Source organism: Paenibacillus vietnamensis (assembly GCF_020169515.1).
In the GTDB taxonomy this organism is placed as follows: domain Bacteria; phylum Bacillota; class Bacilli; order Paenibacillales; family Paenibacillaceae; genus Pristimantibacillus; species Pristimantibacillus vietnamensis.
On sequence record NZ_JAHMHW010000018.1, the window covers coordinates 57672 to 99102 of the forward strand.

At 51.2% G+C, this 41431-nt stretch carries 37 protein-coding genes and 1 pseudogene (1 of these 38 running past the window's edge); 30 read left to right on the forward strand and 8 right to left on the reverse strand.

Annotated elements, in window-relative coordinates; all coding sequences use genetic code 11:
• The 6 genes from KP806_RS23035 to KP806_RS23060 form a co-directional block, all read left to right on the forward strand.
• Positions 1-501: the 3' portion of a DUF4097 family beta strand repeat-containing protein gene (locus KP806_RS23035; RefSeq protein WP_224726101.1), read on the forward strand. Its footprint begins 324 nt before the window's first position; 501 of the gene's 825 nt are visible here — the last part of the coding sequence; its start codon lies beyond the left edge, outside the window; its stop codon occupies positions 499-501.
• 591 nt (positions 502-1092) lie between these two features.
• Positions 1093-2457, forward strand: a complete 1365-nt coding sequence (locus tag KP806_RS23040) for an acyclic terpene utilization AtuA family protein (RefSeq protein WP_224726102.1) — start codon at positions 1093-1095, stop codon at positions 2455-2457.
• 3 nt (positions 2458-2460) lie between these two features.
• Positions 2461-2802 (forward strand): AtuA-related protein, encoded by a 342-nt coding sequence (locus KP806_RS23045; RefSeq protein WP_224726103.1) that lies wholly within the window; start codon positions 2461-2463, stop codon positions 2800-2802.
• 19 nt (positions 2803-2821) lie between these two features.
• Entirely contained in the window at positions 2822-3961 is a 1140-nt protein-coding gene (locus KP806_RS23050) for an acyl-CoA dehydrogenase (RefSeq protein ID WP_224726104.1), read from the forward strand.
• Positions 3962-4008: 47 nt separating this feature from the next.
• Positions 4009-5553, forward strand: coding sequence for an acyl-CoA carboxylase subunit beta (locus tag KP806_RS23055; protein ID WP_224726105.1), 1545 nt, complete (start codon positions 4009-4011; stop codon positions 5551-5553).
• A gap of 108 nt (positions 5554-5661) precedes the next feature.
• On the forward strand, positions 5662-6444 hold the full coding sequence (locus KP806_RS23060) for an enoyl-CoA hydratase-related protein (RefSeq protein ID WP_224726106.1): 783 nt from the start codon (positions 5662-5664) through the stop codon (positions 6442-6444).
• Positions 6445-6642: 198 nt separating this feature from the next.
• Here the strand turns inward: KP806_RS23060 and KP806_RS23065 are convergent, their stop codons facing one another.
• Positions 6643-7563 carry a ketopantoate reductase family protein gene (locus KP806_RS23065; protein WP_224726107.1) on the reverse strand — a complete coding sequence of 307 codons (921 nt, stop codon included), beginning with the start codon at positions 7561-7563 and terminating at the stop codon, positions 6643-6645.
• Positions 7564-7754: 191 nt separating this feature from the next.
• Here KP806_RS23065 and KP806_RS27685 point away from each other — a divergent pair, with 191 nt between their 5' ends.
• From KP806_RS27685 to KP806_RS23100, 8 genes are all read left to right on the forward strand, one after another.
• Positions 7755-7886 (forward strand): hypothetical protein, encoded by a 132-nt coding sequence (locus KP806_RS27685; protein ID WP_263575843.1) that lies wholly within the window; start codon positions 7755-7757, stop codon positions 7884-7886.
• 925 nt (positions 7887-8811) lie between these two features.
• On the forward strand, positions 8812-9705 hold the full coding sequence (locus tag KP806_RS23070; RefSeq protein ID WP_224726108.1) for an ABC transporter permease: 894 nt from the start codon (positions 8812-8814) through the stop codon (positions 9703-9705).
• 6 nt (positions 9706-9711) lie between these two features.
• On the forward strand, positions 9712-10608 hold the full coding sequence (locus tag KP806_RS23075; RefSeq protein WP_224726109.1) for a carbohydrate ABC transporter permease: 897 nt from the start codon (positions 9712-9714) through the stop codon (positions 10606-10608).
• Positions 10609-10688: 80 nt separating this feature from the next.
• Complete coding sequence (locus KP806_RS23080) at positions 10689-12386, forward strand: type 2 periplasmic-binding domain-containing protein (protein WP_224726110.1); 1698 nt, start codon at positions 10689-10691, stop codon at positions 12384-12386.
• A gap of 96 nt (positions 12387-12482) precedes the next feature.
• Positions 12483-14267: a cache domain-containing sensor histidine kinase gene (locus tag KP806_RS23085; protein ID WP_224726111.1), complete on the forward strand. Its 1785-nt coding sequence runs from the start codon at positions 12483-12485 to the stop codon at positions 14265-14267.
• On the forward strand, positions 14264-15886 hold the full coding sequence (locus tag KP806_RS23090) for a response regulator (protein WP_224726112.1): 1623 nt from the start codon (positions 14264-14266) through the stop codon (positions 15884-15886). The genes KP806_RS23085 and KP806_RS23090 overlap by 4 nt, the downstream gene beginning before the upstream one ends.
• 20 nt (positions 15887-15906) lie before the next feature.
• Positions 15907-18720 carry a glycoside hydrolase family 2 TIM barrel-domain containing protein gene (locus tag KP806_RS23095; protein ID WP_224726113.1) on the forward strand — a complete coding sequence of 938 codons (2814 nt, stop codon included), beginning with the start codon at positions 15907-15909 and terminating at the stop codon, positions 18718-18720.
• 816 nt (positions 18721-19536) lie between these two features.
• A complete protein-coding gene (locus KP806_RS23100; protein ID WP_224726138.1) occupies positions 19537-20031 on the forward strand; it encodes a DinB family protein in 495 nt (164 codons plus the stop codon).
• Between the two features lie 140 nt (positions 20032-20171).
• Here the strand turns inward: KP806_RS23100 and KP806_RS23105 are convergent, their stop codons facing one another.
• From KP806_RS23105 to KP806_RS23120, 5 genes and pseudogenes are all read right to left on the reverse strand, one after another.
• On the reverse strand, positions 20172-20642 hold the full coding sequence (locus tag KP806_RS23105; RefSeq protein WP_224726114.1) for a hypothetical protein: 471 nt from the start codon (positions 20640-20642) through the stop codon (positions 20172-20174).
• A 130-nt stretch (positions 20643-20772) separates the two neighbouring features.
• Positions 20773-21721: pseudogene (locus tag KP806_RS23110) on the reverse strand (hypothetical protein).
• Positions 21722-21805: 84 nt separating this feature from the next.
• Positions 21806-22519 carry an HAD family hydrolase gene (locus KP806_RS23115; RefSeq protein ID WP_224726115.1) on the reverse strand — a complete coding sequence of 238 codons (714 nt, stop codon included), beginning with the start codon at positions 22517-22519 and terminating at the stop codon, positions 21806-21808.
• Between the two features lie 124 nt (positions 22520-22643).
• On the reverse strand, positions 22644-22772 hold the full coding sequence (locus KP806_RS27690) for a VOC family protein (protein ID WP_263575845.1): 129 nt from the start codon (positions 22770-22772) through the stop codon (positions 22644-22646).
• Complete coding sequence (locus KP806_RS23120; protein WP_224726116.1) at positions 22769-22987, reverse strand: hypothetical protein; 219 nt, start codon at positions 22985-22987, stop codon at positions 22769-22771. The genes KP806_RS27690 and KP806_RS23120 overlap by 4 nt, the downstream gene beginning before the upstream one ends.
• A gap of 345 nt (positions 22988-23332) precedes the next feature.
• On the opposite strand from KP806_RS23120, the gene KP806_RS23125 reads away from it, so the two are divergent.
• The 7 genes from KP806_RS23125 (at position 23333) to KP806_RS23155 (ending at position 29378) form a co-directional block, all read left to right on the forward strand.
• On the forward strand, positions 23333-24109 hold the full coding sequence (locus KP806_RS23125) for an ABC transporter ATP-binding protein (RefSeq protein ID WP_224726117.1): 777 nt from the start codon (positions 23333-23335) through the stop codon (positions 24107-24109).
• 44 nt (positions 24110-24153) lie between these two features.
• Positions 24154-24936, forward strand: coding sequence for an ABC transporter permease (locus KP806_RS23130; RefSeq protein WP_224726139.1), 783 nt, complete (start codon positions 24154-24156; stop codon positions 24934-24936).
• Positions 24937-24951: 15 nt separating this feature from the next.
• Positions 24952-25797, forward strand: coding sequence for an ABC transporter permease (locus tag KP806_RS23135; RefSeq protein ID WP_224726118.1), 846 nt, complete (start codon positions 24952-24954; stop codon positions 25795-25797).
• 75 nt (positions 25798-25872) lie between these two features.
• Positions 25873-27483 (forward strand): FAD-dependent oxidoreductase, encoded by a 1611-nt coding sequence (locus KP806_RS23140; protein WP_224726119.1) that lies wholly within the window; start codon positions 25873-25875, stop codon positions 27481-27483.
• Positions 27480-27812, forward strand: a complete 333-nt coding sequence (locus tag KP806_RS23145; RefSeq protein WP_224726120.1) for a 4Fe-4S dicluster domain-containing protein — start codon at positions 27480-27482, stop codon at positions 27810-27812. The genes KP806_RS23140 and KP806_RS23145 overlap by 4 nt, the downstream gene beginning before the upstream one ends.
• Positions 27813-27849: 37 nt before the next feature.
• Positions 27850-28899: an ABC transporter substrate-binding protein gene (locus KP806_RS23150; protein WP_224726121.1), complete on the forward strand. Its 1050-nt coding sequence runs from the start codon at positions 27850-27852 to the stop codon at positions 28897-28899.
• Positions 28900-29006: 107 nt separating this feature from the next.
• Positions 29007-29378, forward strand: coding sequence for a winged helix-turn-helix transcriptional regulator (locus KP806_RS23155; RefSeq protein WP_224726122.1), 372 nt, complete (start codon positions 29007-29009; stop codon positions 29376-29378).
• Positions 29379-29437: 59 nt separating this feature from the next.
• Here the strand turns inward: KP806_RS23155 and KP806_RS23160 are convergent, their stop codons facing one another.
• Positions 29438-30511 (reverse strand): SDR family oxidoreductase, encoded by a 1074-nt coding sequence (locus KP806_RS23160; RefSeq protein WP_224726123.1) that lies wholly within the window; start codon positions 30509-30511, stop codon positions 29438-29440.
• A gap of 156 nt (positions 30512-30667) precedes the next feature.
• On the opposite strand from KP806_RS23160, the gene KP806_RS23165 reads away from it, so the two are divergent.
• The 3 genes from KP806_RS23165 to KP806_RS23170 all read left to right on the forward strand — a co-directional run bounded on the left by KP806_RS23165 (position 30668) and on the right by KP806_RS23170 (position 32389).
• The gene (locus tag KP806_RS23165; RefSeq protein WP_224726124.1) at positions 30668-31210 is read left to right on the forward strand and encodes a DNA topology modulation protein; all 543 of its coding nucleotides are present in this window, start codon (positions 30668-30670) and stop codon (positions 31208-31210) included.
• Entirely contained in the window at positions 31197-31322 is a 126-nt protein-coding gene (locus KP806_RS27695) for a hypothetical protein (RefSeq protein WP_263575846.1), read from the forward strand. Before KP806_RS23165 ends, KP806_RS27695 begins: the two co-directional genes overlap by 14 nt.
• A gap of 395 nt (positions 31323-31717) precedes the next feature.
• A complete protein-coding gene (locus KP806_RS23170; RefSeq protein ID WP_224726125.1) occupies positions 31718-32389 on the forward strand; it encodes an NAD(P)H-dependent oxidoreductase in 672 nt (223 codons plus the stop codon).
• Positions 32390-32586: 197 nt separating this feature from the next.
• Here KP806_RS23170 and KP806_RS23175 read toward each other — a convergent pair whose 3' ends face one another.
• Positions 32587-33480, reverse strand: a complete 894-nt coding sequence (locus KP806_RS23175) for an AraC family transcriptional regulator (protein WP_224726126.1) — start codon at positions 33478-33480, stop codon at positions 32587-32589.
• Positions 33481-33770: 290 nt separating this feature from the next.
• Between KP806_RS23175 and KP806_RS23180 the strand changes: the two genes are divergently transcribed.
• From KP806_RS23180 to KP806_RS23215, 6 genes are all read left to right on the forward strand, one after another.
• The gene (locus KP806_RS23180) at positions 33771-35093 is read left to right on the forward strand and encodes an ABC transporter substrate-binding protein (RefSeq protein ID WP_224726127.1); all 1323 of its coding nucleotides are present in this window, start codon (positions 33771-33773) and stop codon (positions 35091-35093) included.
• A 90-nt stretch (positions 35094-35183) separates the two neighbouring features.
• A complete protein-coding gene (locus tag KP806_RS23185) occupies positions 35184-36062 on the forward strand; it encodes a carbohydrate ABC transporter permease (protein WP_224726128.1) in 879 nt (292 codons plus the stop codon).
• A gap of 19 nt (positions 36063-36081) precedes the next feature.
• On the forward strand, positions 36082-36954 hold the full coding sequence (locus KP806_RS23190; protein ID WP_224726129.1) for a carbohydrate ABC transporter permease: 873 nt from the start codon (positions 36082-36084) through the stop codon (positions 36952-36954).
• 29 nt (positions 36955-36983) lie between these two features.
• Entirely contained in the window at positions 36984-38327 is a 1344-nt protein-coding gene (locus KP806_RS23195; protein ID WP_224726130.1) for a NosD domain-containing protein, read from the forward strand.
• Positions 38328-38864: 537 nt separating this feature from the next.
• Positions 38865-39893 (forward strand): helix-turn-helix transcriptional regulator, encoded by a 1029-nt coding sequence (locus KP806_RS23210; protein WP_224726131.1) that lies wholly within the window; start codon positions 38865-38867, stop codon positions 39891-39893.
• 50 nt (positions 39894-39943) lie between these two features.
• Positions 39944-40738: an SDR family NAD(P)-dependent oxidoreductase gene (locus KP806_RS23215; RefSeq protein WP_224726132.1), complete on the forward strand. Its 795-nt coding sequence runs from the start codon at positions 39944-39946 to the stop codon at positions 40736-40738.
• Positions 40739-41431: the final 693 nt, after the last annotated feature.

A 41431-nucleotide genomic window follows, 5' to 3' on the forward strand; every position in this document is an offset into this window, starting at 1 on the left:
GAGGCCCAAGTGGAGGAAGAGTCGAAGTCGTTCAATTTTAATCCGGACGGACAAAAGGGAGAGCGAAAGCTCCTGATCTCCCTTCCGGAAAAACAATATAAGAAGCTGAAAATCAGGAATGCGTTCGGACGGGTGGAAGCCTCGGGAGTCGAAGCCGATCAAGTGGAGATCAAGCTTGACGCTGGCGCGATTCGGCTGGACGGGGTTGCGGGAGAGCTGGATCTGGAGGCGGCTGCCGGCGAGATTGAAGTCGGAGGCATTCGGCTGGATCATCATGTTACTGCCAAAACGGATGCGGGCGAAATCAAAATCCATCTGCTCGAGGCACCGAAGGACGCGGAATTCCTTCTCCAAAGCGACGTTGGTGAAGTGACGGCGAATTTGGGGGATGCAGATTACAAGGTGAACGCCTCGAACGAGAAAGCCGGTACGATCGGCTCGGGCGGCGTGCTCCTGGAAGCATCTACAGGCGTAGGAGCGATCAGCGTGGATGCGAAGTAGCCGTCTTCAGGTCACGATGACGCCTCAAGAAAAGAACGTTGGGAATTTTTAAAATTCCCGGCGTTCTTTTTTATTGCATTAACGGTTTATCCCGTTGATGATGCAAGAGAAAGTGCCGATGTGTTCTGCTCTGCGTCGTTGTTACGAACGAGTACGGATGGTAGGGAGGTGATTGCGTTAACCTCTGCATGATTTTTGTTTGACCGATGGTAACTGGATTTAATGTGTTTACTTTTGGGAGATTGAGATTTCCTGGGAAAATATCTGGATTTCATGTCTATAAATCTACTCTCCAATTGGAATCGGCTACTTTTTTGATGGAATAGATGGACAAAATCCAGTTGTTTTACAAGGAAACGGTTAATTGGAAAAATTAGATACATGAATTCCATCAATTGTACTGATGGGAGAAACAAAGTGGAGAATGCAAGCAACCGCACCGAAACAAGGAGCAGCCCGGGCCGGACGCTTAAGCGCAAAAGATGTTGCTCACCCGCCGAGGAAAGTCGAATAGGGAATACGGCTCAGCCATACAATGGTGATGAGGGAAAATCGTGTCGGAGGTTGTCTTGTCGGAGATGGGGGGATGGGATGAAGACGGTGCGGATTGGGGCAGGCCAGGGCTTCTATGGGGATTCCTTCGCGCCTGCATTGGAGACGGCAAAACGGGGCCATGTCCAGTATTTGTGCTTCGACAGCCTTGCCGAATTAACGCTGGCCATTCTTCAGAAGGACCGGCGGAGAGATCCGGCTTTGGGCTACGCAAAGGACATTTCCGCCGCGATGAGGGAGCTGCTTCCGCTTGCCAAGGAGAAGGGAATTAAGCTGCTCACGAATGCGGGCGGTATGAACCCGCTGGGTGCCCGGCAGGAGGTGCTGCGCGTCGCGGGCGAGCTGGGCATTACAGGGCTGAAGGTGGCGGCCGTCTCAGGCGACGACGTGCTGGGACAGCTGGAAGAGTGGGAAAAAGGCGGATTGTCTCTGAATCATATGGAGGACGGAAGAGATGCGGGGGCGGTGCGGAGCCGTATTGTTTTCGCCAATGCCTATTTGGGGGCGGGACCGCTTGTGGAAGCGCTTCGACAAGGCGCCGACATTATCGTTACCGGGCGGGTGGCCGATTCGGCCTTGTTTCTGGCTCCGCTCATCCATGAATTCGGGTGGCAGGCGGAGGATTGGGACCGTCTTGCGCAAGGGCTGCTGATGGGCCATCTCATGGAGTGCTCCGGGCAGGCGTCGGGAGGCAATTTCAGCGGGGATTGGCAGTCCGTTCCGGATTTGGACGCTATCGGCTTTCCGGTAGCGGAGGTCCGGGAGGACGGCGAATTCGTGCTGACGAAAACGGAAGGAACGGGCGGATTGGTGTCGGTTGAGACGGTAAAAGAACAGCTGCTTTATGAGATTCACGATCCGTCGGCTTATGTGACGCCGGATGTTGTCGTCGATTTGACGGAGGTTCGACTGCAGGAGGCGGGAGTGAACCGGGTTAGAGTGACCGGCGCCCGGGGAACAAAGCGCCCCGATACGCTGAAGGTGGTCATGGGCTACGAGGACGGCTGGCTTGGGCAGGCAATATGGGGTTATTCGTGGCCGGACGCTTTGGCGAAGGCGAAAGCCGCGGACCGGATTATCCGCATTCAAATGAAGCGGAAAGGCTTGCGGTTTCAGGAGGTCCGCACCGATTTTCTTGGGGTGAACTCGCTTCACGGACCGCTGGCGAAGGAGCCGGCGGAGGAGCTGAACGAGGTGTATTTGCGAATGGCGGTCCGTGCGGAGAGCAAAGAGGAAGCCGATAAGCTGGGCAGGCTGGTTCCTCCGCTTATGCTTAGCGGGCCTCCCGCGATGGGCGGATTTTTGGGAATGCTGAAGCCGCGCGAGCTGCTCGGCATGTGGTCCTGTCTTATTGCCCGGGAAATTGTCGAAAGCAAAATTCAAGTCAGCGTAGTGGAGGTGTAGGCGATGGCCCTTGTCCAGCTGCGTCATCTCGTGCAGGCGCGTTCCGGCGATAAGGGAAATACGGTGAATATTGCGGTGTTCGCTCCGAACGCCGCTATCTACGAAGCTCTGGTGCGGGAGGTGACTGCGGAGCGGGTAAAGGAACATTTTGCCGGATGGGTAAGCGGAGAGGTGACTCGGCACAAAGTGCCGAAGCTGCTGGCGATGAATTTCGTGTGCAGAGGGGCGCTTGGCGGCGGAGGCTCGGCGACGATGCGGATGGATAATCTCGGCAAGTGTTATGCGGCAAATTTTATGAGGATGGAAATCGAAATAGGCGACGGATTAGAGCTCTCCCAGACATAAGCAAAGGAGGGTGTGGGATATGCATTTCGATTTGACGGCAGAGCAGGCGATGATCAGGGATTTGATCCGCGATTTTGCGGATGCCGAAGTGGCGCCGGGGGCGGTTGAACGGGACCGCACGGGCGTTTTTCCGGTTGAAATTTTCGAAAAGCTGGCAAAGCTCGGGCTCATGGGGCTGCCTTTTTCGGAAAAATACGGGGGCGGAGGAGCGGATACGGTAAGCTTCGCGATCGTCGTGGAGGAGCTGAGCAGGGTTTGCGCGTCGACGGGCATTACGTATTCCGCACATATTTCGTTAGGCGGCGCACCGCTGGACCGGTTTGGAACGGAGGAGCAGAAAGCGAAGTATTTAACGCCGATATGCAGCGGGGAGTACCTCGGAGCCTTCGGGCTGACCGAGCCGGATGCCGGCTCCGATGCAGGCGGTACGCGGACGGCTGCCGTTCGGGACGGGGACCGGTGGATCATTAACGGCACTAAGTGTTTTATTACGAATGCCAGCTATGCCCGCAATCTCGTGCTGACCGCAGTCACTGACCGCTCCAAGGGGACGAACGGCATTAGTGCGTTTATCGTGCCTACGGATGCGCCGGGCTTTGCGGTGTCGGAGCGCTACGAGAAAATGGGGCTGCATGCGTCGAATACGACCGAGCTTGTACTTGATCAGGTAACCGTGCCGGAGGAAAATTTGCTGGGTGTCGAAGGCAGCGGCTATAAGCAGTTTTTGGCGGTGCTGGACGGGGGCCGGATCGGAATCGGCGCGATGGCCGTCGGCCTTGCGCAGGGCGCATTCGACAAAGCGCTTGGCTACGCGAAGCAAAGAAAGCAGTTCGGGCAGCCGCTGTCCGCCTTTCAGGCGATCCGGTTCAAGCTGGCGGATATGGCGATGAACATTGAAGCGGCAAGGAATATGGTCTACAAGGCGGCTTGGCTGAAGGACCAGGGACGGGGCTTTAAGAAGGAAGCGGCGATGGCCAAACTGTTCGCCTCGGAAATGTGCATGAAGGTCTGCGATCAGGCGGTGCAAATTCACGGCGGCTACGGCTACATGAGGGAGTACGAGGTGGAGCGCTTCATGCGCGATGCCAAGCTGCTCGAAATCGGCGAGGGAACGTCGGAAATTCAGCGGATGGTGATTGCGGGGCAGATCGGATGCTGACAGGCAGCGGTCCGCTGGAGCCCGGCGCGTAGAGAGGAGGATGGGAAATGCCGGACAGATGCGAATCGGGGAACGGGGGGCTGCAGGAGCGAATCGAGCGGATCAAGCAGGGAGGCGCCGCCCGCTACCACGAGAAAAACGCCGAGCAGGGAAAGCTGTTCGTCCGCGACCGGCTGAAGCTGCTGTTCGATCCGGATTTCGAGCTGGAGGACGCTTTGTTCGCCAACTGCGCGCAGCCGGACCTGCCGGCTGACGGCGTCGTGACGGCGATAGGCAAAATTAACGGGCAAACCGTCTGCGTCATCGCCAACGATTCGACCGTCAAGGCCGGTTCGTGGGGAGCACGGACGGTTGAGAAAATGATCCGGATGCAGGAAACCGCGGATAAAATGCGGGTTCCGCTTCTGTATCTGGTCGATTCGGCTGGTGCGCGGATTACGGACCAGGTGGAGATGTACCCGGGTCGGCGCGGCGCGGGGAAAATTTTTTACAATCAGGTGAAGCTGTCGGGGAAGGTCCCTCAGGTCTGCCTGTTATTCGGCCCGTCGGCAGCGGGCGGGGCGTACATTCCCGCCTTCTGCGACATCGTGATCATGGTGGACGGCAATGCCTCGATGTACCTAGGCTCCCCGCGGATTGTCGAAATCGTAACCGGGGAAAAATCGACACTGGAGCAGCTGGGCGGAGCCCGCATGCATTGCTCCATATCGGGATGCGGCGACGTGCTCGCTTCCAGCGAAGAAGAGGCGATTGCGTTCGCGCGGGATTATCTTGGTTTTTTTCCGGCCAATTGTGCGGAAAGGCCGGCCGTTATGGAAGCGAAGCCTGCCGTAGAGCTCGAACAAACGCTGGAGGACATCGTCCCCGGCAACCAGTACGCAGCTTTCGACATGTACGATTTCATCGAACGGATTGTCGACGAGGACTCGTTTCTTGAGATCAAGAAGCTGTTCGCCAAGGAGCTCATTACGGGTTTTGGCCGGTTTGCAGGCAGGCCGGTCGGCATTATCGCGAATCAGCCCCGGACGAAGGGGGGCATTCTGTTCCACGACTCGGCCGACAAAGCGGCCAAATTCATCTGCTTATGCGACGCCTATCATATTCCGCTTCTGTTTCTGGCGGACGTTCCGGGCTTTATGGTCGGTACGCGGGTGGAGCAGGCGGGCATCATCCGGCATGGCGCAAAAATGATAACGGCCGTATCGGAGGCGACCGTACCCAAAATTTCGGTCATCGTGCGCAAAGCGTACGGGGCCGGGTTGTATGCGATGGCCGGACCGGCGTTCGAGCCGGACTGCTGCCTCGCGCTGCCTTCAGCCCAAATCGCCGTAATGGGGGCCGAGGCGGCAATCAATGCGGTGTACGCGAACAAAATCGCGGAGCTCCCCGAGGGGGAAAGAGACGGCTTCATCGCCGGCAAGCGGGAGGAATACAACAAGGACATCGACATCTACAGCCTGGCCTCGGAAATGGTTATCGACGGGATCGTTCCGGCGAACGAGCTGCGCGGCGAGCTGATCAAGCGGTTCGGCGTTTATTCGGGGAGAATTGTTCCGAATGCGGAGCGGAAGCATCCCGTTTATCCGGTGTAGCGGAAAAGGAGAGGCGATTTTGCGGACGGTCAGCTAAATTGCGTATCCGCAGCTGCTGTTCGCAAACGGTATTAGCGGGGGGCATGCGGTGGCACGGAGGTGACGGGCATGAGTGATCCGGTGCTGTGGGAGCGGCGGGGGCATGTCGGCTATATCCGGCTGAACCGGCCGGAGAGTCTGAATGCGCTGAGCGGCGATATGCTGGCTGCGCTTGGCGGGATTGTCGAAGCGATCGGCCAAAGCACGCGCGAAATCCGTACGGTGATCATATCCGGCGAAGGCAGGGCCTTCTGCGCAGGCGCGGATTTGAAGGAGCGCAGAACGATGGACGAAGGGCAGGTCCGGAGCAGCGTCAGCCGGATCAGGGAGGTGCTCGCCGCGATCGAACGGCTGCCGCAGCCGACCATCGCGGCCATCAACGGCTTCGCATTCGGGGGCGGACTGGAGCTTGCGTTATGCTGCGATTTTCGTTTTGCGGTCCGCGGGGCGCAGCTCGGGCTGACGGAGACGGGGCTTGGCATCATTCCCGGTGCGGGAGGCACGCAGCGGTTGCCGCGTCTTCTCGGACCGGGCAAAGCGAAGGAGCTGATTTTGACCGCACGCAAAATATCCGCAGACAAGGCCTGCGAAATCGGGCTGTTGAACGGAGTGGCGGATGATCTCGCTCAGCTGGAGAGCAGCTGCGGGAGGCTGGCCGCTGAAATGCTTGCGAACGCCCCGCTCGCGGTCTATCAGGCGAAGTCTGCGATCGACCGCGGCTTGGATACCGATTTGCAGACGGGGATGACGCTGGAATGGGCCGCCTATGAAGCGACCTTAACGACCAAAGACCGGCAGGAGGCGCTGGAAGCGTTCCGCGAGAAACGGCCGCCGCGGTTTACGGGCGAGTAGAGCGCTGAAAGGGGCGTTGCCCGGGCAAAGTTACTGGGGAAATCCTGAATAGAGCGTCGACGGGGGTGCTGCCGGGCAAAATTTCCGGAAAAGTCCAGCATAGAGCGCTGAAAGTGGCATCGTTAGGCAAGATTGCCGGAAAAATCAAACATGGAAAGAGGGCAGATTGGCAAAAGTTACTGGAAAGATCCACCACATTCAGCCCTTTTTTCTGTTTTCGGCGTTAATCTTCGATAGAGCCTCATAAAGCGTGCTGAAAGAAGGGGTATCGATGCCCAGCGCTTGCCCCTTACGTACAAAATAACCGCAGAGAGATTCGACTTCCATCTGCTTTCCCTGCTCCCGGTGCTGCAGCATCGACGGCCGATGCTTCCTTGCAGACTCCGCTTCCTCGAAGAAGCCGTCGATCAGCTCCTGCTTTACCGGAATGCCGAGCGCCGAGCCAATCTGCACAGCTTCCGTGAGCGAGCGTTCGGCGGTCGCTCGAAGATTCTCATCGTCCAAAATTTCGCCGACGGTTACCCGATTAAACGCCGCTATCGGGTTGAAAACGGAATTGATGAGCAGCTTGCTCCATTTTTCGACCATGATTTGTTCCGACAGTTCACATTCCATTCCGGCTGCCTGAAACATCCGGCAGGCCGATTCGGCCCGAATCCTGCCGCTTTCATCCAAAGCGCCGATCAGAAGGGACTGCAGCTTTTTCTGACGAAGGACGCCCGGCGCTTCCAGGATGACGGTCAAATAAGCGACGCCCGAGAGCACCCGGTTCTTGCCGAATAGTCCGGCCAAAATCTCTTCGTTATCCACCCCGTTTTGCAGGGTCAAAATGCCGGCATCCTTCTTCAGCCAAGGCAGAAGCTCCCTGCCCGCAACGAGCGTATCCGTCGAGCTGACCGTAAACAGAATCAGCTCCGCCCGGCTCATCTCCTTCAAATCTGCCGTAAAATGTCCGTCCACGCGGAAAGTGCCGGCATCGTTATGAACAAGCAGGCCGCGCTCCTTCATCGCTTCCAAATGCTTGCCTCTCGCCGCAAAAATAACATCGTGACCCGCCCGGCTCAGCACCGCCCCGCAGTATCCGCCTATGGCACCCGCACCAACCACTCCGATGATCATCATCCCAGCTCCTCTCCGCAGAGGTATGAACCTATCTCTGATAGGATATGAGACGGCGCAAGCTTTGACACTCCTTTAGCGGATTCCCGTACCCGGCCAAGAGCGGCAAAGCGGCAGTGTGATGTAATGATTTGGTACCCATTATTATATAGGAACAGGGGGACAATAGCAGTAAACAAGGAGGGTTGACGATGAACATCATGGACGGAATGGATGCGGCGAGGTTTAATTCCGGCAATCCGGATCAGAAGCCGAAGGGCAAAGCTGCGAAAAAAGAGGAGAAAAACATGCCGATGGTGCTGCGTAATTTGAACAATAAGTAGCTCTAAATGGCGTAGGGTTCTCAAAAAAGAATCAATTTCAAAAGAACCGGCTTCAAAAGAACCCGCTTTTGCGGCATGAGTGCTGCAGGATACCAAAAGGGGTCTTATTAGCTAAACGATAAGCTGAGTGTGAGTTAAGAACAAAATTGATAGGCGGCACAAGTGCATTGCGAAGTAAAGGGACCTGAGCTTAGCCGATCTTATCCGAAGGCTTTGGCTCAGGTCCTTGCTGCGCAGAATGCACTTTGTACAGCGGATTGGGCTAAAACTCATACTGCTCTTAATTCTGCTGCACTTCATGCAGCAGAATCCGGCCGAAGCGCCTGACACCACCTAAAACTAGTCACTTTAAACGCACTCTACTGTAAAAACTGCAGCAGAAGCACCTGACACTCTAACTATGTCAGGTTTCTGCTGTATTTTATACAGTGGAACGGCATCCAAGATGCCAACGTCCCGCATCCATTACGCCACCGGTCCAGCATCCATTGCCACGGTTCAGCATCCATGCTGCCGATGTCCAACATCCACGACGCCACGGTCCAGCATCCATGCTGCCAACGTATGACGCCACGTCCAACATGTCCAGCGACCAGTAACCTTGCCAGAGCTCAGCTGTATTTTATACAGCTGAACATCAAGCCCGCTAATTACTTCGAATCCTTGTTCGAGCCGGCGACCTCGGAATCTTTATTGTTCCCGGGGCCTTTTTTCTTTTTTGTGTCTTGACGCGACATTCGGGATCTCCTCCTCACCCTCAATTTTTCGATCGACGTTATGGTTTCCAAGATGAAAGAGGATTATGAGGGCGCCTCAGCAATTAAACAATCCGACCTCACCTAATCAAAACGAAATAAAACCAATCGTTGTTATATGGTTGAATCCCCTCGCTATCCTTTATCATGAAAACACGAGGAGGATGAATATGTACGCGAAGCTTTATAAATACCGATATCAGTACCTGATGATTTTACCGGGCGTCGTCCTGCTATTCTTATTCAGTTACATTCCGATGGCGGGCATCCAGGTCGCGTTCCGGGATTTTCAAATCGGGACCTCCATATGGAACAGCCCATGGATCGGAATGGACAATTTTGCGTTTTTGCAGGAGCCGCAATTTTGGACGGTCGTTAAGAACACCTTGTATATTTCCGTGCTTAAATTTATTTTCGGATTTCCGGCACCGATCCTGCTGGCGCTCATGATCAACGAGGTGATGAGCTCGTCCTTCAAGCGGTTCGTTCAGTCGGTCAGCTATTTGCCTCACTTTTTCTCCTGGATCGTAGTGGCCTACATTTTGCAGTCGTTCCTGACGATGGATGGCGGACTTGTCAATCAGTTCGTCGAAAAGACAGGCAACGAACCGATTTTTTTCCTCGGCTCAACGGAATGGTTCAGGCCGATGGTCATCTCCAGCGGCTTGTGGAAGGAGACCGGCTGGAACACGATCCTGTACCTGGCGGCCATTACGACGATCGATCCGCAGCTTTATGAAGCGGCGAAGGTTGAAGGTGCCGGTAAAATGGCTCAAATCCGCCACATTACGCTGCCGGGCATCCTGCCGACGATTTCGATCGTGCTGATTCTCAGCATACCGAGCCTGATTACGGTCGGAATGGATCAAATTTATCCGCTCATGAATTCGGCGAACATGGAGGTGGCGGATGTGCTGGACACGTACGTATTGCGCAGCGGACTTCAGCAGGGGTACTTTGGAATGGCGACGGCCATCGGCCTGTTGTCGTCGGTGCTCAGCCTGCTGCTGGTGCTCACGACGAACCAGCTGTCCAGAAAAATAAACGGCGAGGGATTATGGTGATCGAGCATGAAACTATCCGCATCTGAAAAAATCATACAAACCGTTATCGTCACCCTTCTGGCTCTGCTATGCGTTTCCGTGCTATATCCGTTCCTGTATATGCTGGCCATTTCGCTCAACGAGGGCGCGGATGCGGCCAAAGGCGGCGTGTACATCATTCCGCGTGCCTTTACCCTCATTAACTATGAGATCGTGCTCGGAAATGAGGTCATCCGGCATTCCTATCTGATTACGATAGCCAGAACGGTAGTAGGGACGATCGCCGGACTGTTCGTGACGCTGCTTGTCGCGTTTGGCTTGTCCTACAAAAGTCTGCCGCTCAGAGGATCGATTCTGACTTACATTCTGATTACGATGCTGTTCAACGGCGGACTTGTCCCGTTCTACATTCAATTGAACAATCTGGGGCTGCTCAATACGTTTTGGGTTTTTGTCCTGCCGGGACTGTTTTCGGTCTGGAACATGTTCGTCATGCTGAAGTTTATCCAAGGCATACCGGAGGCGCTGATCGAATCCGCCGAGCTTGACGGAGCGGGGCCGGTGCGCACGCTGATGCAGATCATCATCCCTTTATCGAAGCCGATGCTGGCGGCTTTGGGGCTGTTCACGGCAGTAGGGCATTGGAACGACTGGTTCGCCGGCGCTTTCTTTGTAACCGATCAGTCGCTCATTCCGGTGCAAACCTTCCTGCAGCAGCTGCTGTCGGCTTCGGATATATCGGCTGTCCTGGGCTCCAATACGAATCAGGAGGCACTGGCGAGAAGCTCGCAAATGCAAAATATTACGCTGATGTCGATCAAGATGGCGGTCGTCATGGTCAGCGCGCTGCCGATTCTGTGCGTGTATCCGTTTCTTCAGAAGTATTTTGTGAAAGGTGTGCTTGTCGGCTCGGTCAAAGGGTGATTCGGCAGGTGACGTAAGCTCAGCCAGGGTATAAGGCAATACTGATATACCAAATACAGAACAGACAGGGGAGTAGTAAAATGGGCTTCAAAAAAAGGGGAAATAGCTGGATCGCCTTAACACTTGCGATTATGCTGGCTGTTATGGCGGGGTGCTCGCAATCCGGCAGCAACGGGAATTCGAACGCCGCAAACAATGAATCGGGAGCGGGCTCGCAGACCGGCGGAGGCTCGAAAGCGTTCGAGCTGTGGCTCGGATGGTCGGCGACAATCAACAACGACAGCCTGGTTCAAAAATATTGGAGAGAAAAGGAGCCCGGCGTGGACGTCAAGCTCGAAGCGACGCAAGGCGATGCAATGACTGCGCTCAACCTGCGGATCAACACGGGCGGCTTCAAGGACGCGGCAATCTTCAACAGGAGCGAAACGGTCAAAAGCGCGATGGGCCGTTCCAAGCTCATCATGCCGCTTGAGCAATATTTCGATATGCCGGACAAATATCCGGGTCTGGCCTCGATTCCGAAGCAGTACCTGGAGCGCATGAAGGATGCGGACGGTCATATTTGGTCCATTCCGACCTGGTTCGACCAGAACCCGGACGATCCGTGGCCGGGCTGGTCCGCGACGACATGGACGGTACGGACGGACATCGTTGAGAAAGCCGGCATGAAGCTGGAGGATTTGGCGACGCTCGAAGGCGTTGAGACCTTCCTCAGGAAGGCGGCCGAGCTGAAGGACGAGTCCGGCAAGCCGCTTCAGCCGCTCTCGTTCCTCATGGACCCGAACGATTCGCTCAGCTATAACGACGAGAACGCGGTTCTGAGCGCATTTGGCGTAACGACCGGCGGAGCTGGTATCGCGAAGAAAGGCGACGAGTTCGTATTTGCCTACGACGATCCTAACTATAAGACTGCGTATCAATGGATGAACAAGATGTATCGCGAGCAGCTGATTGACCCCGAGGTTGTAACGAACAAGAAAGAGCAATATCAGGAAAGAAACAAAAGTGGGCGGATCGCGCTTAATGCAGGAGCCTTCTGGAACATTCCTCCCGGCAGCTGGGAAACGTTGGACGGCCCGACCGAACCGGCTTGGTATTATGAGGTTATCCCGTTCCCGAAAGTGGAGGGCGTTGAAGCGATCGGCGTGAATCAAGTCGTTAATCCGTATCCGGGGTATGACGTTTACATCAACAAAGAAACAAAAAATCTGGAAGAAATCCTTACCTTTTTCGACTATGCCTTGCAGCCGAAGCCTGAGCAGCAGCAGGTCGTTAACGAAGGTCCCGCCGGCCTGTATTGGGACTGGGTGGACCAGCCGCTCGGCAAATGGAAATTTACCGATGAGGCGTACGAGAAGGACCGGAATTCGGGCGATGCCGCCCGGAAGTCCATGGTTACTCCGGAGCTGTACATGATTTCGTCTTACAGCAATACGTGGTATCCTTGGTGGAATACGGCGGATGGAGGAAAGGCCGGGGCGGCCAAGACGACCAAGTTCACGGAAGCGATCGGCCAAATGGGCGGCGTGCGCACGGCGCATTCCTACGATCTGGTTCCGGCGAAGCAGGGCGGGCTTTGGGAGAAGTACACGCCGGAGCTGGAAAACATCCGCAAAGAATACCGGGCCAAGCTTCTGATGGCCAAGGACGACGCGGCGTTCGAGGCTGCCTGGAAGGCGTTCAGGGACGCGCTTGAGAAGCGCGGCCACTGGAGCGAGCTGAAGCAGGAATGGCACGAGTCTTATCAGGCGGACATTCAGGCGAATGGCGAGTTTTAAGGAATATGAAGGAGCAGCCCCTCTAAAAGGGGTTGCTCCGTTTGTTGTTCGATAAGGCCGAAGCAACAGCTACAGGTTCATGGACGGGAGGCAGTTATGAAGCTAAAACAACAGCTGGAGAAATGGATCATACGCATGACCCGCACCATGAACCTGAAGGGGAAATTCGTTCTCCTTTACGGTCTCATCGTTTTTATCCCTACCGCCCTGCTGGCTGTAGGGGCAGGTTATGTGGCGCTTCATAGCGCCCGGGCGAATTATATGCTGACGATCGAAGAAGCGGTGCGGCAAAGCGCCCAAAGCATCTCCTTCAAGAAGCAAAGCTACGACTTGCTCGCCACCCGGACGGCCACCGACGGCGAGCTGATCTCGAGGCTGTCGCGCGACTACACGAACATGGAAGAGACGCTTGAAACCGTGCAGTACGTAGACCGCTCCTTCGAAAATACGGCCAGATATTTGCCGGGAATCGAGGATTTCCGGATTTATCATGCGAACCCTACGCTCGTTCAGGACGGCGGTTTGTTATGGAAACCCGAGCTGTCCGGGCCGGAAGTGCAGGCGTGGTTTGACCGGACGGTTGCATCGCCTGACATATTAAGCTGGTCGAATGCCGAGGATGATAAGCGAAAGCTCGTCGTCACGCAAAAAATTTTAAGCAAATACGGAGACAGCTACGGCGTCGTGTATATGCTGCTGGACTATAACGACGTTTTCGCCGAGCCGTTCAACAATCCGTTTGGAGGCGCGGGCGAGCTGTATATCGTGGATGCGGGCAAGCGCATCATCGCCTCGTCAGAGCCGGGCGAGATCGGCGAGCGGCTCGCCGACTCTTCCTTGCAGCGCTACTGGGACAATCCGAATGCGGCAGAGAAGGCAGTAGGCGGCAAGCTGCTTCTGACGGCCGAGCTAAATTCCGGCTGGACCGTTGCGGCGCTTGTTCACCTGGACCAAATGGAGGAGCAGTCGAGACGGATTTTCCTTATGGTGGGAATAGGAATCACCTTTTTCTTGCTGTTATCCACTTTTTTAATCATGACCGTTTTGAAAAATATTGTATGGCGCATCCGCAAGCTGGGCACCCGGATGACCGATATCTCGCAAGGGGATTTCGAAGTGACGGTCAAGAACAGGGACCGCGACGAGCTGGGCGAGCTCGAGGTGCTGTTCAATGACATGTCGGGCCGGCTGGGCAAGCTGGTGGGGGAAATTACGCAGGCGAATCTGAAGGAGCGCGAGCAGTCGTTCATGGCGCTGCAGGCGCAGATTAATCCCCACTTTATCTATAATTCGCTTAGTCTGGTGCGCTGGCGGGCGATGGATATGCAGGATATGACGCAGGTTCGTATCATCGATGCGATGACCACCTTTTACCGGCTGGCGCTGAACAACAGGGATAACATAACGAAGATCCGCGAGGAGATCGAGCATCTGAAGGCTTACGTCGAGATTCAGCAGCTGCGTTATCCGGACCGGGTAACGGTCGACTGGCAGGTGGAGCCCGACGTGATGGAGCTGTACACAATCAAGCTGCTGCTGCAGCCGATCGTCGAGAACTGCTATTTGCACGGCAATATTATGCGGACGCCGGATGCCGTCATCCGTGTGATTGTGTTCCAATTGGACAATAACGTCCATTTCGAGATCCACGATAACGGCAAGGGGATCGCGCCGGAGGCGCTGGAGCACATTCGCGAAGGACGGTATAACGGAACCAAAAACGGGTTTGGCATGAACAATATCCGCGATAGGCTGAAGCTGTATTTTGGCACGGATGCCCGCTTTGAAATCGATAGCGCAGAGAACGAGTGGACGGTCGTCTCGATCCAAATTCCCGTTTGCGAGGATCGTCCCGAGAGAATACGAGGTGAAGAAGGATGATTCAGGCGTTAATTGTCGATGACGAACCGATGCAGATTCAGGGGCTTATCCGCCATATCGATTGGGGGAAGCTCGGCTATGCGCCTCCCCTCACGGCCGAATCGGGGGAGGATGCGCTCGCCGTTCTTACGGGCAAGCCGGTCGACGTTCTGATCACCGACGTCTCGATGCCGGGGATGTCGGGAATCGAGCTGCTGGCCCGGCTGAAGTCGGATTATCCGCGTCTCGGATCGCTCCAGACGCTGATGATCAGCGGCTACGACGAGTTCGAGTTCGTTCAGGAAGCGATCCATCTCGGGGCCAAAGCCTATGTGCTAAAGCCGATCAAAACCGATGAGATGGAGGAGAAGCTGCAGTCCTTCCGGACGGCCATCGAGAAGAAAAACCAGATCGAACGGGAGACGCTGGCTCTGAAGGAGAAGGTGACCGGCAGCCTCGACGTGCTGCAGGACCGCTTCGTGAACGATCTTGTAGAAGGGCGCGCGCAAATCGAGGAGTTCGAAGGCTCGTGGAGCCGTTTGCTGGATTTGCCTTCGGCGGAGCGGGAGGAATGCCATATTCGCCTGTTCCTGCTGAGCTGCGATCGTCTTCCCGACTCGCATCTCCAGGATGCCAGGCAGCGGATTATGCTCAGCGACGGGCTGATGCGGGCCGTTAAGGTAGGCATGGCCGAATTCGCGAACATGTACATCGGAAGAACCGGGGCGGACGAGGTGGCCGTCATTCATTTGAACGCCGAGCCAAGCGACAGGGCCAAGACGGAGAAGCAGTTTTCGTTCATACAGGATGTCGTACGGGAACGCTTCGAGGTATCGGTTACGATCGGGGTCAGCAGGGCGTGCAGCGGATGGGAAGAGGTTTCGCTTTTGTACAAGGAAGTGAAGCATATGGTGACAAAAGCGAGATTGGCAGGCGGAGGACTCGTTCATTATTTCGACCATACCGAGGCGACGGATTATCGCGAATTTCAACTGAATCAGGAGGATATTCCGGAAATTGTCCGTCTTCTGGAGGAGGGGAGCGGCGATCAGGCAGTTGCGCATTTTAACCATATTTTTGACATGCTGCTGCTTCAGAATTCGGCTTCCTTCTCCTACGTGCAGGCGTTCGGCATGGGGCTCATCAGCGAGCTGGCGAGGAAGTTCAAGCGGTCGAAGGATTCGGACGGCGATATGACGGTCCAGATGTGGCAGAGGCTGATCGACTGTAGCGGCTCGTCCGAGGTTCGGGAGGTCGTTCTCGAATATTTTGACCGTTACGGCCGGCTTGGGCGGAAGGAGCAAGCTGCACAGCAGCACCATCTCATTTCCAGAATCGAGCGGTATATCGAGGACCGTCTGCGGGACAACGTGACCGTGAAGCAGCTGGCGGAGCAATTTCAATTGAATGCGAGCTATTTGAGCGTTCTGTTCAAAAAAGAAACCGGCCACACCATCTCCGATTTCGTTCAAGAGACACGCATGAACAAAGCCAAAGAGCTGCTGAAGGACCCGAATATTAAAGTGTACGAGGTGGCGGAGCAGGTAGGCTTTCAGACGACGGCGTATTTCTCGTATTTGTTCAAGAAGGTAACGGGCTTCGCGCCTCAGGAATACCGGGATTATCACTATGGCAAATAAAAGAAAGAGGTTGCTGGCATATGCTTGAGAGGATCAGTCTTGACGGAAAGTGGAAATTGCAATTGGACGGCGAAAAACGGGGACTGCAGCTCCCGTACTGGGATACGATCGATTTGCCGAATACGACGTCGCATGCGGGAAAAGGGGAAAAGAACGAGGCTGTAAAGCTGGGCGCATTGACGGATGAGTATGCGTTCGAAGGGTATGCCTGGTTTTCAAGAGAAATTGACATTCCGGAGCATCTCGCGGGCAAGCCTTGTTATTTATTTCTGGAGCGCACGCGGATCACGACCGTATGGGTCGGCGAGGAGGAAATGGGCACGCAGAACAGCTTGAGCACTCCTCATCGCTATGAGCTGACGGGCCGGCTTGGCAAAGGACGGCAGAGGCTGACGATTCGTGTGGACAACACCGGCTATCCGACCAAAGGCGGCCATCTCACCTCGGGCGACACGCAAACGAATTGGAACGGCATTACCGGGCGGATGGAGCTTCAGTTTTATGCCGACACCTATCTCGATCATGTACAAGCTTATCCGAAGCTTGCGGATCGGGCAATGGTTATTAAAGCGGACCTGGTTGGGGACGTCGGCGGGAAGCGGGTAGCCGTTTCAGCTGAAAGCGCGAGCGGCGGCGGGCAGGTACATGCGATTGAAGAACAGGTATTCGAGGTGACTGCGGAAACGGTCGAGGTGACGTTCGCAATGGGTCAGGATGCGCTGCTGTGGAGCGACGAGCATCCGAGCCTGTACAAGCTGAAGATCAGCTTGATCGGGGAAGAAGGAGAGCGGATGGATACCGAAGAGTTAATTGTCGGTTTGCGGGAGTTCAAAGCGGCGGGAGACAAGTTTACGATCAACGGAACGAAGACGCTGCTGCGCGGCAAGCATGACGGCCTGATTTTCCCGCTTACCGGCTATGCGCCGACCGATGTGGAGGAGTGGCTCCGGGTTCTCGGAATCTCAAAATCTTACGGCATTAATCATTACCGCTTTCATACCTGCTGCCCTCCCGAAGCCGCTTTTATCGCCGCGGACATGCTAGGGGTCTATATGGAGCCGGAGCTGCCGTTTTGGGGAACGGTTACCGACGAAACCTACGAGAATCACAATCAGGAGGAGCAGGATTACCTGATCGGCGAGGGTTACGCAATGCTGAAGGCCTTCGGGAACCATCCTTCCTTCGTGATGATGTCGCTCGGGAACGAGCTGTGGGGGAGCAAATCCAGACTTAATCATATTTTGAAAACATATAAAGCGTTCGACGACAGGCATTTGTATACGCAGGGATCAAATAATTTCCAGTTCGTTCCGGAAATTCTGGAGCAGGAGGATTTCTTCTGCGGCGTCCGGTTCTCGAAGGATCGTCTGTTCAGAGGCTCCTATGCGATGTGCGATGCGCCGCAGGGGCATGTGCAGACCGACCGGCCGGGCACGATGAAGGATTATGACGGGCAGATCGTGCCTGTTGCGACGCTGCGGCGGGAAGAGGCTGCGGATGGCGCCGAGGAGGTCATCCAGATCCAATACGGCACCGAGGCAAGGTCCGTCAAAGCGGCGGCCGTCGGCGAGGAGCTGGTTCCGCACATTCCGGTCCTTTCGCATGAAATCGGGCAATATGCGTTCTACCCGAATTTCGATGAGACCGCCAAATATACGGGTCCCTTGAAGGCGAGGAACTTGGCGGCGTTCCGTGAGCGCCTTGAAGCGAAAGGGATGGGGCATTTGGCGGGCAAGTTTTTCAAGAGCACGGGCAGGCTCGCGGTCGCCTGCTATAAGGAAGAGCTGGAGGCTGCATTCCGGTCGCGGCGGCTTGCAGGCTTTCAACTGCTGGACCTTCAGGATTTCAGCGGGCAGGGGACGGCGCTGGTCGGCATTCTGGATGCTTTCATGGATTCGAAAGGCTTCGTATCGCCGGAGGAGTGGCGCAGCTTCTGTTCGGATGCCGTGCTGCTGGCCCGGTTCGAGAAGTATAATTACGAAGCCGGTGAGCGGTTTGAAGCGCGTGTCGAATTAAGCTTATTTAGGGAAGAGCCTCTTGTGGCGAGCGAGCTTCATTGGGAGCTGCGCAGCGGGGAGGAGCTATTTGCGCGTGGAGAGGCGGCAATTCCTCCGGCAAGTGCTGGCGACAATCATATCGGGATTTGCGACATCCGGGTGAGTATGCCGAACGTCGCCGCGATGACAAAAGCCGTTCTGTCTTTGTCGATCGCCGGTACGGACATTTGGAAGACGTACGACATCTGGATCTATCCGCAGGGAGTATCGGCCGATTTGAAAGGCATTTCCCTGTTCACGGAGCTGACGGACGAAGCGGTTTCCTTGCTTGAGGAGGGAAAGGATATTCTGCTTCTGCCGAGGCCGGACCGTGTATCCCGTTCTATTGAGGGAACCTATTGTACGGACTTCTGGTGTTATCCGATGTTCCGTTCCATTTCGGAGAGTATGAACAAGCCGGTGCCGATCGGGACGATGGGCTTGCTGATCGATAAGGGGCATCCTGTGTTCAAGTCCTTCCCGAGTGAGGCGCACTCCACTTATCCTTGGTGGAGCATCGTATCGAACTCCAGCTCGATTATTATGGACGATATGCCGCGGAGTTTGGAGCCGATCGTGCAGACGATCGACAACTTTGAGCGTAACCATAAGCTCGGCCTTCTGTTCGAATGCCGCGTCTTGAACGGCCGGGCGCTCGTGAGTGCGCTGGACTACGAACAATTCGTGACGACGCCGGAGGGCAGGCAGTTTCTGCACAGCGTGACCGAATATATGAAATCGGACGACTTCGATCCGAAGGCCGAGCTCGGTTTGGACGAGCTTAGGGGTATTTTTTAAAGGAGGAGCTTCTTTGGCTCGGGCTGGAAGAAGGCTCTGCAGGGAGCGTGCGTGAACGCTGGAGTGAATGGGTATTTTGAAAAAGGGTCCATTATCCCCTTTGCTCAGGAAGACGTGTGCAGGGATGAGTGAGGGGGATGGCTGGGAGGATGTGGAGGCGCGGGCAGTTAAAGGTCGTCATAGGCGTTTATTCTCGCTTGCGCGTTAATTCGCACAATCCTCACAGGTACGCCCGCCGCGCGTAACTGGATTTTATGTATCTAAATTCGGCGGAAACTTGTTTTCCTGCGAAATAACTGGATTTCCGGTATCTAAATCAAGGCGTAAGGGCTAATTCGAGGCCATCCGTCCTAATTAGACACATATAATCCAGTTATTCTCTTGAAATCTACGAATTCTACGAAATAAATACACTAAATCCAGTTACTTGTCTGGCCGAGGAGGAAGGTTCGGGGGGAGCAGACAGCTTGTTGTCCGTTTCTATCATACTCAGACACGAAAACAAATCAGGACTCTCTTAGAGAAGCCTGGTTTGTTTTCGCGTCTTGCGCGGCGGGGTTATTTTATGGGATCGGAACCCGGTTTTCTTAGCGCCTCATGATACCAAAAGAGCAAGGGTCAAAATCATTTAACATCATTTACTATATACAATTACCTTTATCTGATGTAACACATTTTAGTTAAATTTTACAGTGGATTTCATTAAATAAATGATAAAACTTTAGAACGATTTTTTCGGGTCAAAGCACCTCATAATTGGGAATATATGCTAGTATAGAATAGAGCACATTTCAAATAAGAATGAGAGAGGAGCTAATTATGAAACAACTGATCGTCGGAGACGCCATGCATGAACTGAACACTACGCGCCGCATCCTGGAGCGCTTGCCCGAGGAGCATATGACGTGGAAGCCGCATGTGAAATCGATGACGTTGGGCGGGTTGGTCACGCACCTGATCAACCTGTTAAACTGGCAAGCTGCGATTTTTCTTTACCCGGAATTCGATCTTTCGACCGTGCCTCAACGCCGGGAAGCTTTGGAAAGACGCGAAGACGTGTTGAAGGAATTCGATGCGAACGTCGACAAGCTTGGAAAGCTGATCGCCGAATCTGACGAGAAAACCCTCGGCGAGGAATGGACCTTGCGGAACGGCGACCATATCATCCTGCGCCAGCCGCGGGCGATCGCGCTTCGCACCTTCGGATTAAGCCACATGGTCCACCACCGGGCGCAGCTTGGGGTTTATTTGCGGCTTCTCGATATTCCGGTGCCGGGCGCCTACGGTCCTTCGGCCGATGACGGCAAGTGAGTAAAGACACGCAGAAAAGTCGTATAGGATCGGCAAGTATTTAATAATGTTTTTGACTGTTCAATAAAAGAAACAGCGGCCGAATAAGACGTGAAAATAAAGTCTTATTCGGCCGCTGCTGTTTCGGCCGCTAACTCCAGTTATGTGCTCCTTGGCCGTTTTCTTCTTCTCACCAAATAAACCGCCATTCCAGCCACAAGCGAAGCTGCCCCCGCAACAATATAAATATCAAAATCTTTATCTGTCATAAACCACATTTTATAATCCAGATTAACTTCTTTTCCCGGTTGGAGACCGCCGGACCCGAGCAGCTTCGTTGCTTCAGACACATCATCCATTTGATAGGTCGCACTGCAAGGACTGCTGAATAGACTCCCTTTGTCCTCATCCTCATACACGTAAATTAAATAAGATTTCCCTTCCTGAAAATCAAATCCCCAGGTGTAATCGGTCGACACAATGATTTGGGAATTTAACTCCATTTTCCAGCTTTGTTTTACTTCGATGAGAATGTTTCTAACGTGTTCTTTCGTTCCTATAAAACCCTCTTGCTTAATGTCACTCTTGACATTCTTAACAACGCCGAAAACTGCTCCATCAAAATAATCCAATTGCTCATGGGGACCTCCGATCTTTACACAGGACAAAGCCTGAGCCCGAGTGCCGAAGGGATGATTGCGGTCAAACAAAATACGAACACGAATAATACCCGCAGCTTCACGTTGTCACCTCTTAGTCACTTCAAATCAACTCGCCGCGCAAAGCGCGCCGGCGGTCATGCAGCACTAGCAGGATTATTATCCCCATCATCAAACCCAAAATTATGCCGGCCTCCGTGGTCAAGACCCGTGCCAGCGGGTACTCCGGGGAGTATTGCGAATCCGGGCGAATGGCGGAAAAGAGGTTGTAAGAGAAGAGCATTCCCGACGAGATCCATGCCGCCGCCAGGGGAGGCAGGAACCTCCGCGATCCACGGCGGAATGCAAGCACCAGCAGGCCCCACGCCCCCACGAAGGCCCAAACGCCGGTACTCAACGTCAGCAGGCGCCACCACACATCCCGGTCATCCAGCATGTCCGGGATGTGTGGTGGCGCCCGCCGCCCAGAATACCTTGATGAGGCCGAGCAGAATGCAGCCGACCGCAACGAGTCTGGCTAGAGTGATTTGTAACTGCCGGGTGTGTCCCGGCAGTTCCGCGTAGTCGGTCGGACCGCCCAGCGCCTCGGGCCACCGCGCCTTGGCGTACCCTGCCAGGGCAAGCGGCAGGCAAATGCCGACTCCAACCAGCGAGATGATGACGAAGATCTGCTCGTATGCCCAGAAGTCGGCGGCGCCTGCTCCCTTGTCCCGGTTTATGGCGGCCGGGCCGAGCACCGGCGCCAGCAACAACATGGGGACGAGCAGTCCGGTGCCCAACCACACGGGCAGGGCCACCAGCCACGCGGGCAGCCGCTCACCCCACGGCCTGCTGAACGCCAACGCCAGCAGGATACCGACCGCAGCGACAACCGCGGTTGCTGCGTTGATCGCGCGCCAACTGGCTTCGCCCATTTGCTCGGTCGGAAGGAAGAGACCGATTGTCCAGATAATTTTGATCAGCAGATACGGCGTCACCGCTATGGCGGCACCATAACCAAAGATTCTACGCAGCTTCATTATTCGTGAGGACCGCTGCTCTGCCATTGTCATGCCGTCACCACCTGCTTTTTTTGTAATTTCAAAAAATATTTGTAATTACATTTTTGTTTAGTGTTTAGCTTTGCGAAGCCTACTTTAATAGACGATTTTGTACATAGGGTTGTTGCATGCCCGTAATAAATTGTTCAAAACATCCCTCACTTCAAACAAGTCCTTGCATATGTAGTCCGGGATTATACCATCAGGCGTTCTTTTATGGAACCTATTCAGCCAAATCGCTTTGATCCCCACATTCTGTGCCCCGCTTACATCACTTGATAGAGAATCTCCAATATGAATAACCTCGTTTGAATTTAAATTAAATCTTCGTAGAGCTTCTTGAAATAACTCCGGATTAGGTTTGTAGGACTTAACGTCCTCACTGGTTATTACATCATTAACATGGATACCATGGTATCTTTTTGCTTCATGGATGTCCTTGGTATCTATGTTAGAGAGGATAACTGTCGTTAGTCCATGTAACGATTGTAAAAAAGGTTTTGTGTCGTCGAAAATTTCAGGCTTTTGCCAATGGTCGAATTGGATCTGTATAATGTCTTCCGCAACACAGCTTGAATTGTAGTTCTGTATGGTCTCTGAAAGGGAGGAAATTCCCAGGTTTCGCTGTGTTTTGAAAGTATCGCCATAACTATTGCGAAATGCTGCCGACAATACTTTCCACCAATAATCCCCAATATCCTTGACCTCGCAGATTGTTTTTGATGACGATCTTACATGCTCACAAACAATAGGGATCATTTCATCATCTTCATAAACAAGGGTGCCATAGAAATCCAGGAATATTTCCATTAAGGACCTCCGCGAAAAACTGCCAAATCGTATTAGGAGGTCGACCTGAAAGTTTTAAATGACCTCATAAATTGATTTGGCCGTTTCTTTTGACGGTTTTAACGGTTCGCTCGGACCGTTCGCCTTATTCCGCTTTCGGTTCCGCCGTAATCATCCATAGTACGCCGAATCGATCCTTAAGCTCGCCCAAGAAGATACCGAACGGCTGAAATTCGAACGGATATTTCACTTGGCCGGCTTCAGCGAGATTCAAGAACGCTTTGCGCCCTCGGCTTCGGACTGAAATTCGAGAGACAGATACACGCCGGTTCCATGCTGAAACGGTTCTATTGCATCGGCCATAAAGATGTTGCTGCTGCCGGGCAGGGCCACACACATATGCATGATTTTGTCCTTGTACTCGTTCTGCGCTCCCATTGCCTCTTCATGGGTAATGACGGAAACAATTTCGCCTCCTAGCGCATTCACATAAAACTCCGCTTGTTTCTTGCATCCTCCGACATGAGATACGGCTTCAACGCTCCCATTTGCAAACATCCTTTCTTATTTAGGTTTTGGACTGGCCTTACGTTTAAAATATCATAGCCGCAAGGACGGCGTTGTTTCTTCTCGATTGCTATATGCTTTTGTAAAAAACACATTGACAGCATCGCGCTTTCTTGTTATGTTAATGCCAACTAATATACTGTGAATATACGGAATAACGATATTGACCCCATTACGTAAGGTCGACCGTTCCGACGGAGGCATTCTCACACCATGAGAATGCCTTTTTTTGTTCCTATTTAATGGACGAGAGAAAGGATGAAGCTTATGAGCACGTTACTCGACATCCGGCAGCTCAGCAAAACTTTTCATTCAGGCAAAGGCTCCGTTTCGGCTCTTCAAAATATCAATCTGGCGGTGAAAGAAGGGGAATTCATCACCGTCATCGGCCCGAGCGGCTGCGGAAAAAGCACGCTGCTCAAAATCGTAGCCGGTCTCGACGTCGAATATGACGGCAGCGTGAAGCTGAATGACCGGGATGTGACCGGGCCGGGCATTGAGAAGGGATTTATTTTTCAAGAGCCCCGCTTGTTCCCTTGGCTGACGGTCGAGAAAAACATCGCTGCCGATTTGTCCCTGCATAAACCGGAAATCCGTAAAAAGGTGGATGAGCTGATCGAGCTTGTACGTTTGAAGGGATTCGAAAAATCGTATCCGCGCGAGCTGTCCGGAGGGATGGCCCAAAGGGTAGCTATAGCCCGGGCGCTGCTCCGCAATCCGAAGGTATTGCTGCTCGATGAGCCCTTCGGCGCGCTTGACGCCTTCACGAGAGCGCATATGCAGGAGGTGCTTCTCGATATTTGGCAGCAGAACAAAACGACGATGATTTTTGTCACTCATGACATTGACGAAGCGGTATTTCTGGCCAACCGGATCGTTATTTTAAAGCCGCGTCCCGGAACCGTTCAGAAAATTGTCCCCGTGGAGCTGTTGTTTCCCCGTAAAAAATCGAGTGCCGCCTTTCAGGAGCTGCGATTTAAGGTAATCGGCGAATTCGAGAAAATCGAGGAACTGGAGCTGGTCGACAATGGCGCAGGCATCTAGCGGCCAAAAGAAAGGGAGGTACTGGAATGAGCGCATCGACCGATATGACGAAGCCCGGAGGCTACAAGCGAACGACGGTTTTTCTGCTGGGTTCGATTCTCCCCCTCGCGCTTCTTGTTTTCTGGCAGGTGCTGGGCGGACTTGGGGTTATCTCGACCTTGTTGTTCCCTACGCCTGTAACGATTGCCAAAGCTTTCGGCAAGCTTGCCGCCACAGGTGAGCTGTGGGAGCACTTCCGGATCAGCGTTGCCCGCGCGGCGCTTGGTTTTATTCTTGGCGGCGGGTTCGGGCTTCTGTGCGGTATTCTTGCAGGACTGTTCCGCCGGACGGAGCGGGCATTCGATCCAACCATACAGATGCTTCGGATGGTTCCGAGCCTGGCGGTAGCGCCGCTGTTCGTCATCTGGTTCGGAATCGGGGAAGAATCGAAAGTGCTGCTTATTGCCAAAGGCGCCTTTTTTCCGCTGTATATCAATGCCTTTCTCGGTATCCGCAATGTAGACAACAAGCTGTTTGAAGTGGCGAGGGTGCTCGGCTTCAGCCGGCTTAAGCAGCTGATCCGGCTTGTCATTCCGGCGGCGCTGCCGAACATCCTTCTGGGTGTGCGCCTCTCGGTCGGAATCTCTTGGCTCGGACTGGTTGTAGCGGAGCTCATGGCCTCTACCTCGGGAATCGGCTACCTGATGTCGGATGCGAGGCAGTTCAGCAAGACGCCGGTCGTGTTTGTCGGCATTATCATTTTCGCAGTCGTGGGGAAGCTGGCCGATTCACTCGTCCGTCTGATGGAACGCAGGTGGCTGAAGTGGCGCGACAATTATCAAGGCTAGGAGGAATGCATCGTTATGAGCAACCGGGCGGAAATGCTTGTCCAGCCGATAAGAAGAACAAAGGAACGGAAATCCTCTTGGTCCGGCTTGAAATGGAAAGCTAGATTAAATGATTCTATGATCGGAGCGATTCTTCCTGTAATGATAGTGATGGTCTGGCAGCTTGCGGGCAAGCTCGGGCTGATTTCAACCTTCTTCCTTCCCACGCCGGCCATGATTCTGGAGTCATTTAAAGAGATGATCCTGTCAGGCGAATTAGCCGTCAATTTGAGCATCAGCATACAGCGGGCGGCAGCCGGCTTCGCCATAGGGGGCAGCTTGGGCCTGCTGTTCGGCCTGCTCGTCGGATTTTCCCGGAAAGCGGAGCATACGCTCGATCCAAGCTTCCAAATGCTGCGAATGGTGCCGCATCTGGCGCTTGCGCCGCTCATCATTTTATGGTTCGGATTCGGTGAGACGTCCAAAGTGTTCATTATCGCAAACGGGGCGTTCTTCCCGATGTATATCAACACGTTCGCGGGAATACGCAGCGTAGATAACCGCCTCTTCGACGTCGCGGGCGTGCTGGAATTCAGCCGGTTTAAACAAATTACACGTCTCATCTTACCCGCCGCTTTGCCGAATATCCTGCTCGGAGTGAGGCTTTCCCTGGCCGTCTCATGGCTCGGCCTCGTTGTCGCCGAGTTGATCGGTTCGCAATCGGGTATCGGATTTCTGATCAACATCGGCAAGCAGAACTCGACGACGGAAGTTATTTTTGTCGGGGTCCTTATTTTCGCAATCGTCGGCAAGCTGTTCGATTCCTTCGTGCGGTTGTTGGAACGGCGCTGGCTGCACTGGAGGGACAGTTACAAGGGATAAGCCGGGCTGGTTCCGTTTGCCGAAGAGGCAGATGTGCTCCATAGATCAATAATGAAAAAATAGGAGGCAAGGAGAATGAGTGTAGCGAGTGTAAAGGCGGCCGATCTTCAGTTGGTTGCCGATGTATTGGTCATTGGCGGGGGACCTGCGGGCACGTGGGCGGCGATTACGGCGGCATCCAAAGGTGCGAAGGTAGTGCTTGTGGATAAAGGATACTGCGGATCGAGCGGCGCCACGGCGCCTTCGGGTACGGGGGTGTGGTACGTCAAGCCGGACGCAGAGCTGCGTGAAGAGGCAAAGCAAAGCCGTTTCGGGCTGGGAGGCCATCTGGCGGAAAATAGCTGGATGGATCGGGTGCTCGACCGGACCTACGAGAACATGAACAAAATCGCTGAATGGGGTTATCCGTTTCCGAATGATGAGAACGGCACCCAATACCGGAGGGGGCTTCAAGGGCCGGAATATATGAAGCTGATGCGCAAAAAGGCGCAGAAATCCGGCGTTAAAATTTTGGACCACAGTCCCGCGCTCGAACTGCTGGCGGATGAGCATGGCGTTGGCGGAGCGACCGGCGTCCGTACGCAAGCGGGGGGCACCTGGACCGTGCACGCAGGGGCGGTCGTTATCGCCTCCGGCGGATGCGCCTTCCTCAGCAAGGCGCTTGGCTGCAACGTACTGACGGGAGACGGATACTTGCTCGCCGCGGAAGCCGGAGCGGAGCTTTCGGGAATGGAATTTTCGAATGCTTACGCGATTTCACCCACATTCTCGTCGGTGACCAAAACGGCCTATTACAAATACGCCAGCTTCTATTATGAGGACGGTTCGGTTGTGGAAGGAGCGGGATCGCAGAAGGGCCGTTCGATTATCGCCCGCAACTTACAGCAAGGAAGGCAAGTATATGCGAGACTCGATCAGGCTCCGGAAGATATTCAGCCGCTGCTGCGCGTCGGGCAGACCAACTTCTTCCTGCCGTTCGACCGGCTCGGCATCGATCCGTTCAAAGACAAGTTCCCGGTCACGCTCCGTTTGGAAGGAACCGTACGGGGTACCGGAGGCATTCATATCGCCGGCGAGCACTGCGCCACCAAAGTGCCCGGATTATATGCCGCCGGCGACGCCGCAACACGCGAGCTGATCTGCGGCGGCTTCACCGGCGGCGGAAGCCATAATGCGGCTTGGGCAATGTCATCGGGATCGTTCGCAGGTGAAGGGGCGGCCGTCTATGCTCTAAACCTCGGCTTGAAAAAGGAATTCCGCCGTTTGAAAGGCTTATCCTCCTCTCCGCTTTCCGCCAAAGCGGCGGATCAATCCGCATCACGCAAGACGGAGGAATACGTTCGTTCCGTCCAGGAGGAAGTGATGCCGTACGATCGCAACCTGTTCAGAACGGAGAAAGGGCTGGATGGTTCGATCGAACGCCTCGACGGGATCTGGAACGAGCTGCGCAGCAAAGCCGTAACCCTGGATTCCGATGGGGTCAAAACCCGCGAAGCGGCGGCCATGACCGCGACCGCGCGTTGGATGTATCATTCGGCACGCGTTCGTACCGAAACGAGAGGAATGCACAAACGGGAAGACTTCCCGCAATTGGACAATGAGCAGCATCACCGGTTGGTCAGCGGCGGGCTGGATCAGGTATGGGTCAAGCCGCAGGAAGTTCAGAAGGAGGCCGTCATCCATTGATTGAAATCATCAGCGAATCCAAATGCGTCTCTTGTAACCAGTGTGTTCATGTATGCCCTACGAATGTTTTTGACCGCGTAGAGAACGGCATCCCGGTCATCGCGCGGCAAAGCGACTGCCAAACCTGCTTTATGTGCGAGCTGTATTGCCCGGTAGATGCGCTCTATGTGTCGCCGGATGCGGAAGCTGCCATTCAAATAAGCGAGAAGGAGGTTGAGCAGCAGGGGCTGCTAGGCGGCTACCGGGAGAAGGTCGGCTGGGGACCGGGAAGAAAGCCTGTGTCCAGTCATGAATATATGTATCAATTGGCTGTGAAAACAAGATTTTAACGAACGTGTGCGGAGACTGGAGAGGAGAGAAACAGAGATGACAACGAGGAAAAGAGGGGGCCATAAAGCATTACGTTTCACTGCCATTCTTGCGCTTGCATGTATACTGCTTTTCATTCAGGCATGCGGAAATAATAGCGGAGACGCTGGCAATGCAGCAAGCGGAAACACTGGCGTGACTGCTGCTTCCGGCGATGCCAAGCGTGATGTTCCCGCTGTTCTGAACTATGGCTATATTGGCTCGAACAAGCTGAATCTGCCTTCCGGCGCGGAAGGCTGGGGATTTTATAAAGGCATCATTCAAGCGGAATTGAAAAAATACGGCATCACCGAAGTGAAGCTGACCGGCTTTCCGAACGGACCTGACCAAAGCGAAGCGCTCATCAGCGGCAGGCTCGATTTTGGCGGCCTGGGCGATACGCCAGCCATTCTGGCCCGCTCGTCCGGGGCGAAAACCCGGGTGATCACGCAGGTCTCGACCGACTTAATAGGCTATTTGATCAGCAAGAATAACGGTCCCAAGACGGTAAAGGACCTCCAAGGCAAGACGATTGCTATCCAAAAAGGCTCTTTTATGCACCGTTATATAGTCGGACTACTGAAGGAGGAGGGCGTAACGGATTACAAGCTGGTTCATCTGCTTCGCCCGGACGCCGAGGCAGCGCTTGCTCGGGGCGAGGTGGATGCGACAACGAACAGCGGTGTCAATGCGCTTAAGCTGATCGACCAAGGGTTCACGAAACTGAACGATGCGACGAGTCATCCGGATCTTTACGGATCGAGTGTAACCGTCGTATCCGAGGACTATTTGAAGAAGTTCCCCGATTTTCCGAAGATATGGAACGAGATCCGGTTAAAGGCGCTGGAGGACCTCAAGCAGCATGAGGATGAATATTACAAGTTCGCGGCGGAGATCGGAGACACGACACCCGAGCTGATTAAGAAGACAGCCCCGATCAGTCTGATCAAGGATGTTCCTTTTACCGACGCAGGTCTGAAACTTCTCGATGGAACGAAGCAATTCCTTGTGGACGAGAAGCTGGCTGACAACAATTTTGAACTTAACGATTGGATCTTGAAGCAATAGAAGGGAGCCTTGTTTCTTTGAAGCGGTGCCGTTTACGTCTGTTCCGGACGTGAGTGGCGCCTTTTTTGTGGTATAATTTTCAAGATGTAAGAGGGGGAGTTGAGTCCATGCAGGAACCGATTAAAACCTACAACACAGCGGTTGAAGCATTTCTTGAAGTGATTGGAGGCAAATGGAAGCCGGTCATTCTTTTCCACCTCACGTTTGGCAAAAAGCGTAATGGCGAGCTGATGCGCCTGATTCCTGATGTAACGCAAAAAGTGTTGACCCAGCAGCTAGGGGAACTGGTGGAGGATGGAATCGTGGCCCGAATTTCTTACAACCAGGTGCCGCCAAAGGTCGAATACGAGTTGACGGATTACGGCTGGAACTTAAAAGATATTCTTCATCTCATGTGCAGATGGGGAGATACGCATATTGAAATGGTGTATGGCAATAGAGCAAGTATCCGTTTCAAACCGCCTCATTCGGACACCTAAGCGAAGATACCGGTCCCTGATTATGAGGAGCCGGTATCGTTCGTAGTATATTTTTTATATTACGGGATTACCTTGCGCCGGCGGAAGTCTTCAAAGATGTCCATAAACATCCTCTCCGTATCGATGAAGTCATGAAACCCGAAACGACGTGCTTTCGAGCCATCGGCAAAAAAGTCGTAATCCCACGAAAATACGAAATCCCCAAACCGCCAGGAAGAAACGTCCTTATAGCTATTATTCTCCAGGCCATACTTCTTCACCATACAATTCCACAGCGTTTCCTTATCGGACATGATCACCTCTAATGACATTGGTAACGGAGGGGCAGTCTCGAGTTCGAAAAAGGCGGCGATCTTCGGCCAAAGCTCGTTCCATCGGAACAGGTCGCCGTTTGTGATATTAAAAGCTTGATTGGCGCAGCGTTCATCTGTTGCCGCCCAAACCGTTGCACGAGCCAGCAAGCCGGCATCAGTCATTTCCAGCAGGCTATTGTAAGCCCCCGGCTTCCCGGGAAAACGGAGCGGCAAGCCGAGTTCCTTCGACATGGATGCGTAAATCGCGATCACCATCGCAAGGTTCATCGGGTTGCCCAGTGCAAACCCGCAAACGACCGACGGACGAAGAGCCGACCAAGTCCAGGTGCTTCCCGGTTGCCGTTGTTCGAGGAATTGTTGTTGGTCGACGTTGAATTCAGGCGGCATATGATAGGCATCGGTTTCCCGTGCGGGCGTCTTGAAAGGACCAAGATGCGCGCCGTAGACCTTGTAACCTTGCATAAGACTGATATGCTGCAGGTTAGAAGCGATCGGTTCGATCGTGTTGACCACGTTCACGAGCATAGCCAGGTTTGGCTGAACCAGTTCGGCCCATGTAGGGCGGTCTTGATAAGCAGCGAAGAAGATATGAGTGACTTCGCTCAAATTGCCCAGTTTCTCGTACGTTTCTTTTTCATTAAGCAAATCGACCGCTACATACTTTAACCCACGTGTGTCTTCTCCGCCGCGTCGTGACACTCCAATGACATTCCAATCGGGAAGCGTCAGCAGATGATTGATGAGATTCCGTCCGATTACGCCGTTGGCTCCAACGACTAGAGCGGTTTTACTTGTTGTTTCGGTTTGATCTGGTTCCATAAAGTTTTTCTCCTCCTCGGCTTTTACCTGATGTCATTGTGATATAGAAGAGAGTTATAGAGAAGTACGCACTTTAAAGTCATATAAGCACTTGAAAGTAACCGAGCCATTAACGGGTAAGAAAATGAAATTAAAATTCGACTGATGGGGTTTACTATGAACAAGATTGTACTTATTGGTTCTGGAGGCTCGGGCAAATCAATGTTAGCTCGTGAGCTGAGCAGGATTTTAACAATTGAAGTTCATCATCTTGACGCAATCTTTTGGAAACCCGGCTGGATTAGCACGCCCAAAAACGAGCAAAAAGATATTCAAGAGGAGCTCGTAAGTGGTACAAGTTGGATCATCGACGGCAATTATGGAGGAACAATTGACATCAGGCTGCAGGCGGCTGATACGATTATATTTATTGACCTGTCGAGGTGGATCTGCTTGATCCGCGTGCTGAAGAGAAGATTCCAGTATCGCAACAAGAAAAGAACGGATATGGCTGAAGGCTGCGAAGAAAGAGTCAGACTGGAATTTCTGAAATGGGTCTGGGAATTTCCCGAGAAACAAAAGCCGAAGATCTTAGAGAAACTCCGACAGTTATCCAATGAAAAGGAAATAATCATTTTAAAGTCTCCGAAGGAAGTACGTGAGTTTAAAGCGAATGTGGAATTGTTGAACGAGAGGAGCATTTTTCATGAGCGAAAATAACAACAATCGTACGCTGCGTCTTCTGTTTCCGCGATGGCAAGGCGGCAGCGGGTCCTTACCTTTAATCGATGATATTAACAAGACCGATGGCCCGAAATTTAACCGGCTTTAAGATTCTTATGCTAAATAAAAGCGAGGACCCCGCGAATGATATCGCAGAGCCCTCTTACAGTGGGAAGCGGTTCATTTCAAAAACACACTTCTAAAGCTAGGTCTTACTCAAAAAGTATCGAAGCAAAAATCTCCTTCTTCGTGTTTTCATGGCGAATCAACAACCTTTCGGAAACTAAAATTTATTCCCGTTTTTCGCTGTTCTTCAATACCACTTCCCACTTATCATATGTTTACCCACTTCCTGATTTATTGAATCAAGAAGAAAGCTAGTCAATGAGATTCATGGACATCGATCCAAAAAATGGTTATGATAACAGCAGATCAAAGAGACTACATACAAATCGGCGATTGTCCGAAAAATCGGTTTACAAATAGAAAGGAAGGCTGATCCGCATGATTGAAACGGAGAATAAAAAACAAGAAATTTTAAATGCTTTCCAGTTTAGACATGCTTGCAAAGTATTCGATGCCGACAAAAAGATTTCGGATGAAGATTTCCGTTTTATTTTGGAGATAGGGAGATTGTCTCCGAGTTCATTTGGCTTCGAGCCGTGGAAGTTTGTCGTGATCCAGGATGCAGCGCTTCGCGAAAAATTAAAACCTGCATCCGGCGGTGCTCAAGGACAACTGCCCACTGCCAGCCATTTTGTAGTGATATTGGCCAGAAAACAAGAAGGCTTAAGGCATGATTCGGCTCACGTAATCAAAATGATGAAAGACATTCATCAAATGCCTGAAGAAGTTGTGCAAGGTTTTTCCGCCTTCTACAAATCCTTCGTCGAAACAGAGCTCGAAGATAATGACCGTCTTATTTTTGAATGGGCGAGCAAACAAACCTATATCGCATTGGGCAACATGATGACAGCCGCGGCTCAACTCGGGATTGATTCCTGTCCGATCGAAGGTTTTAATAAAAAGCAGGTGACCGCTATTTTAAAAGATGAGGGTATCATTAACGGCGAAGATTTCGGTGTAGCCTGTATGGCCGCTTTCGGATATCGGCAAGCGGATCCCAAACGTCCAAAAGCAAGACAACCTCTCGATGAGATTGTTGAGTGGCGGTAAACTTAAGAGGATAGTTTTCAGCATCAAGGGACATGCTTCGCTCTAACAGGTGCTTGAGATATAAAAAGGGGGTTGCTGCGGCAACTCCTTTTTTATGGTGAAACCTTTTATTTTTCTCCCCCATTAGAGTTTAAGTAAATGTATCATCGCATAAGTCTCAACTAAATCGTGAATCAGAATCATTATATCTTTCTTTTCTAATCTTCATGTTCATGTTTATGGATTTTCTTTTTACGATAAAAGGAAGGATTAACCCCATCTATTTTTTTAAAGGCTTTACTAAAGGAATGAATATCCGGAAAACCGATACTTTCGGCTATGAGCATTAACGGGTCATTAGTGAACTGAATCATTTCCTTCGCCTTTTCTATTCTTTGTAAAAGATGATATTGGATTGGGCTCATCCCGAATGATTGTTTGAATAATGAAATCATATAGTATTTGCTAATTCCCGAAATTTTGGAAAGTTCATCTAAGGTTACCTTTCGGTCGATATTGTGTTTCAAGTAGATCCGCAGCTGCTCCATTTCTTCCATATTGGTTACTAGATGTGGATTACAGTTCCAGTAGTTTTCACGTAAAAGTACATTCAATAATTGCAAAAACAATCCTTTTATATTCATTTCATAAAAGGGTAACGTCATTTGAAATTCTTTTATGATTTCAAAGATCAATCTTTCGATAACCAAGGTATTCCTTAACCGAATGTGACTGGAAATCTGAGGGGTAATTTGGTCAAGATCGTCGTTTCGAAACCATTTTATTTCATCCGCAGTCATATCTTCAAGTTTTTTAAAGGAAACTTTCACATCCGGACTATCCTCCTTATAGAACAAATCAAAATGCAAATGAGGTTGTCGTACTAATTCTGTTCCTAACTTTCTAATAGAGTGTCGTTGCTTTGGACGAAAAAGAAAGAGGTCCCCCGGTTCTCCGATAAAAACATCATTCTCGATGGTTACTTGTATTCTGCCTTCCTTAACGTAAAGTAACTCATAGTCAAATAAAACTCTCTCCTCTAAATACCAAGGGAATGGGATATAACTATCCATTGCTATCCGGATGTACGGCGATAACTGTTGAATGTTCATATCAGGTCTTTCCCTTCTGAATATTTTTCAAAGCAATATATGACAAATAATCAATAATCCTTCCTAAATACAAATCCATAAATGCATTATAACATATATATATAGTGAGTGAAGCGCTTCCACTGATCCGAAATTATTGATAAGAAAAGCAATGCCGTCATTAAACTCCCGCCTGTGAAAAAGAGATTGCCTCGCAGATGGCCGGAGCACGGTTTGTGGGACCGCTAATATAGCATCATGATCTGTACTTGAATAAGGGATAGAATATTTTACTAAGGGGGTATCGCTTCATGAAAGTGCAAGGGAAATTATGGTCTGGTATTCTTGCTGGTTGTATGGTTTTTTCGATGGTTTTGGCCGGTTGTTCAAGCAATACCTACAAATCCTCCGACAAGTCCTTGACTGTATTGGTGGAGGGCGGAAGCCCGGCTAACACGGTTGCGGCACAAACGGCGGCAGAATTTAAGCAGAAGACCGGTTATGAGGTAAAGATCGAGACGGTCCCTTATATCGGCGTCTATGACAAATTGAATGCGGATATACGTGCTAACAAAGGCTCCTATGATGTTGCAACAATTGATATTTTGTGGTTCCCCGCTTTGGCTGAAGGTTTGACTTCGATGGATGATTTGATGTCGGATAACGTGAAGAAAGATCTATTCCCCAGCTTGATCGATGGCGGTACGATAGACGGTAAAGTTCTTGGCATGCCGGTATGGACGAACTCGAAGGTGCTTTTGTATCGATCCGATTTATTTAATGATCCCAAGGAACAGGAAGCTTTCAAGGCCAACTATGGATATGATTTGAAGCCGCCTGCAAATTGGCAGCAGTACAGAGACGTAGCCAAGTTCTTTACTCGCGATACCAATAACGATAGTGTCATGGATATCTACGGGACAAGTGTGTTCGGGATGAATAACGGCGATTCTGTCGCCAGCTGGTTGGATCATGCGGCTCAAGCGGGGGCAAAACCTTTGGTCGTCGGCAAAGACAATAAAGCCTTGGTCAACACGGAGCCCTATGTGAAAGCGTTGGATTTTCTGACAACAATTTTGAACAAGGACAAATCCGCACCTGAAGGTGCATTGAATATGGCCTCTTCCGAAACCTCCGAAATGTTCTGGAACGGCAAATTGGCTATGATGCTTGCATGGGGACATTTCTTCGTACCGTCCAATGATCCAGCGAAGTCGAAGGTGGCTGGGAAGGTAGGAGTAGCGCCTATGATAGGGGGAGATGCCGGAATAGGCGTAGTACCTGGTCCCTGGTATCAAGTCATACCGGACTCTTCGAAGCAGAAGGATATCGCCAAACAATATGTGCAGTTCATTTATGAGAAAAACGAGCTTTTCATGAAGGCATTGGGAGTGGCTGCGCGCAAATCGGTGTTTGAAAAGTATGGCAAGCAGCCGGAATATGCGCACCTTCATGCACTGCAAACTACATTGGAGTCCCTTCAGACTCAAAACCGTCCGATTTTGGCCCGCTGGAATCAAATCGAAAGCGAAGCTCTTGTTACGGCTATCCAGGCAGCTCTGTCCGGAAAGGAATCGCCGCAATCTGCATTGACCAAAGCGGCGGCGACCATTAATGAAATTCAAGGCAAGTAAGAGGCAAAGGCAATCGATTGCCGAAACAGCAGAGGATAGGATCGCCTATCCTCTGATTCATTTCAATACTTGTTTAAAGGGTGAAGTACGATGACTAAAAAGGATCGCAGGCTATCCATAGTATTTTTTTTGCCGGCCGCAGTTTTTATGATCTTGTTCTTTGTTTACCCGATGTTTCTGTTGTTCAAAAATAGTTTTTTGGAAGACGATCAGCCCTACGGTTTTGTCGGCTTCGAACATTACAGCAACGCGTTGACATCACAAACCTTCTATCGGTCATTACTGAACACGTTTGAATTTGTCATCGGAGCCGTAACCGTTGAACTGTTGCTCGGAATGGTTCTGGCCCTCTTGTTAAGCACCGGATTCAAAGGCAGCAATTACATTCGCACTTTGCTTTTAAGCCCGCTTATGATTTCGCCGTTGGTTGCAGGGTTGATCTGGAAATTCATGTTGAACGACCAGTTCGGTATTCTGAACAGCTTTCTGTATAAGCTCGGATTAATATCATCACCTCAAAGTATTCTGTGGTTATCCGACAGCAAATACGCATTATTATCCTGTATGATCGCCGATATTTGGCTTACAACTCCCTTTATGATGCTGGTGTTGTTGGCTGGTATTCAGGGCATTCCGGAAAGTTTGTACGAAGCTGCTCGTATTGACGGAACGAACAAGGTTCAGAGCTTCTGGCATATTACGCTGCCGAGCTTAAAACCCGTGATTCTTGTGGCTGTCGCTATTCGAATGATAGATGCCGCAAGATCCTTTGATATTATCTGGGTGATGACCCAAGGAGGCCCGAACAACGCTTCTTCTTTGGTCAGCACCGACATTTATAAAGCGATTGCCAGATACAATCAGGAAGGGTATTCAAGCGCCATGGCCATTATCTTCATGATCATCTTATTGGGGCTTTGTTCCTTCTTCATGAAACATTTCTGGAGTTCGGCCAAGAAAGCAGCCTAATAGGAAGGGGATTACCGACGTGATTGCAAACACAATCAAACAGAAGTACATGGCACCCACATTGAGACAGAAGATCAAACTTAGCCATTTTTTCTATCTGCTCCTTACATGCGGCTTTTTGTCCCTGTTTTTATTTCCCTATCTTTACTTGATGCTTAGTTCATTCAAGCCGCCGAGAGAAGTCATATCGTCTACCCCTGCATTTCTCCCGTCCCAATTTACATTAGACAACTACCTTGCCATGTTTAATCAATTATCGATCGGCAAATATTTTGGCAACAGTCTGGTCACCGCCGCTTTCGCTACGCTGTTAAGCGTTTTACTGGGCGCCTTGGCCGCATACGGATTAACAAGATTTTCATCCAAGCTGGGGAATTTGTTTCTGATATTCACTTTGGGCGTTCGGCTGATTCCGCTGATCAGCGTTGCCATACCTTTGTACCGCATTATCGGTGAAGTAGGATTAATGGACACCAAACTTGCTTTAACATTGATTTATACAAGTATCAATATCCCTTTTGTCATTTGGATGATGCTCGGTTTTTTCGACAGCCTGCCTAAAGAGTTGGATGAATCTGCACGTGTAGACGGATGCGGGATGTTAGGGGCTTTTATCCGCATTATTTTGCCAATTTCACTGCCGGGACTGGCAACGACAGCAATATTTAGTTTTATGCTGTCTTGGAATGATTTTTTATTCGGATTGCTGTTCACAAGCACTTCTGCCAAAACGGTTCCTGTAGGAATATCGGAGTTTTTAACCGCTTACAATATGGACCTGGGACCTATGACGGCGGCGGCAACATTATTTAGTCTGCCTGTTATGCTGTTTTCATTTTTTATGCAAAATTACATCGTTCGCGGTATGACCATGGGTGCTGTAAAAGAATGAGTTGAATTCATTGATAGGAGAATTTATTTATGGCTAGTAAAAATTATTACGACGTAACAGAGTGGCCTGTCGGTAATCCGTATGAGGATATTGGTGAGGTAATCAATAGCATTATAGCAGATATTAAAAGTAGGCAAACGGACACTGATGTGAATAAAGGCGGAAAGCCGGGTGCGGTTATCTATATTCCACCGGGAGATTATCATCTTGGCAGTCAAGTCGTTATAGACATCAGTTATCTTAAAATTATGGGTTCTGGACACGGGTTTACATCTTCGAGTATTCGTTTTAATACTTCTGAGAATGAATGGGCGGATTTGCATGAATTGTGGCCGGGAGGAAGTCGCATACTCGTAGATATTCCCGTAGAAGTAAATGACGAGGAATATAAAGGAGCTGCATTTTATGTTGAACGAAGTGGAAATCCCCGAATAAGCTCGGTAGAGTTTTCTGACTTTTGTATTGATGGTTTGCATTTTATTGAAGATGGTTCAGGAGAAACAAATCCGGAAAACACATACACTAACGGGAAAACGGGTATTTATGTTGCAAGTGCTTGTGACTCATTTCGGATTACAGGCATGGGGTTTGTGTATTTAGAGCATGGAATGACTATTTATCATGCAGATGCACTGACTGTACATGATAATTTCATAGCTGAATGTGGTAACTGTATAGAACTACGAGGTTGGGGACAGGCTTCAAAAATAACCGATAACTTGATAGGAGCCGGTTTTAAAGGATATTCAATTTACGCTCAAAATTTTGGTGGACTTTTGATTACAGCGAATAATGTTTTTCCACGAGGTGCGAGCAGTATCTATTTTGATGGTGTGACACGTTCCAGTATCACAAATAATAGACTTCATTCATTTTATCCAGGAATGGTGGTATTCAGGGAAAATTGTTCGGAAAACTTGGTTTCTTCAAATCACTTTTTACGTGACCATGAACCTTGGACTCCTTTTTTGGGAATAGACAATGGTTTAGATGATTTGTATGGACTCCTATATATTAGTGGCAATAATAATTCTGTAATTGCTAATCACTTTTCTGAAGGAATTAATACTCAGAACATCAAGCCGGTAGGTGCAACACCTGTAATCATACGTATTGTTTCGGGTAATGGAAATTATATTTCTAATAATCATGTTGTTGCCACGGAGGTTCATGCCAAGATAAGTGATTCTTGTTTCTCTGCGCAAGTAGACGCTTTGTTGACTACTGAAGCATCGGAGCCGCTTACCGTAACAACAGTATTGGTAGAAAAAGAATCGCTTCAAAATACGATTCTTGATTCGGGAAGTGATGCACAGGTTGTTATGGACAAGACTGTAAATGCATTCAGAGCCACTCCAATGCCAGGAGCCTAATAAAGACATAAAAAAGGAATATTTCTTTAGGAAGACTGTCAGAAATGGGGGCGATCCCTTTCGCATCCCTGAGCTCAGGGATTGCTCTGCAATTTTAATTACAGCTCTTGTGATGTTTCCACCAATCGTACCTGCATCACGAGTCGTGCTTTTTCTGCTCATCTATGTCACTCCTTATTTGGATGTGAAGTTACTTTGTGGATTGTTTTGCTATTTATGTATCAATTTTTTGCGAAAGGGGCATCAACAATTTCCGTCCTGGGGGTGATCATTTTTCACCCTCCCCGAGACGGGAGATCGTCGACAAGATCAAGGAGATCGCGATTGAGAAAAATTGTTCTCCATCCCAATTGGCCGTCGCCTGGACGATCGCCAACGGGGCGCTACCGATCCCAGGAACGAAGCGAATCCATTGCCCAAGGCTCTCGATACATGGAAGAACAAATGACGCTGATTGATGGTTAAGCTATAATTTAATGGTCCGCGGTATCGTGGGCCATTTTTGACATTGGACATTGCCCCGGGAGGTTAACCATTATGAAAGCTATAGTCGCCGATCGCGTGAAGCTCGCGCCAGGGTTCTGGTCCAGCTTGCGCCTATTAGGGATATCCCCCCAAGAAGTAGCGCGCCATGCCCGTCTGCCCCTGACCGTCATCGACGACCCAGCCGTCACGACCGCCCAATACTACGCGATCTGGCAGGCCTATGCCGAACTTGTCGGCGATGCCGCAACGGGAATCGTCAAGTTGGCTACCGCATTCGAGACGGCGCAATATCCGCCGGCCGCCTTAGCGACCTTTCATGCCAGGGATTTCCGAGATGCTCTTACGCGAATGACTCGTTATAAGCAAATGTGTCCTCCCGAAAGCTTGTGTTTACGTGAAGAAGGCGAGCATGGAGTCGTCGAACTGGATTGGCAGCACGCCGCGAAGCACGGACCACCAGTGCTGGTAGGCATGACGCTCGCCTATCTCTTAGAGCTGGGACGACGAGGAACCGGTCAGCCGCTCACGGCTCATTCTGTAGAGTTCGTCCACAATATGGGCAACACGGAAGTTCTAGAAGTTTATTTCGGCTGCTCCGTTCGGGTAGGTGCGTTTAGCAACCGGCTTACGCTGCACGGCAGTGATCTGGACCGTCCTTTCATTTCTTATAATGAAGAACTACTCGATATTCTGACTCCCGCCTTGGATCGTTCTTTAGATAAACAAAGGAGCAAACGCAAGATTAGCAATAATGTGAAATGGATTCTGTCGGGTTGTCTTTCACGCGGGCGTATCGACATTCAAACAGTAGCCAACGAGATGGGATTAAGCGATCGCACCTTGCAGCGCCGCTTGTCGGCAGAAGGAGCAAGCTTTAAGCAGTTGTTGGCGCAAACCAGGCATGAGCAGGCGCTCGCATATTTAGCGGACCCGACGCTGGAGATCAAAGAGATAGCTTTTCTCGTAGGCTACGAAGATCAGAATTCATTTTACCGCGCATTCCGCTCGTGGGAAGGGGAGACTCCCGCCAATTGGCGCGCCGCGCAAGATCATTGGCGTTCCTCGCTAGTTACCAAGTAGACAGAACGAGCTATCATTATCCATATGCTGAACATAAGGAGTGCGGACAGGTGGATATGGGATTGAAAAATAAGACGGCATTAGTAACGGGTTCTACTAAAGGGATCGGCAAAGCGATTGCCATAGAACTTGCGAGAGAAGGCGTTCATGTTCTCATAAATGGTAGGAGCAACGAAGAGGTTGAACTCACGGTGAGGGAGATTCAGGCGAAATTTCCGGACACTCGGCCTCGGAATGCCGCAGCCGATCTCGTTAATGCGCAGCAAAGAGAAGCTTTGCTCGAGAAGTTCCCCCAAGTCGATATTCTGGTCAATAGCATGGGCATCTACGAGATCATGTCCTATGACAATGTAGACGATACCGTATTTGAGAAGTACTTCCGCACGAACGTGCTCGCTGCGAACAGTCTGACTAAGTTCTATCTGCCTTCCATGTTGTGCGGCGATTATGGACGCGTCCTCTTTATCGCGAGTGAGGAAGCCATTATGCCTTCGGGTCAGATGCCTCATTACGCCGTGACCAAATCGATGCTCCTCTCGTTATCCAGGAGTTTGTCTAAGCTGACCAAGGGATCGGAGGTCACGGTGAACACGATCATGCCCGGGCCAACCCTTTCCGAGAATGTTCAAATGATCATCGAAAGTATTTATTCTAACGAAGAGATGACCTTCGAGGCGAAAGAGAAGGAATTTATGGCTAAGAACTTGCCGCAATCCGAAATCCAGCGGTTCATAAGACCGATGGAGATCGGCCGGTTAGCCGCATTCGTCTGTAGTCCTTTTGCCTCTGCGTTCAAAGGCTCGCCAATCCGAATGGATGGTGGAATGGTACCGACTATATTTTAAAAAACTTTAACGGATTACGATAGCGCAGAAAACAAATCATGGGGCCACCGCGGATGATAAGCAGGTGGCCCCATTAGCTCAAAAATTTTCTGCAATTGATTTCTTAGAGTGATCTCAAAAAATTCGTTCCCAAAAAGGAACACGCCATATTTTAGTTAGGATTCAATTCATTTTAGAGGGGTATCCACGGTGCAAGGACCCTTAATGATTTCTGTACTTACTCCTTTATGAATGACGGACCCGTCCGTAATCACAATTTGATTAGAAGTAAAGATTCACTGAGTCGAATGACAATTTCTTTATGCCAGGACGGAACGTACACGGCTATTCTTAGATTAAGCGCGCTGTAGTACGAGCTAGTCAGGATCAAACCCGCAGTTCTTTCGGAACTCAACGTTAAACTAAGCAGTTTTTTCCCGCTATCCTGATGTAGATATGGAGAATGACGAACACTAAGTTGGCCTTGATTTATCAATTCGAAAAAAAAGTGTTGCTTTTCGGAATTAATCTGTGATAAGATATTTCTTGCCGCTAAAAACGGTGCGAAATAAGAAAAAATAAAGTTTGTTCCTTGAAAACTGAACAATGAGCGATATGTTAAATAGCTAGTTAAGTAATGAGCAAATCAAACACACACCTTTATGGAGAGTTTGATCCTGGCTCAGGACGAACGCTGGCGGCGTGCCTAATACA

What these genes read in the sequence shown, in the direction of transcription:
- KP806_RS23040 (WP_224726102.1), top strand. Translation starts at nt 1,093, where the DNA reads ATGAAGACGGTGCGGATTGGGGCAGGCCAGGGCTTCTATGGGGATTCC.
- KP806_RS23045 (WP_224726103.1), top strand. Translation starts at nt 2,461, where the DNA reads ATGGCCCTTGTCCAGCTGCGTCATCTCGTGCAGGCGCGTTCCGGCGAT.
- KP806_RS23050 (WP_224726104.1), top strand. Translation starts at nt 2,822, where the DNA reads ATGCATTTCGATTTGACGGCAGAGCAGGCGATGATCAGGGATTTGATC.
- KP806_RS23055 (WP_224726105.1), top strand. Translation starts at nt 4,009, where the DNA reads ATGCCGGACAGATGCGAATCGGGGAACGGGGGGCTGCAGGAGCGAATC.
- KP806_RS23060 (WP_224726106.1), top strand. Translation starts at nt 5,662, where the DNA reads ATGAGTGATCCGGTGCTGTGGGAGCGGCGGGGGCATGTCGGCTATATC.
- KP806_RS23065 (WP_224726107.1), bottom strand. Translation starts at nt 7,563, where the DNA reads ATGATCATCGGAGTGGTTGGTGCGGGTGCCATAGGCGGATACTGCGGG.
- KP806_RS27685 (WP_263575843.1), top strand. Translation starts at nt 7,755, where the DNA reads ATGAACATCATGGACGGAATGGATGCGGCGAGGTTTAATTCCGGCAAT.
- KP806_RS23070 (WP_224726108.1), top strand. Translation starts at nt 8,812, where the DNA reads ATGTACGCGAAGCTTTATAAATACCGATATCAGTACCTGATGATTTTA.
- KP806_RS23075 (WP_224726109.1), top strand. Translation starts at nt 9,712, where the DNA reads ATGAAACTATCCGCATCTGAAAAAATCATACAAACCGTTATCGTCACC.
- KP806_RS23080 (WP_224726110.1), top strand. Translation starts at nt 10,689, where the DNA reads ATGGGCTTCAAAAAAAGGGGAAATAGCTGGATCGCCTTAACACTTGCG.
- KP806_RS23085 (WP_224726111.1), top strand. Translation starts at nt 12,483, where the DNA reads ATGAAGCTAAAACAACAGCTGGAGAAATGGATCATACGCATGACCCGC.
- KP806_RS23090 (WP_224726112.1), top strand. Translation starts at nt 14,264, where the DNA reads ATGATTCAGGCGTTAATTGTCGATGACGAACCGATGCAGATTCAGGGG.
- KP806_RS23095 (WP_224726113.1), top strand. Translation starts at nt 15,907, where the DNA reads ATGCTTGAGAGGATCAGTCTTGACGGAAAGTGGAAATTGCAATTGGAC.
- KP806_RS23115 (WP_224726115.1), bottom strand. Translation starts at nt 22,519, where the DNA reads ATGGAAATATTCCTGGATTTCTATGGCACCCTTGTTTATGAAGATGAT.
- KP806_RS23125 (WP_224726117.1), top strand. Translation starts at nt 23,333, where the DNA reads ATGAGCACGTTACTCGACATCCGGCAGCTCAGCAAAACTTTTCATTCA.
- KP806_RS23130 (WP_224726139.1), top strand. Translation starts at nt 24,154, where the DNA reads ATGACGAAGCCCGGAGGCTACAAGCGAACGACGGTTTTTCTGCTGGGT.
- KP806_RS23135 (WP_224726118.1), top strand. Translation starts at nt 24,952, where the DNA reads ATGAGCAACCGGGCGGAAATGCTTGTCCAGCCGATAAGAAGAACAAAG.
- KP806_RS23140 (WP_224726119.1), top strand. Translation starts at nt 25,873, where the DNA reads ATGAGTGTAGCGAGTGTAAAGGCGGCCGATCTTCAGTTGGTTGCCGAT.
- KP806_RS23150 (WP_224726121.1), top strand. Translation starts at nt 27,850, where the DNA reads ATGACAACGAGGAAAAGAGGGGGCCATAAAGCATTACGTTTCACTGCC.
- KP806_RS23155 (WP_224726122.1), top strand. Translation starts at nt 29,007, where the DNA reads ATGCAGGAACCGATTAAAACCTACAACACAGCGGTTGAAGCATTTCTT.
- KP806_RS23160 (WP_224726123.1), bottom strand. Translation starts at nt 30,511, where the DNA reads ATGGAACCAGATCAAACCGAAACAACAAGTAAAACCGCTCTAGTCGTT.
- KP806_RS23165 (WP_224726124.1), top strand. Translation starts at nt 30,668, where the DNA reads ATGAACAAGATTGTACTTATTGGTTCTGGAGGCTCGGGCAAATCAATG.
- KP806_RS27695 (WP_263575846.1), top strand. Translation starts at nt 31,197, where the DNA reads ATGAGCGAAAATAACAACAATCGTACGCTGCGTCTTCTGTTTCCGCGA.
- KP806_RS23170 (WP_224726125.1), top strand. Translation starts at nt 31,718, where the DNA reads ATGATTGAAACGGAGAATAAAAAACAAGAAATTTTAAATGCTTTCCAG.
- KP806_RS23175 (WP_224726126.1), bottom strand. Translation starts at nt 33,480, where the DNA reads ATGAACATTCAACAGTTATCGCCGTACATCCGGATAGCAATGGATAGT.
- KP806_RS23180 (WP_224726127.1), top strand. Translation starts at nt 33,771, where the DNA reads ATGAAAGTGCAAGGGAAATTATGGTCTGGTATTCTTGCTGGTTGTATG.
- KP806_RS23185 (WP_224726128.1), top strand. Translation starts at nt 35,184, where the DNA reads ATGACTAAAAAGGATCGCAGGCTATCCATAGTATTTTTTTTGCCGGCC.
- KP806_RS23195 (WP_224726130.1), top strand. Translation starts at nt 36,984, where the DNA reads ATGGCTAGTAAAAATTATTACGACGTAACAGAGTGGCCTGTCGGTAAT.
- KP806_RS23210 (WP_224726131.1), top strand. Translation starts at nt 38,865, where the DNA reads ATGAAAGCTATAGTCGCCGATCGCGTGAAGCTCGCGCCAGGGTTCTGG.